This is a genomic window from Agrococcus sp. UYP10, assembly GCF_040547205.1.
Classification (GTDB): domain Bacteria; phylum Actinomycetota; class Actinomycetes; order Actinomycetales; family Microbacteriaceae; genus Agrococcus; species Agrococcus jenensis.
Genome location: NZ_JBEPPG010000001.1, coordinates 1391792 through 1445056 on the forward strand (window position 1 = coordinate 1391792; position 53265 = coordinate 1445056).

58 protein-coding genes and 1 tRNA gene (2 of these 59 only partly in view) are annotated in these 53265 nt (G+C 72.7%); 31 read left to right on the top strand and 28 right to left on the bottom strand.

What is annotated here, in order from left to right; translation table 11 throughout:
* The 3 genes from ABIB37_RS06915 to ABIB37_RS06925 form a co-directional block, all read left to right on the top strand.
* Positions 1 to 768: the 3' portion of a glycoside hydrolase family 43 protein gene (locus ABIB37_RS06915; protein WP_354258462.1), read on the top strand. It extends 192 nt beyond the left edge of the window; only the last 768 of its 960 coding nucleotides appear in the window; its start codon lies off the left edge, out of view; it ends in the stop codon at positions 766 to 768.
* A 179-nt stretch (positions 769 to 947) separates the two neighbouring features.
* Positions 948 to 1151, top strand: coding sequence for a cold-shock protein (locus tag ABIB37_RS06920; protein ID WP_092666090.1), 204 nt, complete (start codon positions 948 to 950; stop codon positions 1149 to 1151).
* An 82-nt stretch (positions 1152 to 1233) separates the two neighbouring features.
* Positions 1234 to 1306: transfer RNA gene (locus tag ABIB37_RS06925), tRNA-Arg, on the top strand.
* A 118-nt stretch (positions 1307 to 1424) separates the two neighbouring features.
* On the opposite strand, the gene ABIB37_RS06930 is transcribed toward ABIB37_RS06925, so the two are convergent.
* The 4 genes from ABIB37_RS06930 to ABIB37_RS06945 form a co-directional block, all read right to left on the bottom strand.
* Complete coding sequence (locus ABIB37_RS06930) at positions 1425 to 2240, bottom strand: DUF6299 family protein (protein ID WP_354258465.1); 816 nt, start codon at positions 2238 to 2240, stop codon at positions 1425 to 1427.
* A gap of 163 nt (positions 2241 to 2403) precedes the next feature.
* Entirely contained in the window at positions 2404 to 3102 is a 699-nt protein-coding gene (locus ABIB37_RS06935; RefSeq protein WP_354258468.1) for a hypothetical protein, read from the bottom strand.
* A 171-nt stretch (positions 3103 to 3273) separates the two neighbouring features.
* Positions 3274 to 3459 (bottom strand): hypothetical protein, encoded by a 186-nt coding sequence (locus ABIB37_RS06940; RefSeq protein WP_354258471.1) that lies wholly within the window; start codon positions 3457 to 3459, stop codon positions 3274 to 3276.
* Positions 3460 to 3518: 59 nt separating this feature from the next.
* A complete protein-coding gene (locus tag ABIB37_RS06945; protein WP_354258474.1) occupies positions 3519 to 3971 on the bottom strand; it encodes a hypothetical protein in 453 nt (150 codons plus the stop codon).
* A gap of 187 nt (positions 3972 to 4158) precedes the next feature.
* Between ABIB37_RS06945 and ABIB37_RS06950 the strand changes: the two genes are divergently transcribed.
* On the top strand, positions 4159 to 5802 hold the full coding sequence (locus ABIB37_RS06950) for an APC family permease (RefSeq protein ID WP_354258477.1): 1644 nt from the start codon (positions 4159 to 4161) through the stop codon (positions 5800 to 5802).
* A 72-nt stretch (positions 5803 to 5874) separates the two neighbouring features.
* Positions 5875 to 6519 carry a TetR/AcrR family transcriptional regulator gene (locus tag ABIB37_RS06955; RefSeq protein ID WP_123696293.1) on the top strand — a complete coding sequence of 215 codons (645 nt, stop codon included), beginning with the start codon at positions 5875 to 5877 and terminating at the stop codon, positions 6517 to 6519.
* A 6-nt stretch (positions 6520 to 6525) separates the two neighbouring features.
* On the opposite strand, the gene ABIB37_RS06960 is transcribed toward ABIB37_RS06955, so the two are convergent.
* Positions 6526 to 8286: an amidase gene (locus ABIB37_RS06960; RefSeq protein WP_354258480.1), complete on the bottom strand. Its 1761-nt coding sequence runs from the start codon at positions 8284 to 8286 to the stop codon at positions 6526 to 6528.
* Positions 8287 to 8377: 91 nt separating this feature from the next.
* Here ABIB37_RS06960 and ABIB37_RS06965 point away from each other — a divergent pair, with 91 nt between their 5' ends.
* Entirely contained in the window at positions 8378 to 9394 is a 1017-nt protein-coding gene (locus ABIB37_RS06965; protein ID WP_354258483.1) for a LacI family DNA-binding transcriptional regulator, read from the top strand.
* 26 nt (positions 9395 to 9420) lie between these two features.
* Here the strand turns inward: ABIB37_RS06965 and ABIB37_RS06970 are convergent, their stop codons facing one another.
* A complete protein-coding gene (locus ABIB37_RS06970; protein ID WP_354258486.1) occupies positions 9421 to 10794 on the bottom strand; it encodes a flavin monoamine oxidase family protein in 1374 nt (457 codons plus the stop codon).
* A gap of 132 nt (positions 10795 to 10926) precedes the next feature.
* On the opposite strand from ABIB37_RS06970, the gene ABIB37_RS06975 reads away from it, so the two are divergent.
* Positions 10927 to 11949 carry an agmatine deiminase family protein gene (locus tag ABIB37_RS06975; protein WP_354258489.1) on the top strand — a complete coding sequence of 341 codons (1023 nt, stop codon included), beginning with the start codon at positions 10927 to 10929 and terminating at the stop codon, positions 11947 to 11949.
* A 75-nt stretch (positions 11950 to 12024) separates the two neighbouring features.
* On the opposite strand, the gene ABIB37_RS06980 is transcribed toward ABIB37_RS06975, so the two are convergent.
* Positions 12025 to 13407 carry an NAD-dependent succinate-semialdehyde dehydrogenase gene (locus ABIB37_RS06980; protein ID WP_354258492.1) on the bottom strand — a complete coding sequence of 461 codons (1383 nt, stop codon included), beginning with the start codon at positions 13405 to 13407 and terminating at the stop codon, positions 12025 to 12027.
* Between the two features lie 152 nt (positions 13408 to 13559).
* The gene (locus tag ABIB37_RS06985) at positions 13560 to 15062 is read right to left on the bottom strand and encodes a PucR family transcriptional regulator (protein ID WP_354258494.1); all 1503 of its coding nucleotides are present in this window, start codon (positions 15060 to 15062) and stop codon (positions 13560 to 13562) included.
* A 97-nt stretch (positions 15063 to 15159) separates the two neighbouring features.
* Here ABIB37_RS06985 and gabT point away from each other — a divergent pair, with 97 nt between their 5' ends.
* The 3 genes from gabT to ABIB37_RS07000 are packed head-to-tail and all read left to right on the top strand — an operon-like array spanning position 15160 to position 19243.
* Positions 15160 to 16503, top strand: coding sequence for a 4-aminobutyrate--2-oxoglutarate transaminase (gene gabT, locus ABIB37_RS06990; protein ID WP_354258497.1), 1344 nt, complete (start codon positions 15160 to 15162; stop codon positions 16501 to 16503).
* Positions 16500 to 17762 (top strand): Glu/Leu/Phe/Val family dehydrogenase, encoded by a 1263-nt coding sequence (locus ABIB37_RS06995; protein WP_354258500.1) that lies wholly within the window; start codon positions 16500 to 16502, stop codon positions 17760 to 17762. The genes gabT and ABIB37_RS06995 overlap by 4 nt, the downstream gene beginning before the upstream one ends.
* Positions 17759 to 19243, top strand: coding sequence for an NAD-dependent succinate-semialdehyde dehydrogenase (locus ABIB37_RS07000; protein ID WP_354258503.1), 1485 nt, complete (start codon positions 17759 to 17761; stop codon positions 19241 to 19243). The genes ABIB37_RS06995 and ABIB37_RS07000 overlap by 4 nt, the downstream gene beginning before the upstream one ends.
* 273 nt (positions 19244 to 19516) lie before the next feature.
* On the opposite strand, the gene ABIB37_RS07005 is transcribed toward ABIB37_RS07000, so the two are convergent.
* The gene (locus ABIB37_RS07005) at positions 19517 to 20158 is read right to left on the bottom strand and encodes a TetR/AcrR family transcriptional regulator (RefSeq protein ID WP_354258506.1); all 642 of its coding nucleotides are present in this window, start codon (positions 20156 to 20158) and stop codon (positions 19517 to 19519) included.
* An 83-nt stretch (positions 20159 to 20241) separates the two neighbouring features.
* Here ABIB37_RS07005 and ABIB37_RS07010 point away from each other — a divergent pair, with 83 nt between their 5' ends.
* Positions 20242 to 21672 carry a purine-cytosine permease family protein gene (locus ABIB37_RS07010; RefSeq protein ID WP_354258508.1) on the top strand — a complete coding sequence of 477 codons (1431 nt, stop codon included), beginning with the start codon at positions 20242 to 20244 and terminating at the stop codon, positions 21670 to 21672.
* A complete protein-coding gene (locus tag ABIB37_RS07015) occupies positions 21669 to 23273 on the top strand; it encodes an amidohydrolase (RefSeq protein WP_354258510.1) in 1605 nt (534 codons plus the stop codon). The genes ABIB37_RS07010 and ABIB37_RS07015 overlap by 4 nt, the downstream gene beginning before the upstream one ends.
* Positions 23274 to 23283: 10 nt before the next feature.
* Here ABIB37_RS07015 and ABIB37_RS07020 read toward each other — a convergent pair whose 3' ends face one another.
* The gene (locus ABIB37_RS07020) at positions 23284 to 24129 is read right to left on the bottom strand and encodes a helix-turn-helix transcriptional regulator (RefSeq protein WP_354258513.1); all 846 of its coding nucleotides are present in this window, start codon (positions 24127 to 24129) and stop codon (positions 23284 to 23286) included.
* A 131-nt stretch (positions 24130 to 24260) separates the two neighbouring features.
* On the opposite strand from ABIB37_RS07020, the gene ABIB37_RS07025 reads away from it, so the two are divergent.
* Positions 24261 to 25196 carry an SDR family oxidoreductase gene (locus tag ABIB37_RS07025; RefSeq protein WP_354258516.1) on the top strand — a complete coding sequence of 312 codons (936 nt, stop codon included), beginning with the start codon at positions 24261 to 24263 and terminating at the stop codon, positions 25194 to 25196.
* 308 nt (positions 25197 to 25504) lie between these two features.
* Here the strand turns inward: ABIB37_RS07025 and ABIB37_RS07030 are convergent, their stop codons facing one another.
* Positions 25505 to 25927 carry an OsmC family peroxiredoxin gene (locus ABIB37_RS07030; RefSeq protein ID WP_354258519.1) on the bottom strand — a complete coding sequence of 141 codons (423 nt, stop codon included), beginning with the start codon at positions 25925 to 25927 and terminating at the stop codon, positions 25505 to 25507.
* A gap of 101 nt (positions 25928 to 26028) precedes the next feature.
* Here ABIB37_RS07030 and ABIB37_RS07035 point away from each other — a divergent pair, with 101 nt between their 5' ends.
* Together ABIB37_RS07035 and ABIB37_RS07040 are read left to right on the top strand one after the other, a co-directional pair.
* A complete protein-coding gene (locus tag ABIB37_RS07035; RefSeq protein WP_354258522.1) occupies positions 26029 to 27747 on the top strand; it encodes a cation:proton antiporter in 1719 nt (572 codons plus the stop codon).
* 34 nt (positions 27748 to 27781) lie between these two features.
* Positions 27782 to 28153, top strand: coding sequence for an FKBP-type peptidyl-prolyl cis-trans isomerase (locus ABIB37_RS07040; protein WP_354258525.1), 372 nt, complete (start codon positions 27782 to 27784; stop codon positions 28151 to 28153).
* A gap of 100 nt (positions 28154 to 28253) precedes the next feature.
* Here ABIB37_RS07040 and ABIB37_RS07045 read toward each other — a convergent pair whose 3' ends face one another.
* Both ABIB37_RS07045 and ABIB37_RS07050 read right to left on the bottom strand, forming a co-directional pair.
* Positions 28254 to 29597 (bottom strand): FAD-binding oxidoreductase, encoded by a 1344-nt coding sequence (locus ABIB37_RS07045; RefSeq protein ID WP_354258528.1) that lies wholly within the window; start codon positions 29595 to 29597, stop codon positions 28254 to 28256.
* A complete protein-coding gene (locus ABIB37_RS07050; RefSeq protein ID WP_354258531.1) occupies positions 29594 to 30154 on the bottom strand; it encodes a histidine phosphatase family protein in 561 nt (186 codons plus the stop codon). The genes ABIB37_RS07045 and ABIB37_RS07050 overlap by 4 nt, the downstream gene beginning before the upstream one ends.
* A gap of 91 nt (positions 30155 to 30245) precedes the next feature.
* Between ABIB37_RS07050 and ABIB37_RS07055 the strand changes: the two genes are divergently transcribed.
* From ABIB37_RS07055 to ABIB37_RS07070, 4 genes are all read left to right on the top strand, one after another.
* A complete protein-coding gene (locus tag ABIB37_RS07055) occupies positions 30246 to 30749 on the top strand; it encodes a methylated-DNA--[protein]-cysteine S-methyltransferase (RefSeq protein WP_354258533.1) in 504 nt (167 codons plus the stop codon).
* Positions 30746 to 31210, top strand: coding sequence for an RNA polymerase sigma factor (locus tag ABIB37_RS07060; protein WP_354258535.1), 465 nt, complete (start codon positions 30746 to 30748; stop codon positions 31208 to 31210). Before ABIB37_RS07055 ends, ABIB37_RS07060 begins: the two co-directional genes overlap by 4 nt.
* A complete protein-coding gene (locus ABIB37_RS07065) occupies positions 31203 to 31817 on the top strand; it encodes a methylated-DNA--[protein]-cysteine S-methyltransferase (RefSeq protein ID WP_354258538.1) in 615 nt (204 codons plus the stop codon). The genes ABIB37_RS07060 and ABIB37_RS07065 overlap by 8 nt, the downstream gene beginning before the upstream one ends.
* 61 nt (positions 31818 to 31878) lie before the next feature.
* On the top strand, positions 31879 to 32796 hold the full coding sequence (locus ABIB37_RS07070) for an asparaginase (RefSeq protein ID WP_354258541.1): 918 nt from the start codon (positions 31879 to 31881) through the stop codon (positions 32794 to 32796).
* 7 nt (positions 32797 to 32803) lie between these two features.
* Here the strand turns inward: ABIB37_RS07070 and ABIB37_RS07075 are convergent, their stop codons facing one another.
* Complete coding sequence (locus tag ABIB37_RS07075; protein WP_354258544.1) at positions 32804 to 33490, bottom strand: Type 1 glutamine amidotransferase-like domain-containing protein; 687 nt, start codon at positions 33488 to 33490, stop codon at positions 32804 to 32806.
* A 78-nt stretch (positions 33491 to 33568) separates the two neighbouring features.
* Positions 33569 to 34348, bottom strand: a complete 780-nt coding sequence (gene map, locus ABIB37_RS07080; protein ID WP_354258547.1) for a type I methionyl aminopeptidase — start codon at positions 34346 to 34348, stop codon at positions 33569 to 33571.
* Between the two features lie 61 nt (positions 34349 to 34409).
* Between map and ABIB37_RS07085 the strand changes: the two genes are divergently transcribed.
* Complete coding sequence (locus ABIB37_RS07085; protein WP_354258550.1) at positions 34410 to 34676, top strand: helix-turn-helix domain-containing protein; 267 nt, start codon at positions 34410 to 34412, stop codon at positions 34674 to 34676.
* On the opposite strand, the gene ABIB37_RS07090 is transcribed toward ABIB37_RS07085, so the two are convergent.
* Together ABIB37_RS07090 and ABIB37_RS07095 are read right to left on the bottom strand one after the other, a co-directional pair.
* Complete coding sequence (locus ABIB37_RS07090) at positions 34673 to 35458, bottom strand: MerR family transcriptional regulator (protein ID WP_354258553.1); 786 nt, start codon at positions 35456 to 35458, stop codon at positions 34673 to 34675. The two genes, ABIB37_RS07085 and ABIB37_RS07090, sit on opposite strands and share 4 nt — an antisense overlap.
* Before the next feature lie 82 nt (positions 35459 to 35540).
* Positions 35541 to 36230, bottom strand: a complete 690-nt coding sequence (locus ABIB37_RS07095; RefSeq protein WP_354258556.1) for a type 1 glutamine amidotransferase — start codon at positions 36228 to 36230, stop codon at positions 35541 to 35543.
* A 69-nt stretch (positions 36231 to 36299) separates the two neighbouring features.
* Here ABIB37_RS07095 and ABIB37_RS07100 point away from each other — a divergent pair, with 69 nt between their 5' ends.
* A complete protein-coding gene (locus tag ABIB37_RS07100) occupies positions 36300 to 37055 on the top strand; it encodes an alpha/beta fold hydrolase (protein ID WP_354258559.1) in 756 nt (251 codons plus the stop codon).
* A gap of 182 nt (positions 37056 to 37237) precedes the next feature.
* Here ABIB37_RS07100 and ABIB37_RS07105 read toward each other — a convergent pair whose 3' ends face one another.
* Positions 37238 to 37957 (bottom strand): winged helix-turn-helix domain-containing protein, encoded by a 720-nt coding sequence (locus tag ABIB37_RS07105; RefSeq protein ID WP_354258562.1) that lies wholly within the window; start codon positions 37955 to 37957, stop codon positions 37238 to 37240.
* A gap of 464 nt (positions 37958 to 38421) precedes the next feature.
* Positions 38422 to 39060: a uracil phosphoribosyltransferase gene (gene upp, locus ABIB37_RS07110; RefSeq protein ID WP_123696269.1), complete on the bottom strand. Its 639-nt coding sequence runs from the start codon at positions 39058 to 39060 to the stop codon at positions 38422 to 38424.
* A gap of 50 nt (positions 39061 to 39110) precedes the next feature.
* On the opposite strand from upp, the gene tadA reads away from it, so the two are divergent.
* Entirely contained in the window at positions 39111 to 39572 is a 462-nt protein-coding gene (tadA, locus tag ABIB37_RS07115) for a tRNA adenosine(34) deaminase TadA (protein ID WP_502914037.1), read from the top strand.
* Positions 39573 to 39652: 80 nt separating this feature from the next.
* Here tadA and ABIB37_RS07120 read toward each other — a convergent pair whose 3' ends face one another.
* The 3 genes from ABIB37_RS07120 to ABIB37_RS07130 are packed head-to-tail and all read right to left on the bottom strand — an operon-like array spanning position 39653 to position 41314.
* Entirely contained in the window at positions 39653 to 39901 is a 249-nt protein-coding gene (locus ABIB37_RS07120) for a hypothetical protein (protein WP_354258568.1), read from the bottom strand.
* A gap of 10 nt (positions 39902 to 39911) precedes the next feature.
* Positions 39912 to 40328: a hypothetical protein gene (locus tag ABIB37_RS07125; RefSeq protein WP_354258571.1), complete on the bottom strand. Its 417-nt coding sequence runs from the start codon at positions 40326 to 40328 to the stop codon at positions 39912 to 39914.
* 23 nt (positions 40329 to 40351) lie between these two features.
* Positions 40352 to 41314 carry a cation diffusion facilitator family transporter gene (locus ABIB37_RS07130; RefSeq protein ID WP_354258573.1) on the bottom strand — a complete coding sequence of 321 codons (963 nt, stop codon included), beginning with the start codon at positions 41312 to 41314 and terminating at the stop codon, positions 40352 to 40354.
* Positions 41315 to 41436: 122 nt separating this feature from the next.
* Here ABIB37_RS07130 and proC point away from each other — a divergent pair, with 122 nt between their 5' ends.
* Positions 41437 to 42261 (top strand): pyrroline-5-carboxylate reductase, encoded by an 825-nt coding sequence (gene proC, locus ABIB37_RS07135; RefSeq protein ID WP_354258575.1) that lies wholly within the window; start codon positions 41437 to 41439, stop codon positions 42259 to 42261.
* A gap of 27 nt (positions 42262 to 42288) precedes the next feature.
* Here proC and ABIB37_RS07140 read toward each other — a convergent pair whose 3' ends face one another.
* Genes ABIB37_RS07140 through ABIB37_RS07150 form a run of 3 tightly spaced genes read right to left on the bottom strand, consistent with a single transcriptional unit; the run spans position 42289 to position 44780 of the window.
* Complete coding sequence (locus ABIB37_RS07140) at positions 42289 to 42678, bottom strand: YchJ family protein (protein WP_354258576.1); 390 nt, start codon at positions 42676 to 42678, stop codon at positions 42289 to 42291.
* Between the two features lie 7 nt (positions 42679 to 42685).
* The gene (locus tag ABIB37_RS07145) at positions 42686 to 43357 is read right to left on the bottom strand and encodes a potassium channel family protein (protein WP_354258579.1); all 672 of its coding nucleotides are present in this window, start codon (positions 43355 to 43357) and stop codon (positions 42686 to 42688) included.
* The gene (locus tag ABIB37_RS07150) at positions 43350 to 44780 is read right to left on the bottom strand and encodes a TrkH family potassium uptake protein (protein ID WP_354258582.1); all 1431 of its coding nucleotides are present in this window, start codon (positions 44778 to 44780) and stop codon (positions 43350 to 43352) included. Before ABIB37_RS07150 ends, ABIB37_RS07145 begins: the two co-directional genes overlap by 8 nt.
* A 194-nt stretch (positions 44781 to 44974) precedes the next feature.
* On the opposite strand from ABIB37_RS07150, the gene ABIB37_RS07155 reads away from it, so the two are divergent.
* The 3 genes from ABIB37_RS07155 to ABIB37_RS07165 all read left to right on the top strand — a co-directional run bounded on the left by ABIB37_RS07155 (position 44975) and on the right by ABIB37_RS07165 (position 46292).
* The gene (locus ABIB37_RS07155) at positions 44975 to 45691 is read left to right on the top strand and encodes an ArsR/SmtB family transcription factor (RefSeq protein WP_354258584.1); all 717 of its coding nucleotides are present in this window, start codon (positions 44975 to 44977) and stop codon (positions 45689 to 45691) included.
* 160 nt (positions 45692 to 45851) lie between these two features.
* Positions 45852 to 45950: a 30S ribosomal protein bS22 gene (locus ABIB37_RS07160; RefSeq protein WP_021011861.1), complete on the top strand. Its 99-nt coding sequence runs from the start codon at positions 45852 to 45854 to the stop codon at positions 45948 to 45950.
* A gap of 84 nt (positions 45951 to 46034) precedes the next feature.
* Positions 46035 to 46292 (top strand): glutaredoxin family protein, encoded by a 258-nt coding sequence (locus ABIB37_RS07165; RefSeq protein ID WP_354258587.1) that lies wholly within the window; start codon positions 46035 to 46037, stop codon positions 46290 to 46292.
* A gap of 57 nt (positions 46293 to 46349) precedes the next feature.
* Here the strand turns inward: ABIB37_RS07165 and aspS are convergent, their stop codons facing one another.
* The 3 genes from aspS to ABIB37_RS07180 all read right to left on the bottom strand — a co-directional run bounded on the left by aspS (position 46350) and on the right by ABIB37_RS07180 (position 48751).
* The gene (gene aspS, locus ABIB37_RS07170) at positions 46350 to 47642 is read right to left on the bottom strand and encodes an aspartate--tRNA(Asn) ligase (protein WP_354261556.1); all 1293 of its coding nucleotides are present in this window, start codon (positions 47640 to 47642) and stop codon (positions 46350 to 46352) included.
* A 61-nt stretch (positions 47643 to 47703) separates the two neighbouring features.
* Positions 47704 to 47997: a hypothetical protein gene (locus ABIB37_RS07175; protein WP_354258589.1), complete on the bottom strand. Its 294-nt coding sequence runs from the start codon at positions 47995 to 47997 to the stop codon at positions 47704 to 47706.
* A 37-nt stretch (positions 47998 to 48034) separates the two neighbouring features.
* Entirely contained in the window at positions 48035 to 48751 is a 717-nt protein-coding gene (locus tag ABIB37_RS07180; protein WP_354258592.1) for a 3-keto-5-aminohexanoate cleavage protein, read from the bottom strand.
* A 77-nt stretch (positions 48752 to 48828) separates the two neighbouring features.
* On the opposite strand from ABIB37_RS07180, the gene ABIB37_RS07185 reads away from it, so the two are divergent.
* The 5 genes in view from ABIB37_RS07185 to ccsB are tightly spaced (at most 47 nt apart) and all read left to right on the top strand, a layout consistent with a single transcriptional unit that may run on beyond the window.
* Positions 48829 to 49482 carry a histidine phosphatase family protein gene (locus ABIB37_RS07185; RefSeq protein WP_354258595.1) on the top strand — a complete coding sequence of 218 codons (654 nt, stop codon included), beginning with the start codon at positions 48829 to 48831 and terminating at the stop codon, positions 49480 to 49482.
* An 11-nt stretch (positions 49483 to 49493) separates the two neighbouring features.
* Positions 49494 to 50054 (top strand): TlpA family protein disulfide reductase, encoded by a 561-nt coding sequence (locus ABIB37_RS07190; protein ID WP_354258598.1) that lies wholly within the window; start codon positions 49494 to 49496, stop codon positions 50052 to 50054.
* A gap of 35 nt (positions 50055 to 50089) precedes the next feature.
* Positions 50090 to 50866, top strand: coding sequence for a cytochrome c biogenesis CcdA family protein (locus ABIB37_RS07195; protein ID WP_502914066.1), 777 nt, complete (start codon positions 50090 to 50092; stop codon positions 50864 to 50866).
* Positions 50850 to 52469, top strand: a complete 1620-nt coding sequence (gene resB / locus ABIB37_RS07200; protein WP_354258603.1) for a cytochrome c biogenesis protein ResB — start codon at positions 50850 to 50852, stop codon at positions 52467 to 52469. Before ABIB37_RS07195 ends, resB begins: the two co-directional genes overlap by 17 nt.
* A gap of 47 nt (positions 52470 to 52516) precedes the next feature.
* Positions 52517 to 53265, top strand: the 5' portion of a protein-coding gene (gene ccsB, locus ABIB37_RS07205) for a c-type cytochrome biogenesis protein CcsB (protein WP_354261557.1). 130 nt of this gene lie beyond the right edge of the window; the window shows 749 of its 879 coding nt (coding positions 1-749); it begins with the start codon at positions 52517 to 52519; its stop codon lies beyond the right edge, outside the window.

A 53265-nucleotide genomic window follows, 5' to 3' on the forward strand; every position in this document is an offset into this window, starting at 1 on the left:
GTGCCGACCGCCTTCTCCGAGGACCTGGTGACGTGGGAGCGACGCGGCGACGCGATGCCGGAGCTGCCGTCCTGGGTCATCCCGGGCAAGACGTGGGCGCCGGAGGTGACGGCGCTCGCGCCCGACCGCTTCGCGCTCTACTTCACCGCGACCGACTTCGAGTCCGGCCGGCAGTGCATCGGCGTCGCGAGCTCGCCAGAGGCGGGCGGGCCGTTCGAGGTGCAGGGCGACGGGATGCTCGTCTGCCCGGCGGAGGACGGCGGCGCGATCGACGCCTCGACGGCCGTCATCGACGGGCAGCGCTGGCTGGTGTGGAAGAACGACGGGAACGCCGTCGGCGTCGACACCTGGATCCAGGCGGCGCCGCTGACCGACGACGGGCTCGCGCTCGACGGCGAGACGGTTCGGCTCATCCGCCAGGACCAGGCGTGGGAGGGCGAGCTCGTCGAGGCGCCGACGCTCGTCGTGCACGACGAGGGGCTCACCTTGCTCTACTCGGCCAACTCCTACGGCGGCGACCAGTACGCGATCGGCTACGCGACCGCGCCGTCGATGGACGGCCCGTGGACGAAGGCCGAGGAGCCGCTGCTCACCACGGCGGCGACCGGCGACGAGGTGCGGGGCCCGGGAGGGCAGGACGTCGTCGCGGCGCCGGATGGCTCGGCGCGGCTGATCTTCCACGGCTGGGACCCGAGCTACACCTACCGATCGCTGCACGTCGCGCCGCTCGAGTGGGACGGACTGGAGCCGGTCGTCGACATCGGCTGAGTGCGCGGGCGCGCGGTCCTGAGGGCTGCGCGCTCGCGCCCCCTGACGCCGGCTCGACGGGTCCGCAGAAGTTTTGCTAGGGCGTGGAGCCCATGACCGCTAGGGTGGAGGAGGCGCAGGACGATTCTTGTTCTGCGCTTTTCGCGTGGCTCAGGCCACACAGCAAGATTGAAGGAATTATGGCAACCGGCACCGTCAAGTGGTTCGACTCCGGCAAGGGCTTCGGCTTCATCGCTCCGGACGACGGCGGCAAGGATCTGTTCGCTCACTACAGCCAGATCCAGTCCAATGGCTTCAAGACCCTCGAAGAGGCTCAGGCAGTCGAGTTCGAGATCGTTGAGGGCAACAAGGGCCCGCAGGCTGCGAACATTCGCCCCCTGTGAGGCTGGTCGCGTCCTCGTGACGCGGCTCGATTCGCGCTGACGGCCAGGGATCAGGTAGTCTGATCCCTGGCCGTTCGGCCAGGCGCCCGTAGCTCAACGGATAGAGCATCTGACTACGGATCAGAAGGTTGGGGGTTCGAATCCCTCCGGGCGCGCACTGTGTTGAGACAGTGAAGAAGGCCACCTGCGAGAGCAGGTGGCCTTCGTGGTTCCTGCCGGGTCCGCGAGTGCAGCCTCGCGCGGACGAAGCGACGACTGTACGGAACGGCTGCTCTACCGCTTGCCCTTGAGCTGGATGGTCTGCTCGGCGAAGTACTCGGAGCAGAAGGCGGTCCCGCAGGCGATCGAGAACGTGACGCTCGCGGCCTTCCCGCCCTTGAAGAGCCCGTTGTCGCCGAAGATGTCCACGCTCCACGGCTGCGCGGTGCCGTCGCACACCACCCCGGTGGCACCGAATCCGCGGATCAGAAGCCGCCCGACGCGCTGCGTCAGCTGCGCCTCCAGGAAGGCGACCTCTGCGTCCTCGCTGCACAGGAGGGTCCCCGAGATGGTGGCGATGCCGGTCCTCGCGTCGAAGCGCCCCGTGGGGTTGACCGTGACCTCGAGGGTGGGCGGCGGGGGTGCGACGTCGACCACGAGCGACATGCTGCCGCCGTTGCCACCGCCGTCCTGCTGGTCGTCGATGACGACGATCCAGTAGGTCTCGCCGGCCGTCGCCTGCCACATGGCGCCGCCCGGGCCGCATGCCAGCACGGTGAAGGCGCCGGGCGCTCCGGTCGCGACGAAGACCCCGGCCGAGTAGTCCGACGCCGACGCGTCGGCGATGTAGGCCTCGTCCCCGGTCGCGGTGAAGCTGTACCAGACGCTGGCGTCCATCGCGGGAGCGCCGCAGACGTTCAGCTCGGCGTCGTCGGCGTCGGTGGTCGCTTCGGTCGTGTCGAGCGTCGTGGTGAAGGGGATCGCGGGGATCACCTCGGCGGAGGCGTACACGTCGTTCGACGGTGGTGCAGCGAGGGCCGGCGGCACGCCCAGCCCGACCGTCATGACCGCGGTGGCTGCTGCCAGCGCGAGCCCATGGAAGACCTTCATCGTCCTGTCCCCTCTCGGTGCAGGCGCGGCGCAGCTCTGAACGGCAGTGTCCGCGCTCTTGACGCGTCCCCCGCCGCAGTGTGGCGTGGGCCACGAGGCTGACGGTAGTGCGGGCCGACCCGCGCTGGAAGAGTGCACTTGTGCGCGCCCGCGGGGCAGGCGACTACTGCTCGCCGACCTCCGTGGCGAAGCCCTCCGTGCCGAGGTCGACGAGGTCCCCGGCCCGAGCCGCGACGCCAGCGTAGGCGGGAGCTTCGCGGAACGGCTGGACGTCCTGTGCGTAGAGGGGCGTCCAGCCGCCCTCGCGCGCTGGGGCGATCGCCTGCGAGACGTAGCCGCCGCCCGGGTCCTGCACGAACATCGCGGCCACGGGGCCGCTGCGGCCCTCCTCGAGGGCGTCGAGGTGCTCTGCGGCGGCCTGGTCGTTGCCGCGGATGTGGTCGGCGAACGCCGCGTTGGCCGTCGCCGCCTGCCAGAAGAAGTACGCCTGCGCGACGCCGTTGCCCTGCTGCCACGCGCCGCACTGGCCCTCGCGCAGCCACGTCTCGGTCGGCCACGCGTAGCCATCGGGGAGCGCGAGCGGGAAGGCTGCGGCAGCCGCCCGGTACTCCTCGTTGACGGCCTCGACGTCGGCGAGCGAGCCGTCGGACGCACTGAACTGCGCGACGTAGGCATCCACCGGCAGGGGAGACGTCGCCGTCAGCACGCCGGATGCGGCGGCGCCCGCAGCCGCGGTGGCGACGGGCGCCGGGGTGGGGTCACCGGCAGGTGCCGTCGCCGGGCCGACGGAGGCGCAGCCCGCGACCCCGGCGAGGACGACGGTGGCGGCTGCGACGGCTGCCATGCGCTTCGGGGCTTGCATGCCTCCGAGGGTGGCATCCGTCGCGGCTGAAAGCGAGCGATCCTTCAAAGCGCGTCGTGGCCGAGCTCGGCGTGCACCTCCTCACCCGCACGAACCGACAGCAGGAGCTCGCCGCCGCCGGAGTGAGACGAGCGTCCTGCCCTGTGCAGCGGCGGAGCGCGCTCGTCCTCGCTAGGCGGGTCGAGGGCCGATGCGGGCGAGCACGATCGCCTCGATCTCGGCGCACACATCGAGCTGGTGCCGCGAGCCGGGGTCGTCTCGGCGCTCGGTGGGGGCGCCTTCGAGCTCGTCGAGGAGTTGACGGAGACGCGCGGCGGCACGGGAGGTGCCGGGGTCCGTGCTGTCTGCAGCGGTCATGCGCGGACGCTATTGGCGCTCGGGCAGACATTCCTGCGCACGCACGGGGCCCCTCCGCGTCAGTACCCGCAGAGCCGGCCCTCCGCCTCCTCGACGACGACGCGGTACTCCTCCGTGGTCCAGCCGTAGCGCTGCGCCTGCTCGGCGTGCTCGTCGGCGTCGCCGATCCGCTCCTCGTCGACGTAGAGGAGGTCGCACCACTCGTAGCCCACGCCGATCGCGAGGTGCCGGAACGCCTCGAGCGACTCGCCCTCGGCAGGGGGCAGCGCTGAGCCGACCTCGCGCAGCTCCTGCGCGACCTCCTCAGCGAAGTCGAGCTCCATCGCGCGGTTCTCGGCCTGCCACTGCTCCTCGGCGACGGGGTCGAAGTCGTCGTACGCGGGATCGTAGGGGCCGTACCCGCCCACGAAGCCGAAGCTGTAGGGGTCGAGGATGGGCGGCGCGATCACGCATCCGGTGAGGGCGACCGCCGCGGCGGCGGCGACGGTGAGCGAGGCGAGGGTGCGGCGCATGGGCGGCCTTTCGTGCGAGCGGGCTCGGGCGGCCGCGCTGATGCTCGTCGCTGCGGGTGGATCCTCGCACGGCACGGCGCCGATCTTCAACGGTGAGGTCCACTTGCGCTTGTCGACCACATGGTCAACAATGGCGCGAGCGCCCGCTGCGCTGAGGCGCGGGCGACGAGCAGGCGAAGGAGCCTCCATGACGAGATCGATCGAGCGCACGGCTGAGGCCGCCCCGAAGGGCGGCGTCACGCGCAAGGGACTGAGCATCGGGAAGGTCGGCGTCATCGGCGGCGCCATCATCGGCGTCTCCGCGGTGGCCCCCGCGTACACGCTGACCTCGGGGCTCGGGCCGGTCGTCGCCGAGGTCGGCCTGCAGGTGCCCGCGGTGCTGCTCATCGGGTTCGTGCCGATGCTCTTCGTGCTGTTCGGCTACCGCGAGCTGAACGCCGCGATGCCCGACTCCGGCACGAGCTTCACCTGGGCGACCCGCGCGTTCGGCCCGTGGATCGGCTGGATGGCCGGCTGGGGGCTCGTCGCGTCGACGATCCTGGTGCTGTCGAACCTGGCCGCCGTCGCGGTCGACTTCCTCTTCATCCTGCTCGCGCAGGTCACGGGCGACGACTCGCTCGCCGACCTCACCGGCATCCTCTGGCTCAACCTCCTCATCACCGGCCTGTTCGTCGCGGGCGCCGCGTGGATCAGCTACCGGGGCGTCGACGCGACGAAGAAGGTGCAGATCGGCCTGGTCGTCTTCCAGGTCGGCGCGCTCGTCTGGTACGCGATCGCCGCGTTCGTCGCGGTCGGGCAGGGCAACGGGTTCGACCCGCAGCCGGTCACCGCTGACTGGTTCAACCCGCTCGCGGCATCGAGCCTCTCGGCCATGTCTGCCGGCGTCTCGCTCGCGATCTTCCTCTTCTGGGGCTGGGACACGGTCGTCACGATGAACGAGGAGGCGAAGGACCCGAAGCGCACGCCGGGCCGCGCCGCCATCGTCACCATCGTCGTCACCATGGCGCTGTACCTGCTCGTCACCATCGCGACGCTCGCCTACGCCGGCGTCGGCGAGACCGGCCTCGGCGCGGGCAACCCGGAGAACCAGGAGTCCATCTTCGCGGTGCTCGCCGAGCCGATCATGGGCCCGTTCGCGATCCTCATCTCGATCGCGATCCTGCTGAGCTCCGCCGCCTCGCTGCAGTCGACGATGATCTCGCCCTCGCGCACCATCCTCGCGATGGGGCACTACGGCGCGATGCCGCGCACCTTCAGCACGGTGAGCCCGCGCTTCCGCTCGCCGTCGGTCGCGACCCTCGCATCGGCGATCACCGCGATGGCGCTCTACGCCGTCATGAAGGTGCTCTCCGAGAACGCGCTCTGGGACACGATCAGCGCGCTCGGCATGATGGTCTGCTTCTACTACGGCATCACCGGCCTCGCCGCGGTCTGGTTCTTCCGCCGCTCGTGGTTCCGCAGCGTCCGGAGCGCGCTCACGCGCCTGGTGCTGCCGCTGCTCGGCGGCGTCGCCCTGCTCGCGCTCTTCTGCAAGACCGCGATCGACTCGATCGACCCCGCGTACGGCTCCGGCTCGGCGATCTTCGCCACGCGGTGGGATGCGGACGGCATGGCGCAGGACGGCGTCGGCCTCGTCTTCGTGGCGAGCATCGGCATCCTCGTGCTCGGCGTCGTGCTCATGCTGCTGCAGGCCCGGCGCGCGCCCGCCTTCTTCCGCGGCGAGGTGCTGCCGGTCGCGGTGGACGACCCGGAGGCGCCCGACACCGCGGTGCTCGACGCGCATCACGACGGCACGGCGGCCGCCGACGACGAGCCGATCGCGCGCGTCTGACGCCGCACGGCGCTCCGGGCTCGAGGCTGCGCCTCGGCCCGGAGCGTCGTGGTCTGCGGGAGGATGGGGAGCATGGAGACGAAGCCGCGACGCACCCGGAAGTCGCCCGACGACCGGCGAGCCGAGATCGCGGCGACCGCACGGGCGATCGCGCTCGAGGAGGGCCTCGACGCGGTGACCCAGCGGGCCGTCGCGGGGCGTGCCTCGATGGCGTCGGCGCTCGTCGCGCACTACGTCGAGAGCATGGACGCCCTCGTCGCCGACACCTTCTCGGAGATCGTCGCGGAGGAGATCGGCGAGGTGCGCGAGCTCGTCGCGGCCGAGCCCAGCGCCACCGCGGGGCTCGTCGTGCTCATCGACGCCGCCCTCGACCCGCAGCGGCAGGACGTCACGTCGCTGTGGGTGCAGGCGTGGTCGCTCGGCCGGCACAACGCCGCGCTCGCCGCCGCCGTGCGGCTGCGGATGGACGAGTGGCTGTCGATCATCCGCGACGCGATCACCGCGGGTGCGGAGGCCGGCGCGCTGCGGTGCGACGACGTCGACGGCACTGCCCTGCACCTGCTCGCGATGATCGACGGGCTCAACGCGCACGAGCTGGTCCACTGGGGCGCCGGCGCCGCGCAGGGCGCGATCACGAAGCGGGCGGCCGAGGGACTGCTCGGCCTCGCGCCGGGCGCGCTCGAGGCGGCGGCCGACGGCGCGAGCGCTCGCGCCTGATCGCCCTCAGCCGAGGGCGGGCGTCCGCGGCGGCGCGGTCCGGCGATCGCCGGTCGCCTCGAACGCGGCTGCGGTGCGCAGCAGCGCCTCGTCGTCCCAGCCGCGGCCGGCGAAGGTGAGGCCGACGGGCATCCCGATGTCGGCCATCGTCCCCATCGGCACGGTGACAGTCGGCACGCCGAGGTGGCGGATGGCGAGGTTGCCGTTCGCGACCCAGACGCCGTTGCGCCACGCGAGCGCCGCGGAGGCCGGGTCGACGTCGGCATCGGCGGGTCCGACATCCGCCATCGCCGGGAACAGCACGGCGTCGAGCCCGAGCTCGTCCATCCACGCCTCGAGGTCGATCCGGCGCGTCTCCTCGAGCCCCCGCACCCCCTGCTCGAGCTCGGGGATCTCGAGGAACGACGCGACCGGGTGCTCGCGCACGTGCCGCGGGTAGTCGGCGATGTCGTCGTCGAAGCCGTCGTAGCGGTCGGGCAGCGCACCCTCGGGATGCGGGAAGATCGCGGCGCCGTCGACGTCGGCGAGGCCGTCGAGCGCGGGGTCGCCGTTCGCGGCGAGGAAGTCCTGCCACGCCCAGGCCGAGAGGTCGAGGATCTCGCGCCGCAGGAACGCCTCGGAGACGAGCCCGCGGGTGGCGATCGTGGGAGCGCCGGCGCGGTCGCCCTCGTAGTTCGTGACGAGCGGGAAGTCGACCTCCACGACCTCCGCGCCGGCCGCCTCGAGGTCCTGGCGGGCAGCCTCCCAGAGCGCGAGCACGCTCGCGCGCGGCTCGATGCGCTGTCCGGTCGGGCCGCCGATGCCGGTGGCGCCGAGGCCGGCCTCCGGGTCGGTGCCGAGGTACATGCGGGGCACGCCGAAGCGCTTGCCCGCGAGGGCGGCCCGCGCGGCGTCGGCGTCGACGGGTGCGAGCGCCGGGTAGGAGTCGGGCCGCACGGTCGACGCCGACGGGATCGGCACCCACGGCTGCCCGCGCCAGAAGTCGCCCCGAGCATCCGGGTCGTCGGCGACGATCACGTCGAGGATCTCGAGCAGGTCGGCCATGGTGCGCGCGTGCGGCACCACGACGTCCATCGTGGGCACGAGCGGCCAGTTGCCGCGCACCGAGATGACGCCGCGGGAGGGCGTGTAGGCGCACAGCGCGTTGCACGAGGCGGGGGCGCGGCCGCTCGACCAGGTCTCCTCGCCGAGCCCGAAGGCCGCGAGGCTCGCGGCCGTCGCCGTGCCCGAGCCGTTCGACGATCCGGAGGCGAACGCCGAGGTCAGGTATGCCGCGGAGTAGGGGCTCTCCGCTCGGCCGTAGACCCCGCGCTGCATGCCGCCGTTCGCCATCGGCGGCATGTTCGTGAGGCCGAGGCAGATGGCGCCCGCCGCGCGCAGGCGCTCGATCGTCGCCGCGTCGCGCTGCGCGACCAGGTCGGCGAAGGCAGGGCTGCCGGCTGCGGCGGTGAGCCCGCGCACCTGGAAGCTGTCCTTGGCGGTGTAGGGGATGCCGTCGAGCGGCCCGAGCGTGCGGCCGGACGCCCGGCGGCGATCGGCTTCGGCCGCCTCGTCGAGCGCCCGCTCGTTGCGGACGACGAGCGCGTTGAGCGCCGTCGCGCTGCCGGGCTCGTCGAAGGCCGCGATGCGCGCCAGGTACGCCTCCACGAGGTCGACGCTCGTGGTCGCGCCGGATGCCAGCCAGTCGCGCAGCCGCGCGATGGATGCCTCGTGCACCTCGACCGCGCGGGCGGACGAGGGGGAATCGGAGTCGGGACGAGCGAGCATGGCGGGACCTTCCGGACGGCGGTGTCGTCGTCACCTTAAACGATTAAGCGGTGACGGCGCAAGGGTCCCGCCGGTGGGTTAGCCTCGACGCGTGACCACCGCCCGCCCGACGCTCCGCGACGTCGCCGCGGCGACGGGCGTGTCGGTCGCCGCGGCCTCGATGGCCCTGCGCGGCCTGCCCGGCGTCTCGGCCGCGACGCGTGAGCGCGTGCTCGAGGCCGCGCGCGAGCTGCGGTACGAGCCCAACGCGAGCGCGCGGAGCCTCCGCACCGCGAGCTACCGGACGATGGGGCTGCTGCTGCCGAGCACCGGCGGCACCTCGCCGTACTACGCGGAGTTCGCGTTCGGGGTCGTCGACGCCGCCCACGCGCGCGGGTGGTCGGTCATCCTGCTGCCGCGCCCCGCCGCCGACGCGCCGGCCGCCGCCCACGTCGACGGATTCGTGATCATCGACGCCGCCGCCGGCGACGCGGCGGTCGATGCGCTGCTCGATGACGGCAGGCCCGTCGTGAGCGGCGAGCGCGTCGCTCGTGCCGCGCCGTCGCTCGTCGCGAGCGTCACTGCCGACCACGCCTCCGCGACGGTCGAGCTGCTCGATCACCTGTCGCGGGCGGGCGCCGCCCGGATCGCCGCCCTGCTGCCACCCGCCGACACGGCGTGGGGCGCGGAGGTGGCGGATGCGCACCGAGCGTGGTGCGCGCAGCGCGGTCTCACCGCGCTCATGACGACCATCGGCTTCGAGCCCGACGCCCGTGAGGTGGAGGCGGCGACCCGCCGGCTGCTCGAGGACGCCGCGGTCGACGCGATCCTCACCGTGCCGAGCGGCACCGCCGGCCCGGTCGCGGCCGCCGCTGCGCGCGACGGGCGCCGGGTCGGGGTCGACCTGCTGCTCGCAGCCTACGTCGACGAGCCGGCGCTCTCGCTGCTGACGCCGCAGGTGACGGCGCTCGACCTGCATGAGCGGGAGCACGGCGCCCGCTGTGCGGCCGAGCTCATCGATGCGCTCAGCGGTGCGGAGCCCGGTGCTGCGCCCGACGTCGCGCCCGGCACGCTGCGCCCGACGCTCGTCGCCCGGGCCAGCACGCGCGAAGGCCGGCCGCGCCCGTAGCGCCGCCGGCCTCCGATCGCGTGCTGCTAGGCCAGTGCTGCGATGACATCCTTCGCCGCCGCCCAGCCCGAGCGGATGCCGCCGTCGACGTGCTGGAAGCCGTGCCCGGCGAAGTCGCTGCACGCCCAGTGGATGGGCCCGACTGGCGTGCGCTGGTCCGCGCCGTAGCGCGTCAGCCCACCGAGGTCGAACGAGGCGGCGTAGGCGCCGCGCGTCCACTCCTCCGTGCCCCAGTCGCTCTCGAAGTAGACGATCGGCTTGCCAGCCTCGTCGCCGAAGTAGTGCACGAGGCTCGTGAGGATGCGCTGCTTGCGCTCCTCGGCCGGGAGCGCGAAGACCTCGTCGGCGTGCTCGTCGGAGACGAAGCCGACGAGCGTGCCCTTCTCGTCCTCGTGGTTCGAGTTGTCGTATGCCTCGTGCACGAGCTCGTACGGGCTGAACGCGGTGCCCGAGAGCCCCTTGTCGCGCCAGAACGGCCGGTCGTAGACGGCGTGCACCTTGATGACCAGCCCGAGCGACAGGTGCTGGTGCAGCTGGTGCTGCCTGCGGGGGAGCGGCGGCTGGTAGTCGATGCGCGAGAACAGGTTCGGCGGCATGGCCACGATGACGCGCTTGCCGCGCACCGCGCCACGGTCGGAGACGACCGTCACGCCGTCGGCCCCGTGCTCGATGCGGCGGACGGGGGCGTCGAGCACGACGCGGTCGCCGAGCGCCGCGGCGAGCGCGAGCGGCACGCCCTGCAGGCCGCCGACCACGCGGCGGTCGAGGATGAACTCCGAGTCGACGAGGTTCGAGAACGAGCCGGCGGACGCCGCCATGAACACCGCCTGCAGCGCGCTAAAGGCGTGGGCGGGCTTCGTCAGCATCGCCTCGGCGATGAAGAGGGAGATGTGGCGGCGGGCGAGCGCGTCGTCGGTCTGCGCCTCGAGCCACTCCTCGAACGACACGGTGTCGAGCTCGCGCGCCTGCGGGTGCGCCCACGGTGCATCGGGGTCCATCGCGGCGGCGAGCTCGTCGAGCACGACCGTCAGGCGCTCCATCTCGGCCTCGGTCTCGGCCGGCACGGGCAGCTGCTCGCCGAGGAACTCGACGCGCTCGCCGCCGTCGGCGATGTAGACGTTCTGGCCTTCGCGGTACCGAGCGAAGGTCTCGAGGCCGAGCTCATCGATGGTCTCGAGCAGCGCGGACTGGTCGGGGGAGACCCACTGGCCGCCGATCTCGAGCATCGCGCCGTCGATCTCACGGGTCCAGAGCCTGCCGCCGACGCGGTCGCGGGCCTCGAGCACGACGACCTCGTGCCCGGCCTCACGCAGCCGCGTCGCCGCCGAGAGGCCAGCCACGCCTGCGCCGATGATGACGACGTCGCACTCGCGATGCTCGTCGAGCTGGTGGTTGCTCATCCTGTGTCTCCTTCGTCGTGCAGGTGGGAGGACGCCGCGCGGGTCGGCATTGACGGGAGCCATCGTCCTCAGTACGGTCGCTACAACTGTTGATCGCTTGGTCAATAGTAGGCGGCGAGAGGGATGATCGCAATGACATGGCGGATGCCTGCGGAGACGGCCGAGCATGAGCGCACCTGGATGGCGTTCCCCAGGGAGGGTGTGACGCTCGGCGGCACGGCCGAGGAGCGGCAGGAGGGCTACGAGGCGTGGGCTGCGGTGGCGAACGCCGTCGCCGCGTTCGAGCCGGTCACGATGGTCGCCGACGCGTCCGAGGTCGCTCGCGCGCGCCGGATGCTCGACGGGGCGATCGAGGTCGTCGAGGCGCCGCTCGACGAGTTCTGGATGCGCGACGTCGGCCCCACGTTCGTGCTCGACGAGGGTGGCCGGCTCGGCGCCGTGGACTGGATCTTCAACGGCTGGGGCGCACCGGCGTGGGCCGAGTGGCAGCTCTCGGCAGCCCTCGGGACGACGGTCGGCGCGCTCGCCGGCGCCGAGCGCATCGGCTCGCTGCTCGTGAACGAAGGTGGCGGCATCCACGTCGACGGCGAGGGCACGGTGCTGCTCACCGAGACCGTGCAGCTCGACCCCCGCCGCAACCCGCACGCGGATCGAGCGCGGGTGGAGGCGGAGCTCGCGCGCACGATCGGCGCCGAGCGCGCCATCTGGCTGCCGCGCGGGCTCACGCGCGACTACGAGGAGTTCGGCACCAACGGGCACGTCGACATCGTCGCCGCCTTCGCGTCGCCCGGACGGGTGCTGCTCCACGAGCAGCAGGACCCGGCGCATCCCGATCACGCCGTGAGCCAGGAGATCCGCGCGGTGCTCGAGGCGAGCACCGACGCCCGCGGGCGCGCGATCGAGGTCATCGCGCTCCCGGCGCCCGCGACGCTGCGCGACGACGAGGGCTTCGTCGACTGGAGCTACGTCAACCACTCGGTGGTGAACGGCGGCGTCGTCGTCTGCGGCTTCGGCGAGCCGGAGGCCGACGCACGGGCGCGCGAGGTGCTGGCCGAGGCCTACCCCGGCCGCGAGGTCGTCACGGTCGACGCGCGGCCGATCTTCGCGCGTGGCGGCGGCATCCACTGCATCACGCAGCAGCAGCCGCGCGCCTGACCGTGCGGCGATGACCGCATGAGGATGGCCCCGGATCCAGCGATCCGGGGCCATCGTCGTGCGCGGCTGCGCTCGTCAGCCGACGATGAGCTTCTTGTTCATGAACTCCTCCATGCCGTGGGGGCCGAGCTCGCGGCCGAAGCCGCTTCTCTTGGTGCCGCCGAAGGGCATGTCGTAGTCCTCGGAGCCGGCCCCGTTGATGGAGACCATGCCGGCGTCGATGCGGTCGGCGACCGAGGCGGCGAGCTCCGGGTCGGTGCACCACAGGCGCGCGCCGAGCCCGAACGGGGTGCCGTTCGCGATCCGGAGCGCGTCGTCGACGTCCGTCGCCCGGTAGACGGTGCCGACCGGGCCGAACAGCTCCTCGCGGAACGCGTCCATCTCGTCGGTGACGCCGCCGAGCAGCGCGGGCGTGATGCGCGCGTCGCCGGTCGCGGTGATGGTGCCGGCGAGCACCTGCGCGCCCTCGGCGACCGCGGCGCCCGTCTGCTCCCGCAGCCGGTCGGCGGCGGCCTGCGACGAGAGGGGGCCGACGAGCGCGTCCTCGTCGTCGGCCTCGCCGACCGGCAGGGCGGTGATCGCGGCGGCGAGCTTCTGCGAGAACTCGTCGTAGAGGCCGTCGATGACGATGAACCGCTTCGAGGCGTTGCAGGACTGGCCGGAGTTCTCCATCCGCGTCTCGACCGCCGCCTCCACGACCTGGTCCATGTCGTCGGTGGAGAGGACGATGAACGGGTCGGAGCCGCCCAGCTCCAGCACCACCTTCTTCAGGTGGCGGCCGGCGATCTCAGCGACCGCGGCGCCCGCGCGCTCGGAGCCGGTGAGGGACACGCCCCGCACCCGCGGATCCGGGATGACGATGTCGCCGATCTGGTCGTTGGTGGCGAAGATGTTCTCGTACGCGCCCGCCGGCAGCCCCGCCTCGGCGAGGATCTCGGCGATCACGGTCGCCGACCACGGGCACTGCGGCGCGTGCTTCAGCAGCACCGTGTTGCCGAGCATCAGGTTCGGGAACGCGAACCGCGCCACCTGGTAGTAGGGGAAGTTCCACGGCATGATCCCGAGGATCACGCCCTGCGCCGACTTCCGCACCCGCGCATCCACCCCGGAGCGCACCTGCAGCACCTCGTCGGCGAGGAACGCCTCCGCGTTGTCGGCGTAGTACTGCACGATCTCGCCCGAGAACTCCGCCTCGAACACCCCCTGCGCGAGCGGCTTCCCCATCTCCGTGCGGATGATCTCCGCCAGCTCACGCGACCGCGACGCGAACGCGTCCGCCGCCCGGCCCAGGACCGCCGCCCGCTCCGCCAGCGGCGTCGACCGCCACGGCTCATAGGCGGCGTGGGCGCGCTCGATCGCGGCGCGCACCTCGTCATCGCTCGCGGTCGGGAACTCCTTCACGACCTGACCCGTGTACGGGTCCGTCACGCGGTAGTGGCTCAGCTGGTTCTCGCTCATCGATTCCTCCTCGGATCGGTGTTGGCGTCATCGTGCGGTCGACGGCGACCGGCGGATGCGCGGCGACGCCCGGGATGGCACGCGGGCGTCGCGACTGACATTAAACGATTGAGCGTGCTCCTGTCACGCGCGGGCCCCCGTCGCGCGCTCGGTCAGGGCCGCTGCCAGCGCGGCACGTCGGCGGCCCGGAGCAGTGCCCAGAGCGTGGCGCGATCGGCGAACGTATCGGCATCGAGCTGCAGCTGCTCGGCGATCGCCCGGATGCGGGTGCGCACGGAGTGCCGGTGCATCCCCACGATGCGAGCCGTCGCGTCCCAGCTGCAGTCCTGCTCGAACCAGGTGCCCACGAGCGCGAGGCGCTCCGCGCCGTCGGCCTCTGCGGCGATCGGCGAGAGCTGTGCGCGGGCGGCATCGCGGGCGTCGCGGTCGTCGAGCATCCCGAGCAGCCCGTCGAGCGCTCGTTCGAACGTCGCGGTCGCCGCGCCGGTCCGCTTCGCGCGCTGCAGCGCGGCGGCCGCCTCAGAGGCCGCGACCGGCGCGTGCCGCCAGGACGACGGCTGCGAGACGCCCGCGGTGGCATCGAGCCGCGCGAGGAAGGCATCGAGCCGCTCGCGCTCCGCGAGCGAGACGACGAAGAGCAGCCGCTCGCCGTCGGCCGTCCACAGCACGTCGCCCGCGGTGTCGCGCAGCGCGTCCTCCATGGCGTAGCGGGCGAGCGCCGTCTCGGCGCTCGCCACCACGATCGGCTCGGACGGCAGCCGGCGACCCGTCTTGAGCAGCAGCGCGCCGACCGCATCGGCCTGCCCCTCGAGCGCGAGCGCGGCGAGCGCGCCCTCGAGCTCGTTGAGCCGCCGCGTCGCGTCGACCGCGCTGACGAGCGAGAACTCGAGCCACGCCGCGGCCACGGTCGCGACCGACTGCGCTGCGGTGTCGAGCGGCTCGAGCGTCCAGATGCAGACGCACCCGAGCGACCGGTCGCCCGACCCGAGCGTCGCGACGGTCACGGATCCCTCGGTCGTCACGACGGTCGACGTCGTGCGGCGGGCCGAGCGCAGCGTCTCGCGCGCCGCCGCGAGCGCGGCCGGGGGCACCGCGGTCCGGCTCGTCGCGCGCTCTCGCCCCGTGCTGTCGAGGAGCGCCACGCCGGCGCCGAGCTCCGTCGCGAGCCGCCGCACGACCGCGCGGTGCCCTGTCGGGGCGAGCGCTGCGGCGGCGACGGCCCGCTGGGCGCTCGTCGCCCACCGCTCGCGGTCGCGCTGCAGGTCGGCGCACCAGTGGATGATCGCGAGGAACGGAGTCGCGAGCGGGACCTCGAACAGCGGCAGCGCCGCGGCTGCGCAGGCGTCCACAAGCGCCGACGGCACCTCCGGCGCGTGCAGGCCGGTGGCGAAGCCGAGTCCGAGGATGCCGCCGCGCACCAGGGCGTCGACGTAGGCGTCGGCCGAACCCTCGCGCTCGAGCAGCTGGCGCCCGGTCGTCAGCAGCACGTGCCCGGGGGAGAGGAACGGGGTGGGGTCGTCGAGGTCGGAGCTCGCGATCCAGGCGATCGGTGCGTCGCGGCGCGCGTCGCCCGCGACGAGCGATCGCACGTCGAGCTCCCGCTGCCCCAGGAGGCGGACGATCGTCGCGGTGCCGGGCGTGCCATCGGTTGCCATGGCGGCAATCATGGCAGCGATCCATGCCGCAGCGGCACACCCGCCTGCGTGCGGGTCGCCGTAGCGTGCCAGCACACCGAGAGAACGGAAGCCCACCATGCACGCGATCGACGACGTCGTCGGAGGACCCGCACTGGCGCAGGTCCGCGAGCTGCGCACGCCCATCCCCGGACCGCGCTCCACCGAGATGCTCGCGCGCAAGCGCGAGGCGGTCGCGGACGGCGTCGGGATCACCCTGCCGGTGTTCGTCGATGCCGCGGGCGGCGGCATCGTGCGCGACATCGACGGCAACTCGCTCATCGACCTGGGCTCCGGCATCGCCGTGACGTCGGTCGGCAACGCGCACCCGGGCGTCGTCGCGGCGAGCGCCGAGCAGCTCGGGCGCTTCACGCACACCGCCTTCACCATCACGGGCTACGAGGGCTACGTCGCCGTGTGCGAGGCGCTCAACCGCATCACGCCGGGCGACCACGCCAAGCGCAGCGCGCTCTTCAACTCAGGCGCCGAGGCGGTCGAGAACGCCATCAAGATCGCCCGCGCCGCGACCGGCCGGAGCACCGTCGTGGCCTTCGACCACGCGTACCACGGGCGGACCAACCTCACGATGGCGCTCACGGCGAAGTCGATGCCCTACAAGCGCGGCTTCGGGCCGTTCGCCGGCGACGTGCACCGCGCGCCGATGTCGTACCCGTTCCGCGACGGCCGCACGGGCGAGGAGGCCGCTCGCATCGCGATCGAGCGGATCGAGCGCCAGGTCGAGCTCGACGAGATCGCCGCCGTCATCATCGAGCCGATCCAGGGCGAGGGCGGCTTCGTCGTCCCGGCCGACGGCTTCCTGCCCGCACTCGCCGACTGGGCCGCGAGTCACGGCATCGTCTTCATCGCCGATGAGATCCAGACCGGCTTCGCCCGCACGGGCGAGATGTTCGCGTCCACGCACTTCGGGATCGTGCCGGACCTGATCGTCACGGCGAAGGGCATCGCCGGCGGCCTGCCGCTCTCGGCGGTGACTGGCCGCGCCGAGCTCATGAACGCCGCGCACGCCGGCGGCCTCGGCGGCACCTACGGCGGCAACCCCGTCGCGTGCGCAGCAGCGCTCGCCTCGATCGCCGCGTTCGAGGACGGTCTGGTCGAGCGGGCTCGCGAGATCGGCGACATCATCCGTGAGCGGCTCGAGGCGCTGCGGGCGACCGATCCCCGCGTCGGGGACGTTCGCGGCCACGGCGCCATGATGGCGCTCGAGCTCGTCGACCCCGTCACCGGCCAGCCCGAGGCCGCGCTCACCGCTCGCGCCGCGGCCGCGGCGCACGCGGCAGGCGTCATCGTGCTCACGTGCGGCACCGACGGCAACGTCATCCGTCTCCTGCCGCCGCTGTCGATCGGCGACGACCTGCTGCGCGAGGGCCTCGACGTCCTCGGCGACGCGATCGCACGCGGATGACCGCGCTGCTCACGGCCCAGCTCGGGCCGCTCGACGAGGCACGCGCGCAGCTGGCCGACGCCGTTGAGATCCTCGGCCTCGACGAGGGCGTCGCCGCGATGCTCGCGGTGCCGCGGCGCGAGATGACCGTCGCCGTGCCGCTGCGGCGCGACGACGGCTCGATCACGACCTTCATCGGGCACCGCGTGCAGCACAACCTGTCGCGCGGCCCCGCGAAGGGCGGCCTCCGCTACAGCTCCGCCGTCGACCTCGACGAGGTGCGCGCGCTGGCGATGTGGATGACGTGGAAGTGCGCGCTGCTCGACGTGCCCTACGGCGGCGCGAAGGGCGGCATCGCCGTCGACCCGCGCACGCTGAGCGACGGTGAGCTCGAGCGGCTCACGCGGCGCTACACGAGCGAGATCCTGCCGATCATCGGACCGACGCGCGACATCCCGGCGCCCGACATCGGCACCGACGAGCGCACGATGGCGTGGATGATGGACACCTACTCCACGGCGGTCGGCCACACCGTGCCGGGCGTCGTGACGGGGAAGCCGCTGAGCCTCGGCGGATCCCGCGGACGAGCGAGCGCCACCTCCGCGGGCGTCGCCCTCATCGCCCGCGCGGCGCTCGAGCACGTCGGCATCCCGGTGCGTGGCGCGACCGCGAGCGTGCAGGGCTTCGGCAAGGTCGGCCGCGACGCCGCCCGCTTCCTCGCCGAGTCGGGCTGCCGGATCGTCGCGGTGAGCGACGCCGACGGCGCCGTCACGAGCGCAGCGGGTCTCGACATCGCCGCGCTCTCGGCCTACGCGGCCCGCACCGGTTCGGTCGCTGGGTTCCCCGGCGGCGAGCCGATCGAGCCGGCGCGCGTGCTCGAGCTCGACGTCGACCTGCTGGTCCCGGCCGCGGTCGAGGGCGTGCTCCACGCCGGCAACGCCTCGCGCGTCACCGCTCGCGTCATCGTCGAGGGCGCGAACGGCCCGACCACGAGCGAGGCGGATGCGATCCTCGAGGCGCGAGGGACGCTGGTCGTCCCCGACATCCTGGCGAACGCCGGCGGCGTGCTCGTCTCCTACTTCGAGTGGGTGCAGGCCAACCAGTCGTACTGGTGGACCGAGCGCGACGTGCAGGAGCGCCTGGGCGAGCGCATGACCCGAGCATGGGGCGACGTGCTCGACGAAGCACGACGGCGAGGCGTCTCGCTTCGCACCGCCGCGACCTGCCTCGCCGTGGAGCGAGTCGCGCAGGCACACAAGCTGAGAGGACTGTACCCGTGAGCACCACGACCGACACATCCATCCGCGAGGCCGAGGTCCTCGATGCCGTCCGCGGCCAGCTGTTCATCGGCGGCGAGTGGATCGATGGTGAGCAGGGCACGATCGACGTGCGCGACCCGGCGACGGGGGAGGTGCTGAAGCAGATCGCGAACGGCTCGGTCGACGACGGCGTGCGCGCCCTCGACGCGGCGGTGGATGCGCAGGAGTCGTGGGGTCGCACGCCCGCGCGGGTGCGGGGGGAGATCCTGCGGAAGGCGTTCGATCTGCTGCAGGAGCGGAAGGAGGAGTTCGCGCTCCTCATGACCCTCGAGATGGGGAAGCCGCTCGCGGAGGCGCGGGGCGAGGTCGCGTACGGGGGTGAGTTCCTGCGCTGGTTCTCGGAGGAGGCGGTGCGGATCGATGGCCGCTACACGATGACCCCCGAGGGCACGGGCCAGATGATCGTCACCCACCGGCCCGTCGGTCCCTGCTTCCTCATCACGCCCTGGAACTTCCCGCTCGCGATGGCGACCCGGAAGCTGGGGCCGGCGCTCGCGGCCGGTTGCACCGCGGTCGTGAAGCCCGCGACCCTCACGCCGCTGACGACGCTCGCGCTCGTGGGCCTGCTGGAGGAGGCGGGGCTGCCGAAGGGGGTCGTGAACGTCATCACCACCAAGTCGACCGGTGCGCTGTCGGAGCGGCTGCTGGCCGACCCGCGCCTCCGGAAGGTGTCGTTCACCGGGTCGACGCCGGTCGGGGTACAGCTGCTGAAGCTCGCGGCGGACAACGTGCTGAAGGCGTCGATGGAGCTGGGCGGGAACGCCCCGTTCGTCGTGTTCGACGACGCGGACCTCGACAAGGCCGTGGAGGGGGCGCTGCTGGCGAAGTTCCGCAACATCGGGCAGGCCTGCACCGCCGCGAACCGGTTCATCGTCCACGAGTCCGTCGCCGACGAGTTCTCCCGCCGCATCGGTGAGGCGGTCAAGGCGATGAAGATCGGCCGCGGCACCGAGGAGGGCGTGCAGATCGGCCCGCTGGTGGAGGACAAGGCGGTCGACAACGCGGTCCGGCTGGTCGACGGGGCGGTCGCCGACGGGGCGACGCTCGTCACCGGCGGGAAGGCGATCGACGGGCCCGGCTCGTTCTTCCAGCCCACGGTGCTGGACGACGTCACCGCGGAGATGGCGGTGTCGATCGAGGAGATCTTCGGGCCGGTGGTGGCGATCCAGCGGTTCGCGACCGAGGACGACGCGGTGCGGCTCGCGAACGCGACCGAGTACGGCCTGGTCGGCTACGTGTTCACCGAGGACACCAAGCGCGGGCAGCGGATGATCGACCGCATCGACACGGGCATGATGGGCCTCAACGTCGGCGTCGTCTCCAACGCCGCAGGACCCTTCGGCGGGGTGAAGCAGTCCGGGCTCGGCCGCGAGGGCGGCGCCGAGGGCATCCACGAGTACCTGGAGACGAAGTACACCCTCATGCCCAACCCCTTCGCCTGACCCCACGCGCTGATCGAGTAGCGGCGCGGGCGCAGCCCGCACCCCACCTGCTGATCGAGGAGCGGCGCGGGCGCAGCCCGCACGCGTATCGAGATCGTCACACTCGGGGGTCGTCTCGATACGCGCGCCCTTCGGGCGTGCTACTCGACGAGCGGGTGGGGCGCAGCCCGCACGCGTATCGAGATCATCCAGGGGTCGTCTCGATACGCGCGCCCTTCGGGCGTGCTACTCGACGAGCGGGTGGGGCGGGGTGCTGCTCGACGAGCGGGGAGATCACTCGCCTCGGGCGTCGTCGATCGCCCGCCGCAGCGTGCCGGGCGGGAGCGCCAGGGCCCACTCCGCCACGTCCGACGCGAAGGTCGCGGAGGCGGGGTGCTCCTCCTCGATCGCGCTGTTGACGGAGGAGCCGCGACCGTCGATGGCGATCCAGATCCGCACGCTCGCCGCCTCGGCATCCGTCTCGGCGAACTCGCCGGCAGCGATGCCGTCCGTGACCAGCTGCGTGAGGCGCGCCCGGTCGAGCAGGTCCTGCTCGTCGAGCGTGCGGTTGAGCGTCGGGCTGAAGCGCGACAGGTGCCGCGCGTTGAGCCACAGCCGCGCGAGCGGCAGCGACGCGCCGCTCTCGATGTAGCCGATGAGGTGCGCCAGGCGCCGCAGCGCATCGCCCTCCGCCGGGAAGAACCGCTCGCGCTCGATGATCGCGGCGCGGGCGAACCCCTCGACGACCAGGTCCTCCGCGGCGGGGAAGTAGTGCGTGATGAGCCCGGGGCGCACGCCGAGCCGCTCCGCGACCGCGCGGAGCGTGATCCGCTCGAGGCCCTCGTCGATGGCGATCGACGCGGCGGCCGCCAGGATCTCCTCGCGCCGCTCCTCCGGCCGCTTCCGAGATCTGCGCTGCGCAGTGCTTGACGTCATGCGGTCCATGCTATTGACTATGTGACCAACAGTCCATTGGGCGCATGACCAATAGCAACGACGCCGGTTCGGAGAGGAAGCGCATGTCCCAGATCTCGAACACCCCGGAGGCGTTCGTCGACACCGCCGCCCGTCCGGAGACCCGCGGCATCGAGCTGATCGGCGACGCAGCCCGGCACGGACGGGCGCGCGACCTCGTGCTGGTGTGGGCGGCGCCGGGGGTCAGCATCCTCAACTTCACCATCGGCGCGACGCTGATCCTGCTCGGGCTCGAGATCTGGCAGGCGATCGGCGTGATCCTCGCCGCGTCGTTGCTCTGGGTCCTGCCCGGCGTCATCGCGGCGAGCGGGCCCGCCGCCGGCACTTCGGGCTCCGTCGTGACGCGCGCGATGTACGGGATCCTCGGCAACCGGCTCTTCGTGGCCTTCGTCGGCTGGTTCATCGGCGCCGTGTTCCTGTCGCTGACCTGGCTGGCATCGTCGTTCATGGGCGCCGACCTGCTGCGGCGGCTCGGCGTCGACGACCCGGTGTGGGTGCCCATCGGGGTGACGCTCGTGGTCTCCACGGTGACGGTCGTCGTGGCGATCTTCGGCCACGGGCTGATCCTGCGGGCCTACCCCGCGATGGCCGCGGTGCTGTTCGTCGTCTTCCTGCTGGTCACGGCGTTCATCCTGCCGACGGTCGACTGGTCGTACGCCAATCCCGAGCCGCTCGAGGGCACCGCGCTGCTGTCGTCGCTCTCGATCGGCTTCACGATCCTCGCGTCGACGCCGCTGTCGTTCATCAACAGCCCGGACATCGCCCGCTACCTGCCGCGCTCGACGAAGCCGTCGCACATCGCAGCCGCGACGGCGCTCGGCGGCGCGGTGCCGTTCATCGTGTTCACGAGCGTCGGCGTGCTGCTGGCGACGGGGCTGAGCGAGTCCGCGTTCGAGATCGGGCTCGACGCGGCCCTGTTCGAGCTGCTGCCGGTCTGGCTCGCGCCCATCCTCGTCGTCGGGGTCGTCGTCAACACGATCGCCCTCAACGCGATGACCACCTACACGTCGAGCATGGCGCTGCAGGCGATCGGGTTCCGGCTCCGCCGCATCCCCGCGGCGATCATCGTGGGCATCGTGGGGACCGCGCTCACGATCTACCTCGTGCTGTCGTCGAGCCTGCTCGAGGCCGCGAACCTGATGCTGCAGTTCCTCGTCATCGTCTCGGGGCCCGCGATGGCGATCTTCGTCGTCGACGTGCTGCTGCGCCGCTACGCCTACGACGGCGTCGACCTGTTCGACGACCGTCGGGGTGGCCGGTTCTGGTACACCGGCGGATGGAGCATCCCGGGGCTCGCGGCGCTGTTCGCCGGAGGCGCGACGACGGCGGCGTGCCTGGCGACGGATGTCTGGGTCGGCCCGGTCGCGCAGGCGACGGGCTTCGTCGACCTGTCCGTGCCGGCGGGGATGCTCGTCGCCGGGACGATCTACGCGGTGCTGCTCCGCACGCCGCTCGCGAAGGAGGGACGACCGTGACCACGCTCTACCGCAACGGACGCATCTTCACCGCCGATCCGGACGCCGCTTGGGCCGAGGCGCTCGTCGTCGACGGCGACAGCATCGCGTTCGTCGGCGCCGACGCCGACGCGCCGCAGGCCGACGAGACGGTCGACCTCGAGGGACGCCTGGTGCTGCCCGGCTTCACCGATGCGCACACCCACCTCCTGATGCTGGGCGCAGCGCTCGGCCAGGTCGGCCTCACCGACGCGCAGAGCCTCGACGAGATCCAGGCGCTGCTCCGCGACGCGCGCGCCGACGACCCGGGCGCGATCGCCCTCTGGGGGCGTGGCTGGCTCTTCGGGTCCATCCCGGGCGGCAGGCCGACCGCGGCGATGCTCGACGCCGCGGTGCCCGACATCCCCGTCTACCTCGACGCCAACGACTACCACTCGTGCTGGGTCAACACGGCGGCGCTCGCCGAGCTGGGCATCACGCGCGAGACGCCCGACCCGCTCGGTGGCGAGATCGTCCGTGACGAGCACGGCGAGCCGACAGGGCTGCTCCTCGAGACGGCCGCCAGCCACCATGCGTGGGCCCATCGCGACGCGGTCACGGTCGACGCCGACCGGGATGCCGGGGCCGAGCGAGCCATCGAGGCATACCTCGCCGCCGGCGTCACCGGCGTCGTCGACATGGCCTTCGACGAGCTCGGCCTGGCCGCGCTGCGGCGCATGCAGGAGCGGCGGGGCGACCTGCCGATCCGCGTCGCCGCGCACTGGTTCATCGACAACACCGGCGACGAGGCGCAGAACCTCGCACAGGTGGCGCGAGCCGTCGAGCTCGCCGCCGACCCTTCGACCCCTTGGCTGCGGGTCGTCGGCATCAAGCTCATCCTCGACGGCGTGATCGACGCGTGCACCGCGGCCATGCGGCATCCCTACGCCGACGGCTCGAACGCCGACCCGATCTGGCCCGCCGAGCACCTCGAGCCCGTCGTCGCCGCTGCCGACGCGGCGGGGCTGCAGGTCGCGATGCACGCGATCGGCGACCTGGCGAGCGACGTGGCGCTGACGGCGATCGAGCGTGCCGTCGCGAGCAACGGCGACCGTCCGCGCCGGCACCGCATCGAGCACCTCGAGTACGCGGCGCCCGGCACCGCCGAGCGGATGGCGCGGCTCGGCGTGACGGCGTCGATGCAGCCGGTGCACGCCGACCCGGCGATCTTCGCCAACTGGGCCGAGATGCTCGGCGACGATCGGGTCGAGCGCGCGTTCCCGTGGGTCGAGTACGAGGATGCCGGGGCGCTGCTGGCGTTCTCGACCGATGCGCCCACCGCCCCGCACGGCGCGCTCGCGAACATGTACGTGGCGGCCACCCGGGCATCTGCCCTGGATCCGAGCGTGCCGGCCGTGCATCCGCACTTCGCCCTGCCGCTCGAGCGCGCCATCGGTCACGCCACCCGCGACGCGGCGGCCTCCGTCGGCGACGGCGGATGGCGAGGGCGTCTCGCCGTCGGGTTCGCCGCCGACCTCGTCGTGCTCGACCGCGATCCCTTCACGGCCGGCGCAGGCTCGCTGCTCGAGGCCCAGGTGGTCGAGACGATCGTCGCCGGCCGCACGCGCTATAAGAAGGAGTGAGCGCGGTCGATCACCGTGCTGCAGCCTGCTCGGCGTCGAGCACCGACAGCAGCTCGAGCTTCTCGTGGCTCTCGCTGCCCGGGGTCGCGGTGAAGACGAGCAGCGAGTGCGCCTGCGCCGGATCGAGCAGCACCTGGCACTGCAGCTCGAGGTAGCCGACGGCCGGATGCTGGTAGCGCTTCACCTCCCGCGGCGCGAGCCCCACCTCGTGCTGCTCCCAGACCGAGCGGAACTCGGCGTTCGATGCGTGCAGCTCGCGCGCGAGCCGGGCTGCCCGGGAGTCCGGCCCGCGCAGCGTCGCCACGCCTCGGAGGCCCGAGACGTAGAGGCGGGAGTAGAAGTCGTGGTCCTCGGGCGGATGGAGCGCGCGGGCCGCCGGGTCGGTGAACCACCGGTAGCCGATGCTGCGCGCGGCGCCGGTGAATCGCGTCGAGTCGCCCATGAGGGCCGCACCGAGTCGCGTCTGCCGCAGGGTCTCGCCGAGCTCGGTGACGATCTCGGCGGGGGTGTCGCCCAGTCGGTCGAAGATCCGCATCATGCCGGGGCTGACGTGATCCGTGCCCGAACCGCGAGGGGGAGCCTCGTGGCCGGCCAGCCGGTAGAGGTGGTCGCGCTCGTCACGGGTCAACCGGAGCCCCTGCGCGATCGAGGCGAGCATCTGCTCGGAGGGTCGCGGCCCGCGCTCGCGCTCGAGGCGCGAGTAGTAGTCGGTCGACATGTGGCAGAGCGCCGCGACCTCCTCGCGGCGGAGCCCGCTCGTGCGGCGGCGCTGCCCACGCGGCAGCCCCACGTCCTCCGGCTGCAGCGCCTCCCGGCGACGGCGGAGGAACTCGGCGAGCCCGGTGCGATCGATCATGCGAGCATCCTCTCCCGCCGTGGGACGCCGCAGCCACGGATCGTCAGGCCGTGGCTGACGGGTGCGTGCCGCGGCGACGATCGACGAGGGCGCCCGCCGGCGCACCGCATCCACGTGAGGAGAGGCATCCCATGCCACGCAGGCCGTACGACATCACCATCCCCGACCTGACCGGCAGGCGCGCGGTCGTCACCGGCGCGAGCGACGGAATGGGCCTCGGCATCGCGACGCGGCTCGCCCGCGCCGGTGCCGACGTCGTCATGCCGGTGCGGAGCATGCGGAAGGGCGAGGCGGCGGTCGCTCGGATCCGCGCCGAGCAGCCTGATGCGCGGCTCACGCTCGCCGAGCTCGACCTGGCGTCGCTCGCCTCGATCGCCGTCCTCGGCGAGCGGCTGCGCGCCGAGGGGGAGCCGATCCACCTGCTCATCAACAACGCCGGCGTCATGACGCCGCCCGAGCGGCAGACGACCGCCGACGGCTTCGAGCTGCAGCTCGGCACGAACCACCTCGGCCACTTCGCGCTCACCGGGCAGCTGCTGCCGCTGCTGAGGGCCGGTCGTGCGCGCGTGACCTCGCAGGCGAGCATCGCTGCCCGCAGCGGCATGATCCATTGGGAGGACCTGCAGTGGGAGCGCTCCTACGACGGCATGCGCGCCTACCAGCAGTCGAAGATCGCGGTCGGGCTGTTCGCGCTCGAGCTGAGCCGCCGCAGCCGCAGCGGTGGCTGGGGCATCACGAGCAACCTCTCTCATCCGGGCGTCGCGCCGACGAGCCTGCTCGCGGCACGCCCGGAGGTCGGCAGGGCGCAGGACACCCCGCAGGTGCGGGTGATCCGGTGGCTCTCGGCGCGCGGGCTGCTCGTCGGCACTGTCGAGAGCGCGACACTGCCGGCGCTCATGGCCGCGACGGCATCGGGGGCGGAGGACGGCGGCTTCTACGGCCCGCAGGGGCCCGGCAGCGTCGGCGGCCCTCCCGGACGCCAGGCGCTCTGGCCGCCGCTGCGAAGCACGGAGGGCGCCAGGCTGTGGGAGATCTCGGAGACCCTCACGGGCGTGCCGTTCCGCTGAGGGCGCGAGCGGATCTGCGCGGCACGCATCCGCCTCGGAACAGACGACGGCCGCGGTGCCGACTCGGGGAGTCGGCGCCGCGGCCGTTGAGGGGACGACTGCTTAGAGGTCGCCGCCACCCATGATGATGAAGTCGTCACCGGTGATGACGAGGTCGCCCATGATGATGAAGTCGTCACCACGGCGGCTGGGCTTGTTGAACTTCATGACGCTCCTTCTAGGTTCAGGTTGGACGGAAGATCGTCTGATCTTTTTATAGTCGATGCATCAGGTTTTCTGCGGAAGCAAAGTTTTCCCTGAGCAAATCTTCAGGAACGGAGTTCTACCGAACCGAGCTGGATGTCGATGCCCGCGAGGGCCTGCGACACCGGGCACTCGGCCTTCGCCTGCTGGGCGAGCTCCGCGAACCGGTCCTGATCGATGCCGGGCACGACGCCCGAGACGGTGAGGACGCTCGTCGTGATGCCGGTGCCGGCGACGAACGAGACCTTCGCCGTGGTGTCGAGCGACTCCGGCGCGTGGCCGGCCTGCTCGAGCGTGTGCGAGAAGGCCATCGCGAAGCACGATGCGTGCGCCGCGGCGATGAACTCCTCCGGCGTCGAGGCGCCGCCCTCCTCGGCGCGGGCACGCCACGTGAGGTCGAAGGTGGATCCGGTGCCGAGCGTGGTCGTGCCCGAGCCGCTGCCCAGTCCGCCGGTCCAGGTCGTGCTCGCGTTCGAGGTGATGGCCATGCAGATTCCTCCTGATGTCGGCGCGCCCGCGGATGCGGCCGCTGACCTCAGGCTACGTCGGAGCGCCATGCCGTGATAGGGCCGACCGATAGCCTCTCTCCATGCACGACGTGGCGACCGAGGTGACGCTCGTCGTCGTGGTCGGCATCCTGCTCATCGGCGCCGTGGCCACGATCGCCAACCGGATCGGGGTGGCCGCGCCGCTGCTCCTCGTGCTGCTCGGCGCCGTCATCGCACTCGTCCCGGGCTCGCCCGAGATCGTCGTGCCGCCCGAGGTCTTCCTCACGATCATCCTGCCGCCGCTGCTCTACACCGCGGCACTGCGGGTGCCCGCCGTCGACTTCCGCCGGAACCTGCGCGTGATCGGCTACCTCTCGGTCGTGCTCGTCGCCCTCAGCGCGCTCGCCGTCGCGCTCGTGCTGCAGTCCATCTGGCCGGTCATCGGCTTCGCCGCCGCGCTGGCGCTCGGCGCGGTCGTCGCCCCGCCGGATGCCGTCGCAGCCACCGCGCTCGGCAAGCGGCTCGGGCTGCCGCCGCGCGTCGTGACGATCCTCGAGGGCGAGGGGCTCCTCAACGACGCGACCGCGCTCGTGCTGCTCACGACCGCCGTCGCCGCGATCGAGCGGCCGGGCAGCTCCGAGGTCGAGGGCGCCGCCCTCGTCGGCGACTTCGCGCTCGCGGTCGTCGTGGCGCTGGTCGTCGGCGTCGTCATCGGCTATGCGACGGTGCTCGTGCGCCAGCTCGCGGGCGATCGCGCCATCGACACCGCGATCTCGATCGCGACACCCTTCGTCTCGTTCCTCGCCGCGGAGTCGCTGCGCGGCTCGGGCATCGTCGCCGTCGTGGTCACCGGGCTCGTGATCGGCAACCGCAGCCAGATCCGCATCCGCGCCACGCGTCGCGCGCAGGAGTCGGCGACCTGGAGCACCTTCTCGGTCATCGTCGAGAACGGCGTGTTCCTCACCATGGGGATGCAGCTGCCTGCCGTCATCACCGCCGTCGACGCGGGGGAGCGGCACCTCGCCGGGGTCGTCGCGGTCGGGCTGCTGCTGTGCGCGGTGCTCCTCGCCGTGCGGCTCGCCGCGCTCCCGCCGCTGCTCGCGTGGCTGCGCCACCACGCCGGCCGCGTGCAGCGCGGTCACGCGCGGCTCGCCGAGCGGCTCGACAGCGTCGACACGAGCACGAAGCGCGGCGCGAGGCTCCGGTACGCCCACATCGTGCGCGGGCACGACATCACGGCGCTGCGCGACCAGCGGCTCGGCTGGCGCGACACGCTCGCGATCGGCTGGGCCGGGATGCGCGGCGTCGTCACGGTCGCGGCCGTGCAGACGCTGCCGGCCGACACCCCGATGCGCGCCGAGCTCGTGCTCGCCGCCTTCGTCGTCGCCATCGTGACGCTGCTCGTGCAGGGCGGCACGCTCTCGTTCCTCGTGCGCGCGCTCGGCGTGGGCAAGAACGCCTCCGACCGACGGCGGGCGGAGCTCGAGTCGCTCGTCGGCGAGGCGATCGACGCCGGCATCGAGGCGATGCGCCGGGAGGCCGAGGTCAACGGGATCGACGAGATGATCGTCGAGGTCGCGAGCGAGCGGATGCTGGCCCGGCGCGACTGGGCGGCGCACGTCGCCGAGGTCGACCCGGACGACCCGTCCACCGACGTCGCGCAGATCTCGCGCCTGCGCCACGTCGCGATCGAGGCGGAGCGCGTCTGGCTCGACCGCGTGCGCCGCACGGGGCGGTTCGACTCGAGCACCGTCGCGGTCGCGCAGCGCATCATCGACCGCGAGGAGATCGGCCTGCAGGCCGACGAGGACGAGCACTGAGCCTGCCCTCGCGCGAGCGTGCGAGGATTGGCGCATGACTGAGAAGCCCCAGATCGACGCCCCCGACGGCCCCGCGCCCACCGAGCTCCAGATCACCGACATCACCGTCGGTGACGGCGAGGAGGCGGTGACCGGCAAGCAGGTCAGCGTCCACTACGTCGGCGTCACGCACTCCACCGGTGAGGAGTTCGACGCCTCCTACAACCGCGGCGCCCCGCTCGACTTCCCGCTCGGCGTCGGCATGGTCATCAAGGGCTGGGAGCAGGGCATCGAGGGCATGCGCGTCGGCGGTCGCCGCCAGCTCGTCATCCCGCCCCACCTCGCGTACGGCGAGCGCGGCGCCGGCGGAGCCATCGGCCCGAACGAGACGCTCATCTTCGTCTGCGACCTGGTCGCCGTCCGCTGACACCCGCCCGCCCGTGAGCCGGGTGGTCACGACGCGCCGCGCAGCGCGGTGCGCGCTCGGCGTGTCCTGACCACCCGGCCGTCGGGGAGGCTGTGCCCGGCTAGATCGCCTTGCCGGGGTTCAGGATGCCTGCGGGGTCGAATGCTGCCTTCACGGCCCGCTGCAGCGCGAGCTGGCGCTCGCCGAGCTCGTCGACGAGCCATCGCCGCTTGAGGATGCCCACGCCGTGCTCGCCGGTGAGCGTGCCGCCCATCGCGATCGCCGCCTCGAAGACCTCGTTCGCGCACGCCCAGATCGCCTCCGAGGGCTCGGTGCCGTCGAAGACGAAGGTCGGGTGCAGGTTGCCGTCGCCGGCGTGCGCCGTCGTCGCGAGCCGCACCCCGTGGCGCTCCGCGGCCTCGTCGCACGCGCGGAACATGTCGGCCATCCGCGACCGCGGCACCGAGACGTCCTCCACGAGCACGGTGCCGAACGACTCGAGCGCGAAGTGCACCTGCCTGCGCACCTGCACCAGCACATCCGACCGCGCGGCGTCGTCGGTGCGCTCGACGCGGCCGCCGTGCGCCGCCAGGATCTCCGCCACGACCTCGGAGGTCGCGGCGGCCCCGAGCTCGTCGGTCTGCACGAGCACGAACGCGCCCGCCATCGGCTGCCCCGTGTAGGCGGCGAGCATCGAGACCGCGTCGCGGCCGACGAGCTCCATGATCGCCGGGCGGATGCGCGCGGCCGTCACCGCCGTGCACGCCGCGGCCGCGGCGGTCTCGTCGTCGAAGAAGGCGCCGACCGTCCAGACGCCGCCATCGGGGAGCGGCCGCAGCTTCAGGGTCGCGCCGACGACGATGCCGAGCGTGCCCTCCGAGCCGATCATGAGCGCAGTCAGGTCGAGCCCGGTGACGCCCTTCACGGTGCGGTGGCCGGTCGAGATGCGGCTGCCGTCCGCGAGCACGACGTCGAGCGCGAGCACCCACTCGCGCGTCACGCCGTACTTCGCGCACAGCAGGCCGCCCGCGTTCGTCGCGATGTTGCCGCCCACCGACGAGATGGCACGGCTCGCCGGGTCCGGCGGCCACCAGAGGCCGTGGGTGGCGAGCATGTCGTTGAGCTCGGCGTTGCGGATGCCCGGCTCGACCCGGCACGACTGGTCGACGATCGAGACGTCGAGCAGCCGCCGCATCCGGTCGACCGAGACGACGAGCTCGCCCTCGCCGGCGATCGCACCGCCGGCGAGTCCGGTGCCGGCCGCTCGCGGCACGACCGGCACGCCGTGCTCGGTCGCCCAGCGCAGCGCAGCCTGCACGTGCGAGGCGTCCTCCGCCTCGACGATCGCGAGCGGCGGCGAGACGGAGCGGTGGCCCGACTTGTCGGCGCGCGCGACGTCGAGCGCGACAGGGTCGGTGACGAGCACGTGGGCGGGCAGCGCTGCCCGCAGGGCGTCGAGGTTCACGCGAGCACGAGCCCGTCGACGACGTGCCAGGCGCCCGGCACGCCCGTGAAGCGGACGGAGTGCGCGTTGTCGGGGGTGCGCGTCTCCTGGCCGGTGACGTGGTCGGCGAAGGCGCGGATGAAGGTGCCGTGCGTGACGATGACGAGCGCGTCGACGGGGTTGCGGGCGGCGACGTCGTCGACGGCGGCGACGGCGCGGCGCTGCAGGTCGTCGAAGTCCTCCTCGCCGGGCCATTCGGTGCCGAAGCGCTCGACGGCCTCCTCCTTCGTCAACCCCTCGACCTGGCCGTAGGCGCGCTCGATGAGGCTCGGGTAGCGACCGCAGACCTCGAGCCCGAGCTCGGCGGCGATGATGTCGGCCGTGACGGCCGCCCGCACGAGCGGCGACGACACCACCGCGTCCCAGCGCGCGTCGGTCGACGGGCCGTCGGCGAGCAGTCGAGCCGCGGTGTGCGCCTGCGCGATGCCGGTCTCGTTCAGGGCGATGTCGCTCGTGCCCTGCAGCCTGCCGTCGCGGTTGAAGTCGGTCTGGCCGTGTCGGACGAGGGCGATCTCCATGCCCCGAGCCTAGGGCGGCGCGACGTCGGCCATCCACAGGCTCACATTCCGTCGTCCCCGCGCGTTAGCGGAGTATGAGAGGAATGCGGCCATGACCCACACCATCATCGACAGCCCCATCGGCCCGCTCACGCTCGTGCGGAGCGAGCGCGGCATCACGGGCCTGTACATGCCCGACCATCGCCCTGCGCCCGACGAGGCGACGTTCGGCGAGCGCGACGACGCCGGCTTCGCGGATGCGGCGCAGCAGCTCGGCGAGTACTGGGCGGGGGAGCGCCGGGCGTTCGACCTCGACCTCGACCCCGATGGCAGCCCATTCCAGCTGCGCGTGTGGGAGGCGCTGCGCTCCATCCCCTACGGCGAGACCCGCAGCTACGGCTGGATCGCGGCGTCGATCGGGCAGCCGACGGCGGTGCGCGCGGTCGGGCTCGCCAACAGCCGCAACCCGATCTCGATCGTGGTGCCCTGCCACCGGGTGGTCGGGTCGACCGGGTCGCTCACCGGCTACGCCGGCGGCGTCGAGCGCAAGCGCTTCCTGCTCGACCACGAGGCCGGATCGTCGCTCGTGGCGGTCGGGCTAGATTCGGTCGCGTGACCCGTGCGCCCTTCGAGTCGATCGTCGCGCTGCACGGCGCGAGGGTCTGGCGCGTGTGCCGGGCGCTGCTCGACGAGGTCGATGCCGACGACGCCTGGAGCGAGACGTTCCTCGCCGCGCTCGAGGCGTACCCGCGGCTCGCGCACGACGCGCGCATCGAGGAGTGGCTCGTGACGATCGCGCACCGGAAGGCGATCGACGTGCTGCGGCGGCGCGCGCGGCTCGTGGTGGGCGACGTGCCGGACCGGCCGTCGCCCGCGGTCGCGCGCGACCTCGACCTCGCGCGAGCGCTCGCGCTGCTGCCGACGCGGCAGCGCGAGGCGGTCGTGCTCCACCACCTCGGCGGACTGCCCTTCGCCGAGGTCGCGGCGACGCTCGGATCGTCGGCGGATGCGGCGCGGCGCGCGTCCTCCGACGGCGTGCACCGCCTGCGCGAGCTGCTGGGAGACGCCGATGCCTGAAGTCGACCTGCTCGGCGCCATCCCCGACGGGCCCATGGCCGCGCTGCACGCGCGGCTCGTCGAGCGCGCCGCGGAGCGCGGGCTGCTCGACGTGGCGTACCGCTCGCTCGACACCGCCGTTGGCTCGCTGCTGCTCGCGGCGACGCCCGCGGGGCTGGTCTCGGTCACGTTCGACGGCCGCGATCCCGCGGCGACGCTCGAGCGGCTCTCGACCGCGCTGAGCCCGCGCGTGCTCGAGGCGCCCGCCCGGCTCGACGACGCCGCGCGCCGGCTCGAGGCACTCATCGACGGTCGTGCTCGCGCGTTCGACGGCCCGCTCGACCTCGCGCTCGCGCGCGGCTTCGGGCGCGACGTCGTCGAGCGGCTGCGCGAGATCCCGTACGGCGAGACGCGCAGCTACGCGCAGGTCGCCGCGGCGGCCGGCTCGCCGCGCGCGGTGCGCGCGGTCGGCACCGCGTGCCGGCGCAACCCGCTGCCGATCGCGATCCCGTGCCATCGGGTGGTCCGCAGCGATGGCGCGCTCGGCCAGTACGCGGGCGGTGTCGAGGCGAAGCGGCTGCTGCTCGACGTGGAGGCGGCGAGCCCGCCGGTGCTGCGCGCCGAGTAGCGCGGCCGGGCGCCACCTGGCGCGCATCTCCGCGCAGGCCCGCGCCGCTACGTTGGATCCCGTGCCCACCACCGAGCTCCTCGCCGTCGTCGAGCGCGACGGCTTCATCGAGTCCCAGCACCGAGGCGTCGCGGTCCTCATCGATCCCGATGGCACCGTCATCGAGGCGCATGGCGACGTCGCGGCGCCCTTCCTCGCCCGCAGCGCGCTCAAGCCGCTCTTCGCCGCGGCGCTGCTCGACGCCGGCCTCGTCGAGCTGGCACCGGCGCACGCGGCGCTCGCGAGCGCGAGCCACTGGGCCGATCAGGAGCACCTCGACACCGCGCAGGCGATGGCCGAGCGCCTCGGCGTCGCCGAGGATGCGCTGCGCTGCCCGCCGATGAAGGCGCCCGACGGCTCGATGCGCCGCTTCGCGCACATGTGCGTCGGCAAGCACATCGCGCTCGCCGCGGCGGCTCGCGCGCTCGGCACGCCCAGCGACTACTGGGCCGACGACCACCAGCTCGCCGACGTGCTGCGCCAGGGCGTCGCGACGGCCGCCGGCGAGCCCATCATCGGGCTCGCGCACGACGGCTGCGGCGCGCTCGTGTTCCCCACCTCGCCCGTCGGGCTCGCGCGCGCCTTCCGCCGACTCGCGCCCGACGCGATCGGGGGCGGGCGCTCCGTCGGCGACGCGATGCGGGCGCATCCGACGCTCATCGACGGCGCGGGTCGCCCCGACGCCGTCGTGATCGCCGAGACCGGATGCGCCACGAAGTTCGGCGCGGAGGGCACGCAGGCGATGGTCGCCCCCGACGGCACCACAGCCGTGGTGAAGACGGCGGATGGGGCGCGCCGCGCCGGCGCACCGGTCGCGCTCGCCATGCTCGAGCGCGCGGGGGCGATCCCCGAGGGCACGCTCGAGCGCCTGACCGAGCCGCTCGGGCTGCTGCAGCTGAGCGCCGACGTCGCGGTCGGCCGCCTGCGCCCCGTCGTCTAGCGCCGCGTCAGGGCTGCAGCAGCTTCCACCGGCCCTCGGAGACGACCTCCACCGCACCGTCGACCACGACGATCGCGGTCGCGTCGTCGATGGCGTACGTCGGGCCGGGGATCCCGGCCGCCCAGCGCTGGATGCCGGCGAGCGAGGCGCCATCCCCACCGTCGCCGACGAGGTGCGGCACGAGCGCGATGTCGACGAGGCCGAGCGTGCGCTCGGCCTCCAGCGCCATGTCGCTGCCGTCGGGCACGAACTGCAGGTCGAACTCGGCATCGCAGTTGTACGACGTCACCGCGATGCTGCCGGCGCTCACCCCCACGTAGACCGTCTCGGAGAGCGAGGGGATGAGGTCCGCCAGGCCGGACTCGCGCATCCAGTGGCACAGGTACAGCACGTCGCCGCCCCAGACGAGCAGGGCGTCGGCATCCCGCACCGCGGGCACCCAGCTCTCCTCGCGGATGGTCGGCAGCGCCGTGAGCTCGAGCACGCCGAGCGATCGCCAGCCGAGCTCGCTCAGCGGCCCTGGCGCCGTGCCGGCGATCGCCTCGCGCGCCATCCAGGGTCCTTCGGCGAACGGGTACGCGGCGGTCGGGATGATGAGCGCGCTCGACTCGGCGATCGGCTTGCCGAGCAGCCGCTCAAGGGCCTCGGCGATGCTCGGATTGGTGACGCCCATCGACGTGAGCAGGAGCTTCACGAGGGTCGCCTCGGGGTGCGGTGCATGCCTGCATCATGCCGCGCGGCGAGCGTCGGGGGCCAGCGCGCCCCGCGACCGTCAGCCTCGCGTCGTCGGCAGCGTGAGGATCTCGGCGCCGTCGTCGGTGATCGCGATCGTGTGCTCGCTGTGCGCCGTCCGCGCGCCCGTCGCGCTGCGGAGCGTCCAGCCGTCGGCGTCGACGACGAGCGTCGCGGTGTCCTGCATGATCCACGGCTCGAGCGCGAGCAGCAGGCCGGGTCGCAGGCGGTAGCCGCGGCCGGGCCGCCCGGTGTTGGCGACGTGCGGGTCCTGGTGCATCGTCGAGCCGATGCCGTGCCCGCCGAACTCCGTGTTGATCGGATAGCCGGCCTCGGTGAGCACGCTGCCGATCGCGTGCGAGAGGTCGCCGATGCGGGCGCCGGGGACGGCCGCGGCGATGCCCGCGGCGAGCGCGCGCTCCGTCGCCTCGATCATCGCCACGCTCTCGGCGGGGCGGCTGTCGCCGACCACGAAGCTGATGGCCGCGTCGGCGGCGATGCCGTCCTTCGAGACGGCGAGGTCGAGGGTCAGCAGGTCGCCGTCGGCGAGCGCGTAGTCATGCGGCAGGCCGTGCAGCACCGCGTCGTTGACGCCCGTGCAGATGTAGTGGCCGAACGGCCCGCGGCCGAACGACGGTGCGTAGTCGACGTAGCAGGAGACGGCGCCCGCCTCGACGATCATCGCCTGCGCCCAGCGGTCGATCTCGAGCAGGTTCGTGCCCACCGCGGTGCGTGCGCGGAGCGCCTGCAGGATGTCGGCGACGATCCGGCCCGTGACCCTCGCGCGCCCGAGCTCGGACGGGTTCAGGATCTCGATCATGCATCGCCCCTTCCGCGACCAATACCTATCCCGGTAAGACTATCCCGGCTAGCATCGAGCCATGGTCCGACTGCCGCTCACTCCCGCCGACGTGGAGCGCGGCCGGCGCCTCGGCGCGGTGCTGCGGCGCGCCAGGGGCGATCGCACGATGCTGTCGGTGGCGCTCGACGCCGGCGTCTCGCCCGAGACGCTCCGGAAGATCGAGGCCGGCCGCGTCGCGACGCCCGCATTCTCGACGGTGGCCGCGATCGCTGCCGTGCTCGACCTGTCGCTCGACGCGATCTGGTCCGACGTCGACGACCGCGGTCGCCAGCGCGCGGCCTCCTAGGGGCACGCGGGCGCCCCGCTCACCGCGACGACGAGTGTGATGCCGCCGTCCGCATGCAGGATCTGCCGGTACGGCCCCCTCGCGTACAGCCCTCGGGCCTCGAGCGCGGCGTCCAGTGCGACCCGTGCGTCCGCGGTGCTGCTCGGCCGCTCGTCGAGCCGCACGCTCGCTGCCTGACCGATGCGCGGCAGCGAGATGGGTCGCGCTGCCGGCGCGGGGCCGACGTCCTGCATGGCTGCCGCGACGGTGATGACGCGCTCGTCCGTGGTCCCGTCGAAGGTGAGCACGACATCCGCGGTCGGGATCTCATCGACGCCGAGCAGCGCCAGCAGGCGTCCGACCGCATCCGGCAGCTCCGTCTCGTCCGCGACGACCTCCGTCACGCCGTGCAGGTCGACGGCGGGTACGGCGGAGAGGGTGAGGGCATGCGTGATGGTGCTCCGGTCGCGCTCGATCGAGCGCAGTCGTGCCCGCACCCGCTCGAGGGCGGTGGAGTCCTGCGCGATGCGAGCGGCGAGCTCCGACTCCCGATCACGCAGGAGCTCGAGCAGCCGCGGCTCGGTGAGGCCCTGGTCGAGGAGGTGGCGGATGGCGTCCAGCCGGAAGCCGACCTCGCGGAGCGCGGCGATCGCGCGCACCCGCCCGGCCTGCGCCGAGGCGTAGCGCCGCTGCTTCGTCCACGGATCGACCGCAGCAGGGACGAGCAGCCCCTGCGCCTCCCAGTGCCGCAGCATGCGACGCGATGTCCCCGTGCGCTGCGCGAGCTGCCCGATGGTCTCCATGCCGCTCACCTCATCCCTTCACACGGTGTGAACCGCAAGCGTCGTGCCGCGGCCGCGGCCGGTGCCGTGCTACGGGGCCGGCCTAGAGCCGCCGGGCGCAGTCCTCGGCGAACGCGGCGAAGCCGCGCTGCACGATGCCCTGCAGCGTCGTGTCGGTCGCGAGGTGCGCTCGCCACTCGGCCACCGCATCCGGCGTGCGCAGCTCCGACAGCGTCGGCGACGCGACCGAGTCCCAGAGTCGCATGACCCGGTCGTCCGCCTCGAGGTGGAACTGCATGCCGACCGCGGACCCGTAACGGAAGGCCTCGTTCTCGACCGTCGCGCTCGTCGCGAGCAGCGTCGCGCCGGGCGGGAGGGCGACGACGTCGCTGTTCCAGCGCATCGCGCCGACCGGGCCGACGTGCCCGCCGAGCCACGGCTCTGGCGCGACGACGTCGATGTCGATGATGCCCACCTCGTCGACCGCGCCCTCGCGGTGCTCCCCGCCGAGCGCGCGCCCGATGATCTGGTGGCCGAGGCAGAGCCCGAGCACCGGGATGTCCGCATCGATCGCGCGCAGCGCGAGGTCGGCTGTCAGCGCGAGCGACGGGTGCTCGTCCTCCTCCGCAGCACTCATCTGCCCACCCGTGATGACGATGCCCGCGATCTCGTCGAGCGGCGGCAGCTGCGACGGGAAGACCGCCTCGCGCGTCGGCAGGTGCGACGTGAGCGTCGCCGCGTGCCCGCCTGTCTCGTACTCGATGTGCTTGATGAACAGGACGGAACGTGCCACGCGGACCCTCTCTCGGATGTGCGTAGCCTATGACGAGCGGGATGCGCGTCCTGCATCGTGAGGAGCTGCATGACCGTCTTCGCCATGGCCCCCGACGGGGCCCGCATCGCACTGCACGAGCTCGGCGACCCGGACGGCGCACCGGTGCTGCTGATCCACGGGTTCTCGTCGAACGCGAAGCGCAACTGGATCGACACCCGCTGGGGCGACGCGCTCGCCGAGCGGGGGCTGCGCGGCATCGCGATGGACCTCCGAGGGCACGGCGAGAGCGACCGGCCGTCGGTCGGCTACACCGTGCCGCACTTCCTCGACGACGTCGACGCGGTGCTCGAGCAGCTGGCGCTGCCGGAGGCGCCCGGCGCGGTCGGCTACTCGATGGGCGCGAGGCTGCTGTGGCGCCATGCGGGCACGCGGCCGCACGCGTTCCGCGCGCTCGTGCTCGGCGGGCTGCCCGCCGGCGATCCGTTCCAGCGGTTCGACGTCGACCTCGCCCGCAGCGCGCTCCGCGACGAGGCGGAGCCGGGCGAGATGGAGGCCTTCGTGGTCGAGCTCGCCGGCGTCTTCCCCGAGCACGACCCCGAGACGCTCGTGACGCTCGCCGGCGAGGTGTCGCGCACGCTCTTCGACCCCGAGGCAGCGCCCCCCACGATGCCCACCCTGCTGATGACGGGCGACAAGGACCGGCGTGCGGCCGATACGCAGGAGCTGCTGCCGCTCCTGCCGGACGGCCGCTTCGAGCCGATCCCCGGTCGGAACCACGTGAACGCGCCGACCTCCGGCACCTTCCGGCGGCGTGCGGCGGAGTTCCTCGCCGCCGCCCGCTGACGCGTCGGCGGGCGTGCAAAGGGCCGGTCGGGTTCTCCCGACCGGCCCCAGTCCCTTGCACCAAGCGAGGCATCGGCCATCGCTTCCGTCGACCGCCACAGCACTACGATCAACGTGCGCCCAACGTATAACGGATCGGTAACGAACCGCCCCAGAGCCGCCTGTGAGAAGGCTGTGGCCGCTCAGAAGCGGTCGGGGCTCGGGCCCGTCGCGAGCACCGTCACGTCGGCGTGCCGGTCGAATCGGTAGCCCGCGCCGCGCACCGTGCGGATGATCTCCGCGTAGTCGCCCAGCTTCGAGCGGAGGCGACGCACGTGCACGTCGATCGTGCGCTCGTTGGGGCGGTTCTCGTCGTCCGCGTCCCAGAGCGCGTCGATGATGGCGCAGCGTCCGACGGTCGAGCCCTCACGCAGCACGATGTGCTGGAGCAGCTCGAACTCGCGGTAGGTGAGTGCGGCGATCTCATCGCCGATCGCGACGCGCTTGCGCGTCAGGTCGATGACGATGCCGGGGTCGGTGTCGACGACCGGCTGCTGCACGGCCGGGTCCTGCAGCGCGCGACGCACGACATCCACGTCGCGGCCGCCCGCGCCGGCCGGGGCGAGCGCGACGGCGGCATGCGTCTCGGCGCTCGGGGCGAGCCGCGAGGTGAGGGCGCGCAGCTCGCCGACCAGGCGGGCGAGCTCGATGTGGTCGGAGGCCGCGGCGTCCTCGCCGAGGCCGACGTAGAGCACGAAGCCGCGGGCCTCGGTGCCGTCCGGGACCGGGCGGATCTGCGGCGCACGGGCAGCGGGCTGGGCCGCCGGAGCGATGGCGCGCTTCGGGGCGAGCGCCGAGGAGCCGTCGACGCGGGTCTCGAGCGACGGGCGGCGGGTGCGGGTGGGGAGAGCGGTGATCGTCATGGGGATGCCTTCCGGCGAGCGGTCGGCGGCCGTCCGGCCAGCGATGCTGGGTCGGGCGATGAGGGCCGTCGACTCATGGAGGACACCGATGCGCGAGGGCTCGGTGTCGAGTGTCGAGTGCGAACCGACGATGCGGTTCGGAGATCGCTCGCTAGGGCTGCTCAGGCCCGCAGGCGACGCGCGAGGGCGTCAGCGCTGCTGGAGCGATCGGACGGTGCGAGCTGCGCTCAAGCACACATTCGACGCATGGCAACCATCGGCATCATCATGCCGTTCGTCCCATCGGCCGCGAAGACGGTCGGGAGGGCAGAGGTGGTCGTCATGCCTGTCAGTATCGCGGCTTGCATCCGGCGATGTCAAACGACGCCGTCAGCGAATGTGACGAAGTGTGACGTCGGCGGACGGAGCCACCGGGGCGCGGCCGCCGACCGCGCCGGCGACCAGCCACCGCGCCGCGCGAGCGCCTAGTGGTCGACGGTGCCGTAGAGGCGGTCGCCCGCGTCGCCGAGCCCCGGCACGATGAAGCCGTGCTCGTTGAGGCGCTCGTCCAGCGCGCCGAGCACGATCGTCACGTCGTGGCCGTCCATGTCGCGCTCGACGCGCTCGATGCCCTCCGGCGTGCCGAGCAGGCAGATCGCGGTGACGTCGACCGCGCCGCGGTCGAAGAGGAATCGCATCGCGGCCGACAGCGAGCCGCCGGTCGCGAGCATGGGGTCGAGCACGAAGCACTGGCGGTCGGAGAGGTCCTCCGGGAGGCGCTCGGCGTACGTGTACGGCTCGAGCGTCGTCTCGTTGCGAGCCATGCCGAGGAAACCGACCTCCGCCGTCGGGACGAGGGTCGTCATGCCGTCGAGCATGCCGAGGCCGGCGCGCAGGATCGGCACCACGAGCGGCCGCGGCTCGGCGATCTCGACACCCGTCGTGGTCGTCACCGGCGTGGTGATCTCCTTCGGCGTCACGCGCACGTTGCGGGTCGCCTCGTAGGCGAGCAGCGTCATGAGCTCCCCGACGAGCGATCGGAACGTGGGGGAGGGCGTGCGCTCGTCCCGCAGGACGGTGAGCTTGTGCGTGATGAGCGGGTGGTCGGCGACGTGGACGCGCATAGGCTTCAGGGTAGTGGGCGCGGGACGGCACGCCCGATCGGGGAGGGCGGATGCGGCCTGCGGCACGCGATGAGGCGCTCATGCGCCTCGCGCTCGACGAGGCGGCCGCCGCGACTGCCAGCGCCGACGTGCCGGTCGGCGCGATCGTGGTCGACGCATCCGGCGCGGTGATCGGCACCGGCCGCAACGAGCGCGAGCTGCGCCACGATCCGACCGCCCACGCCGAGGTGGTGGCGCTGCGCGAGGCAGCGGCTCGGCTCGGCTCCTGGCGCCTCGACGGCTGCGCGCTCGTCGTCACGCTCGAGCCGTGCGTCATGTGCGCGGGCGCGATCCTCGCGAGCCGGGTCGAGCGCGTCGTGTTCGGCGCGTGGGACGACAAGGCGGGCGCGGCGGGCAGCGTCGTCGACGTCCTGCGCGAGCGCCGGCTGCCGCACCGCGTCGAGGTGGTGGCCGGCGTGCTCGCCGCCGAGGCGGAGGCTCAGCTCCGCGCCTTCTTCGCCCCCCGCCGTTGATCCTCAACGGAGCGGCTGGTAGCGCGAGGGGATAGTGCCCTCGCGCGACCGATCGCTCCGTTGAGATCAGGGGCCGGAGATCACGGGCCCGGCGGGCGGCGGTCCTTCGGCTCGAGGTCGTCGACGCTGTCGCCCGCCTCGGCGCTGCGCTGCTCCGCGATGCGCTGCTCGTACGTGGCCGGTCGGTAGATCTCGTCGATCACGCCCAGCCCGCCCATGCGGCGAGCGCGCTGCGTGGATGCGCTGTGCCAGATGCGTGGGCCGAGCGCGACGAGCAGCGCGGCGGCGCCGATGACGCCTGCCCAGGCCAGTAGGTCGAGCCAGGGCATCGGGCGGACGTCAGCGCCAGAAGACGGCGATGAGCAGGTTCACGGCGGCGAGGCCGCCGGCGGTGTGGAAGAACGGCCCGAGCTTGCGCTCGACCTGCAGGTTGCCGACCGAGACGGCGCCGCCGGCGGTGAGGCGCGACCGCTCGGCGTGGATCGCGCGCTGGCGCAGGAAGCCGATGAGCGCGGCGACGAAGACGACCACCGCGATGAGGCCCTTCACGCCGAGCTTCGCGTGGTTGACGTCGCCGTCGCCCGCCATCGCGAGGCCGTAGAGGCCGACGCCCGAGACGAGCTGGATCGACGCGCCGATCAGCATCATCGTGAAGCTGTAGCCCGCCCGTGCACGCATCTGGAGGATGAACGTGCCGATGAGCATCGACAGCCCCACGAGGTGGGCGGTGAGCAGCAGCGAGTGCAGGAACTCCATGCAGTCAGCCTACGCAGTCGCGCTCAGTTGCCCGACTGGATGACGATGTGGTCGGTGGAGGGCGCGGTCTCCGGCTGCTCGACGTAGAGGTCCGGCTCGATGTAGATGACCCGCGCGTGCGGCACCTGGGTGCGCAGGTCGGCCTCCAGGTCGTTGATGGTGCGCGACACGTGCTCGATGTCGGACTGCGGCGGGAACGCGATCTTCGCGGCCACCATGAGCTCGTCGGGGCCGAGGTAGAGCGTCTTCATGTGGATGACCGACTCGACGCCCTTGTGCGCGTTGAGGAGTGCGGCGATCCGCGCGTTGTCCTCGCGGGTCGCGCCCTCGCCGATCAGCAGCGACTTCATCTCGACCGCGAGGATCGCGGCGACGGCGATGAGCAGCACGCCGATGCAGAGCGTGCCGATCGCGTCGAAGAGCGGGTTGCCGGTGATGGCGGTGAGGCCGACGGCGACGAACGCGAGCGAGAGGCCGACGAGCGCGGCCAGGTCCTCGAGCAGGATGACGGGCAGCTCGGGGCTCTTCGACGTGCGGATGAACGCCCACCAGCCGGTCTTGCCCCGCACCTTGTTGGACTCCACGATGGCCGTCCGGAACGAGAAGCTCTCGAGCACGATCGCGATGCCGAGCACGACGAGCGGCAGCCAGATGATGTCGAGCTCGTGGGGGTCCTGGATCTTCGAGATGCCCTCGTAGATCGAGAACAGGCCGCCGACCGAGAACAGCACGAGCGCGACGATGAACGCCCACACGTAGCGCTCGCGGCCGTAGCCGAAGGGGTGGTCGGGCGTCGCCTGCTTCTTCGCGAGCCTGCCGCCGAGCAGCAGCAGCAGCTGGTTGCCGGCGTCGGCGACCGAGTGGATGGCCTCGGCCAGCATCGATGCGGAGCCCGAGAAGAACCAGGCGATGAACTTGGTGATGGCGATGCCGGTGTTCGCGAGGAATGCCGCGATCACTGCCCTCGACCCGTGGGATGCGCTCACGACCGGGAGTCTACGCGCGACGCACGCGCGCGGGTCGGCCCGTGCCGTCCGGCCGCCCGCGCCGCCGGTCACCGTGCCGCCCGGTCGCCCGGTCACCCGCGCCGCCCGGTTACCCTGGCCGCATGCCTGCGACCCTCCCTCCCATCGCCATGCTCGGCGTCGGCTCGATGGGCGGTGCGATCCTCGCCGGGCTCGCACGCCACGGCGCCGAGCGCATCGTCGTGACCAATCGCACCGCCGAGAAGGCGGCCGCGGTGCGGCTCGACGGCGTCGAGTCGATCGCCCTCGCCGACGAGCCGGACGGCAACGCCCGCGCGGTCGCGGGCGCGAAGCTCGTCGTGCTCGGCGTGAAGCCCGCCGGCATCGTCGACCTCGCGCGCGAGATCGCCCCGCACCTCGCCGAGGATGCCGTGGTCGTCTCGATCGCGGCCGGCACGACCGTCGCGTCGATCGAGGCGGCGCTGCCGGCATCCGTCGCCGTCGTGCGCGCCATGCCGAACACCCCGTCGCACGTCGGGCTGGGCGTGACGGGCGTCGCGGGCGGCACGCGCGCCTCCGACGACGACGTCGCGCTCGTCGCCCGCATGTTCGAGGCGGTCGGCGAGGTGATCGTCGTCGACGAGTCGCAGATCGACGCGCTCTCGACCATCTCGGGCTCCGGCCCCGCCTATGTCTTCCTGCTCATCGAGGAGCTCACGGCCGCGGCCGAGCGGATGGGCTTCACTCCCGAGCAGGCGGCGACGATGGTGCAGGGCACGTTCCGCGGTGCGAGCGAGCTGCTCGCTGCCGACGGCTCGGCACCGGCGGAGCTGCGCCGCCGGGTCACGAGCCCGAAGGGCACGACCGAGCGCGCCGTCGCGGTGCTGCAGGACGCCGGGCTCGGCGAGGTCTTCGACCGCGCGACCGCTGCGGCGCTCGCGCGTGCGCAGGAGCTCGCCGCGGGTTGAGCCCGCCGGCGCGCCGGCGCCGACCCGTCAGACGGCGTCGCCGTCCACGTACTGCCAGCCCTGGTCGCGCCGGAAGCTGCTGAGCTCGCGCAGCACGCCGCGCTGCCCGTCGGCGACCCAGTGCGCCTCGAAGGCGACGGTGCCCTCGCGATCGAAGGGGCCGCCGCCGCTCGTGCCCTGGATCTCGAGGCGCAGCCAGCGGATGCCCGGGTCGAGCTCGAGCGATCGGGGCCGGGTGGTGGGGTGCCACGAGGCGAGCAGCCAGTCGACGTCGCCGGTCGCGAACGCCGTGAAGCGGGACCGCATGAGCACCTCGGCGGTCGCAGCCTCGCGCTCGCGCCGGTGGATCGGCCCGCAGCACTCGCCGTAGACGAGGCCCGTCCCGCACGGGCAGCGCTTCGCGTCGTCGATCGTCATCGGCCGCTCAGGCGCCCAGGCCCGCGAACCGCTCGATGTCGGCCTGGTTGCCGGAGACGATGATGAGGTCGTGGTTCGAGACGATCGTCTCGGGCGTCGCGTAGGTGAACTCGCCACCGGGGCTCTTCACGCCGACGACGGTCAGGTGGTACTTCGAGCGAATCCTCGACTCCGCGAGCGTGACGCCGCGGATGTGCTTCGGCGGGTACATCTTCACGATCGCGAACTGGTCGTCGAACTGGATGTAGTCGAGCATCCGGCCCGAGACGAGGTGCGCGACGCGCTCGCCGGCCTCCGCCTCGGGGTAGATGACGTGGTTCGCGCCGATGCGGCTGAGGATCTTGCCGTGCGACTGGCTGATCGCCTTCGCCCAGATCTGCGGGATGCCGAGGTCGACGAGGTTCGCGACGATGAGCACCGACGCCTCAATCGACGAGCCGACCGCGCACACCGCGATCGCGAAGTCCTGCGCACCGACCTGCTTGAGCGCGTCGATCGAGCGCGCATCCGCCTGCACCGTGTGCGTGAGGCGCTCCGACCACTTCTGCACGAGGTTGATGTCGCCGTCGATGGCGAGCACCTCGCGGTCGAGTCGCGCGAGCTGGCCGGCGGTCGCGGCGCCGAAGCGGCCGAGGCCGATCACGAGCACCGGTGCGTCGTGCGGGATCCTGTCAACCAACGATCGGCCTCTCCTCTGGGCGGGTGAACAGCTGCGTCGTCTGGCTCGCCGCCAGAGCGGCGGCGAGCGTCACACTACCGATGCGCCCGACGAACATGGTGATGGCCAGGATGATCTTGGCCGGGTCCTCGAGGCCAGGGTGGGTGAAGCCGGTCGAGAGCCCCACGGTCGCGAAGGCGCTGATCACGTCGAACAGCACGAACGACAGCGGCGCCCCGGTGATCTCGAGCAGCACGATCGTGACGCCCGCGACGATCGTCGCGCTCCACAGCGTGACCGAGACGGCCAGGCGCAGCACGTCCGACGGGATGCGGCGGCCGAACGCCTCCATCGACTTGCGGCCGCGCGCTTCGGCGATGGCGGCGAGGAACAGGATCGCGAGGGTCGTCACCTTGATGCCGCCGGCGGTCGAGGCGGAGCCGCCGCCGACGAACATCAGCATGTCGGTGACGAGCAGGCTCGAGTTGTGGAGCAGGCCGAGGTCCTCGAGGGCGAAGCCCCCGGAGCGCGCCATCGACGACAGGAAGAACGCGTGCAGCAGCTGCTGACCGAAGCCATCCGTGCCCCACGAGTCGGGGTTGCCCCACTCGAGCACGAGGAACGAGAGGCCGCCGAGGAGGAAGAGCAGGAGCGAGACCGAGATCGTGAGCTTGACGTGCAGCGACCACTGGCGGGGGCGGCCGAGGTGCCGCAGCAGCACGAAGTAGACGGGGAAGCCGAGCGACCCGGTGAAGACGCCGAGCATGAGCACGATGAGGAACCACGGGTCGGTCGCGTAGGGGGCGAGGCCCTCGACCGTCGGCACGAAGCCGGAGTTCGTGAACGCCATGAACGACCAGTAGGTCGCCTCGTAGAGCGCCTGCAGCGGGTTCTTGCCCTCGAGCAGGATGCGCGGGAACAGCAGCACGATGAGCGCGGCCTCGAAGACGAGCACCGAGAGCGCGACGGTGCGCAGCAGCCCGCCGACCTCGCCGAGCCGGATCGCCTGCCCCTCCTTGACGACGCCCTTGCGCACGCGGGAGGGGTTCGAGTCGCTCGCGGCCATGAGCTTCTGCCGCAGCCCCAGCCGCCGCGCGACCGTGAGGCCCAGGATCGAGGCGAGCGTCAGCACGCCGATGCCGCCGACCTGCACGCCGAGCAGCACGACCGCGTTGCCGAACGGGCTCCAGTGCGTCGACATGTCGACGACCGTGAGGCCCGTGACGCAGACGACGCTCACCGCCTGGAAGAAGGCGTCGACCGGGCCGGTCGGCTCGCCGGTCGCGCTCGCCCACGGGGTCATGAAGAGCAGCATGAAGAGCAGGTTCATGGCGGCGAAGACCATGATCGCGAAGCGCGCCGGGTAGCTGCCGGTGAAGCGGTCGAGGGAGTCGCGGGATCGGCTGAGGAACGTCGTGCCGCCCGACGTCCGCTGCTGCGTCACCTGCTGTGCCTCTCGCGGGGACCGAGCGCCGCGAAGCGGCGCAGAACGGGCCCACTGTAGTCCTCTTGCGCCAACTGCTCGGGACGATCGGGACGGGCGTCGGCGGCGACGTCGCGGTCGAGGCGCCGGCCGCGTCGACCGCCGGCCCCGGGGCGCGGTTTGGCGCGCCTCTCCCGCGCTGGCATGCTTTCGCCATGGCCGACATCTTCAGCGTGATCGCGGACAGCACGCGACGGGACATCCTCAGCGTGCTGCTCGAGCGGCGCGCGACGACGGGCGACGCGAGCGTCAGCCAGATCGTGGATGCGCTCGGCGTGCCGCAGCCGACGGTGTCGAAGCACCTCCGGACGCTCCGCGACGCGGGGCTCGTCACGGTGCGCGAGGACGGCCAGCACCGCCACTACGCCATCGTGCTCACGCCCTTCGACGAGATCGACGACTGGCTGATGCCCTTCATCTTCGCCGAGGGCGACCAGGAGGAGGCGACGCTCGGCGCGGCCGCCTTCGCCGCCTGGGCGGGCGTCAACGTGCAGGCACCGCTGCGCGCCGCCGCGGACCAGGCGCGCATCGCCGCGGAGCAGGCCAGGGTCGCCGCCGAGCAGGCGCTCGCGCGGGTGGCCGACCGCGTCGAGCACCCGGCGCCCGTCGGCGCCTCCCTGGGCCGTCGGGCCGCCGAGAGCGTGCACGACGTCCAGGAGCGCGTCCAGGAGGCGAGGGATCGCATCCACGACGTGCAGGAGCGCCTCGTCGAGCTGCAGGCACGCGCGACCCAGCGGTTCGACGACGCCCGCGACAAGAAGCGCCCGCGGGCGATCGAGGGCGAGGCCGACGGCACGAGCGAGCGCGCCGGGCATGACGGTCCGGGGCACGACCACGCGGCGCGCGACGACGACGACGCCCGCCTCGACTGAGGCATCCGCGGCGGGTCGGCCGAGGCATCCGCCGAGGGCCCGGAGGCCCCCGGGCGCGCGTCCACCGCTTTCCGGTAGGATGCCGAGAGCGTTTTCCCTGCGCGGACCTCGAGGTCGTGCAGCGTCAGCGAGCAATCCCGATCGGAAGTGAGGAACCTCTATGGGTTCTGTGGTGAAGAAGCGCCGCAAGCGCATGGCGAAGAAGAAGCACCGCAAGCTGCTTCGCAAGACGCGCCACCAGCGTCGCAACCGCAAGTAGTCGGTTGCGCCAGAGCCGGGATCCCATCGGGGTCCCGGCTTCTGCGTTCCCGCGGGCGGCGGCGCGGCCACCTAGGCTTGCTGCATGGTCGAGATCACGCTCATCGGCAAGCCTGGCTGCCACCTCTGCGACGAGGCGCGCCCGATCGTCGAGCGGGTCGTCGCCGGGTTCCCCCAAGCGACGCTCACCGAGCTGTCGATCCTCGACGACCCCGCGCTCGAGTCGCGCTGGCACGACGACATCCCGGTCGTGCTGATCGACGGCCGGCCGCACTCCGCGTGGCGCGTCGACGCCGCGAAGCTGACCGACCGCATCCAGGCGACCATCGCCGCGACGACGTGAGGGCCCGCGTCCGACCGCAGGGCGACTCGGACGCGGGCCCCAGGCGGGCGGCTGCCGTTACGGCGTGAGGCGCGTCGGGCCGCGGAAGAGGTACGTCGACTCGCGGATCGAGCCGAGGCCGAGCATGAGCATGACGACGCGCGCGAGGCCCATGCCGAAGCCGCCGTGCGGGGGCGTGCCGTAGCGGAAGAAGTCGAGGTACTCCTCGAGCTCCGCGGGGTTCATGCCCTTCTCGACGATCTGCGCCTCGAGCACCTCGACGCGGTGCTCGCGCTGCGCGCCGGTCGAGATCTCGACGCCGTTGTAGATGAGGTCGTACGAGTTCGTGACGTCGGCCCGGCCCTCGGGCCGCAGGTGGTAGAACGGCCGCACGCTCGACGGGAACTCCGTGACGAAGACGAAGTCGTGGCCCATCGTCTCCTTGACGTGCGCCGAGATCTGGCGCTCCGCCTCGGGGTCGAGGTCACCGTCCTCGCGCTCGATCGTGTGGCCGCGGGCCTCCACGATCGCCTTGACCTCGGCGTGCGGGATGCGCGGGAAGGGCAGCGTCGGCGCCTCGAGCACGATGCCGAAGTGCTGCTCGATCTCGGCGCCGTGGCGCTCGACGACCGCGGTGACCGCCTTGGCCAGCAGCGCCTCGTGGAGCTGCATGACCTCCTCGTGCGAGTCGATCCAGGAGATCTCGCTGTCGATCGAGGTGAACTCGGTCGCGTGGCGGCTCGTGTAGGAGGGGTCGGCGCGGAAGGCCGGGCCGATCTCGAAGATCTTGCCGAAGCCGGCGGACTGCGCCATCTGCTTGAAGAGCTGCGGCGACTGCGCGAGGTAGGCGGTGGTCTCGAAGTAGGGCACCTCGAAGAGCTCGGCGCGCGACTCGGAGGCCGTCGCCATGAGCTTCGGGGTGTGGAGCTCGATGAAGCCCTCGTCGATCCAGTGCTGGCGCATCGCGTGCTCGATCGTCGTCTGCACGCGGAAGATCAGCTGCGCCTCGGGGCGGCGCAGGTCGAGGAAGCGCCAGTCGAGGCGCTTGTCGATCGACGAGTCGTCGGCGATCGGGCTGTCCTTCGCGACCGACTCGACGGTGAGCGAGCGCACCTTGACCTCGAGCCCGCCGAGCTTGACGCGCTCGTCCGCCTTGAGGTCGCCCTCGACGGTGATGAAGGAGCCGTGCATGAGGCCCGAGATGGTCGCGGCGGTCTCCGCGGTGTCGTCGTTGACCGGGTTCACGAGCTGGGCCGAGCCCGACTCGTCGCGCAGGATCACGAACTGCACGCGCTTCTGATCGCGCACCGTCTCGACCCAGCCCTGCACCTTCACGGGGCCGTCGGGGAGCGATGCGAGGTCATGGATCAGGGTGCGAGAGGTCACGGCCCGATCCTACCGGCCCGGTGCGGCGCCCCCGGCGGGCGCCGGGTCAGCGGCGGCGGCGCTCGACCGCTGCGGGGGCGACGGTCGCGAGCGCGACCCAGCCGCCCACGAGCGCGACGACGGATGCGGCGAGCACGACCCATCCGGGCGTCGCGCTCACCGGCGCACCCGGCCCGTCGGAGGCGACGAGCAGCCAGACGCCCGCGGCCGCGAGCGCGCCGACGACGAGCGCGGCGGGCGTCGCGTAGGCGCGATGGGCGAGGTAGCGCGCCCACGTCCACATGAGGCTTGCGGCGAGCACGACGACGAGCGCGATCGCGAGCGGGACGAGGAGGGGCACGGGTCCATCTTCCCCTGCCGCTCGGTCCAGGCTGCGCTCAGGTCGCCGCGCGCTCCACGACCGCCCGCACGAGGGCGGCGTTGCCCTCGGCGACGCTCCCGTCCGGCAGGAGCGTCGAGTCCTCGAGGCCAGCGCGGGTCGGCAGCCGCCACGCGAGCGCGAGGTCGATCGCGCGCCAGGTGGATCGCTCCTCGCCGTGGAGCAGCACCTCGATCGACGGCTCCGCGGCGCGCGCGCCGTCCACGAGCCGGCGGGCGAGGCGCTCGATCGCCACCCGGTCGTCGAGGTCCGGGATCTCGACGAGCACGCGCATACAGGCCGAGCGCATCGGCCAGCGCAGCCAGCGCTCGAGCGCCGCCACGCTCCAGAGCCCCGCCTCAATGCCGACGCCCCGGTCGAGCAGCGTCGCGGCGACCCGTTCCGCACCCTCCTCGTGGGCGTTGACGGACGCGAAGTCGGGCAGCGTGCGCCAACCGCGGATCGCTGCGATGCGCGCGTCGGCGTCGCCGGTCCAGGCACCCGTCGTCACGCCGACCGGCACGTCGACGGCGGCGCGCGCGGCGGCCACGAAGCGGTCGAGGTCGCCGGGCGCGAGGCTGTCGCGCCCGTCCGCATCCTTCGGGTGCAGGTGCACCGCGGCCGCGCCGGCTGCGACCGAAGCCGCCGCCTCGGCGGCGAGCACCCCGGGATCGGGCCGGAGCCGCGGGTGGGCGGACACGTCGCGGGCGCCGTTCAGGCAGGCCTTCACCAGCATGCGAGCGAGCGTACGGGCCTCACCCGGGGCGGGCCGCCCGTGCCGCGTTGATAGGGAGCGCCGGTACGATGGAGGCCATGCCCGCCCGCCGCCTCCATCTCGTGCGCCACGGCGAGGTCGACAACCCCGGTCGCGTGCTCTACGGCCGCATGCCGGGCTTCGTGCTCTCCGAGCGCGGCCACCGGATGGCCGCGCTCGCCGCCGAGCACCTCGCGACCGGCCAGGCCGCCCGCTCGGTCGTGCGGCTCGCCGCGAGCCCGCTCGAGCGCGCGCAGCAGTCGGCGCAGCCGTGGGCCGACGCCTTCTCGCTCGACATCCGCACCGAGCGCCGCATCATCGAGCCGACGAACCAGTTCGAGGGCAAGACGTTCGAGGCGAGCGGGGCGCTGCGGCACCCCTCCGCGTGGCCGCTGCTCCGCAACCCGTTCCGCCCGTCGTGGGGCGAGCCGTACCGCGCGATCGCGCAGCGCGTCATCGCCGCGATGGAGGACGCCTGGGACGAGCTCGCCGAGTCCGAGGACGACGGCGACATCGTCTTCGTCAGCCACCAGTCGCCGATCTGGATGGCGCACCTCGCCATCGCGGGGCAGCGCCTGTGGCACGACCCGCGCTCGCGGCGCTGCCAGCTGTCGTCGATCACGAGCTTCGCGCGCGTCGATGGCCGCTTCGTCGAGGTCGACTACGCCGAGCCCGCCGCCGGCGTCGCGGCGATCGACGCGGGGGCGGTGTGATGCGCCGCCGGATGCGCGTGGCCGCCATGGTGCTCGCCGGGCTCGCGCTCGCGGGCTGCGCGTCGGCCGACGGCGTGGCCGGGCAGGTCGGCGATGCGGGCTACATCGCCGGCGACGGCATCGTCACCGAGATCGCGCCCGACCAGCGCGCGGCGCCCGCCGCGTTCGCCGGCCCGCTCGTCGACGGCGGCGACCTCGACTCCGCGGAGCTCGACGGCGTCACCCTCGTCAACTTCTGGTACGCCGCGTGCCCGCCGTGCCGCATCGAGGCGCCGGTGCTCGCCGAGCTGCACGCCGAGCTCGGCGACCGGGTGAGCTTCCTCGGCGTCAACACCCGCGACGGCGCGGCGCAGGCGGCCGCCTTCGAGGAGCAGTTCGGGATCGAGTACCCGTCGATCCTCGACGACGAGACCGCATCCGCGCAGCTCGCCTTCACCGGCATCGTCGCGCCGAACGCCGTGCCGTCGACGATCATCCTCGACGCGGAGGGCCGCGTCGCCGCCCGCGTCTCGGGCGCCGTGACCGACACGAGCATCCTCTCGACGCTGCTGCGGGAGGAGCTCGAGCGGTGAGTGCCGCTCTCGCGCTCGTCGCACCCGCAGCCGCGATGGTCCCCGCCGTCGCCGGTGCTGCCGCGATCGACGCGGCGGCGTTCGACCCGGCCGGCGCGGTGCTGAGCGGGCAGCTGCTCGTCTCGCTGCCGATCGCGCTGCTCGCCGGCCTCGTCTCGTTCGCGAGCCCGTGCATCCTGCCGCTCGTGCCCGGCTACCTCGGCCTCGTCGGGTCGCTCGTGGGGGAGCGGGGCGGTCGCGGCCGGCTCGTCGCGGGCGTCGCGCTCTTCATCGCCGGCTTCACGCTCGTCTTCGTGCTCGGCACCGCGATCGTCGGCGGGGTGAGCTCGTTCCTGCTGCAGTACAGCGACCTCATCGTGCGCATCCTCGGCGTCGTGCTGATCCTGCTCGGGCTCGTCTTCGTCGGGCAGTTCTCGTTCCTGCAGCGCATCTGGAAGCCGCAGCAGGTGAAGGCCGGCGGGATGTGGGCCGCGCCGCTCGTCGGCGTCGTCTTCGCGCTCGGCTGGACGCCCTGCTCGGGGCCGACGCTCGCCGCCATCAGCGCGCTCACCGTCACCACCGGATCCGCCTGGCAGGGCGCGATCCTCGGCCTCGCCTACGCCCTCGGCCTGGGTGTGCCGTTCCTGCTCATCGCGCTCGGCCTCGGCTGGGCCGGCGGCGCCGTCGCGTGGCTGCGCCGGCACATCCGCCTCGTGAACGTGCTCGGCGGGGCGATGCTCATCGCCGTCGGCGTGCTCATGGTCACGGGCGCGTGGAACGCCATCATGCAATCGCTCCAAGGATGGATCGCCTCCGTTGTCACGATCATCTGACCCGCTGCGGCCGGGCGACCACATCGACTCGCCGGAGGCGCCGGCTCGGCAGCCCGGCGACCCCAAGCTGGGGCCGCGCGGCTGGGCACGCTTCCTCTGGCGGCAGCTCACCTCGATGCGGACCGCGATCGTGCTGCTCCTGCTGCTCGCGATCGCGGCGGTGCCGGGCAGCCTCGTGCCGCAGCGCTCCTCCGACCCGAACGGCGTCATCCAGGTGCGCGCCGAGAACCCCGAGCTCGTCTGGCTCTACGACGCGCTGTCGCTGCACGACGTGTACTCGAGCCCGTGGTTCTCGGCGATCTACATCCTGCTGTTCACCTCGCTCGTCGGCTGCGTCATCCCGCGCCTCGCGCACCACTGGAAGGCGATGCGGGCGCTCCCGCCGCGCACCCCGGCGCGGCTGTCGCGGCTCGTCGGGTTCCAGGTCGTGCCGGGCGGGGCATCCGACCTCGACCGCGCCGACCGCGTGCTGCGCCGGCTCGGCTACCGCACGACGCGCTACGGCGACTCGGTGTCGGCGGAGCGCGGCTACCTGCGCGAGACCGGCAACCTGCTCTTCCACATCTCGATGCTCGCGCTGCTGCTCGTCGTCGGCCTGGGGTCGGGCTTCGGCTACTCGGGGCAGCGGCTGCTCGTCGAGGGCAGTGGGTTCGCGAACACGCTGACGAGCTACGACTCGTTCACGGCGGGGCAGTGGTTCGACGACGACGGCCTCGAGCCGTTCGCGGTTGAGCTCGACGGGCTCGACGTCGTCTACGAGACCGAGAACCCGAACGCCGTCGGCGCTCCGCTCGACTTCACGGCGCGGGTGTCGGCGACGGAGGACGGCGTGCAGCGGGAGGGGCAGATCAAGGTCAACGAGCCGCTGCGGGTCGCCGGCGCCGACCTCTACCTGATCTCCAACGGGTACGCGCCGCGCATCTCGGTGCGCGACGCCTCAGGCGAGGTCGTCTACGACCAGTACACGCCCTTCCTCGCGCAGGACGACAACATGACGAGCCTCGGCGTGATCAAGCTGCCCGATGGGCTCGAGGAGCAGCTCGGCCTGCGCGGCTTCTTCTACCCGACGGCCGTGCCGCTCGAGACGGGCGCGCTCGCATCCGCCTACCCCGACCTCGCCAACCCGGTGCTGTCGCTGCAGGCGTTCACGGGCGACCTCGGGCTCGACGCGGGCATCCCGCGCTCGGTCTACGCGCTCGACACCGACACGATGACGCAGATCGCCGGCGGCGACTCGGGCACCGAGTCGCTGACGCTCGCGGCCGGGCAGACGATCGACATCCCCGGCGGTCTCGGCACGATCACGTTCGAGGACGTGCGGCGCTACGGCGTCATCGAGGTGCACGTCGACCACACGCAGACGCCGGTGCTGTGGATCGTGATCGTGCTGTTCGTGTCGCTGCTCGGGTCGCTGCTCATCCCGCGCCGCCGCATGTGGGTGAAGGCGACGCCTGCCGGTCTCGAGCTCGCGGGCCTCGCGCGCGGCGACGACCCGACGCTCGAGCGCGCGGTCGACGACCTCGCCAAGCGCGTCCGCGAGGGGTGGCCGGGCGAGGCTCCGGACGAGCCGGGCGACGGCCACGAGCGTAGGATCGAACCGTGACCCTGGCCGACCTCGACTCCTACTCGCTGCTGCTCGTGTACTCCGCGATGGCGGTGTACACGCTCGCGTTCATCGCGTACGCGGTCGACGTCGCGCGCCGGTCGGCGGCGAAGGCGCCCGCCGAGCGCGAGCTCGTCGGTGCGGGCGCGCCGATCGATGCGCCGGCGGTTCCGGCTGCGGCGCCCGCGGCTGCGCTGCCCGGTCGCGGCGCCCGGATCGGCTACGTGCTGACGGTGCTCGCCTGGGTGCTGCACGTCGCGGGCGACGTGCTGCGCGGGCTCTCCGCCGGCCGCGTGCCGTGGGCGAACATGTACGAGTTCGCGCTCACCGGCGTCGCCGTCATCGTGGGCGTCTTCGTGGTGTCGCGCGTCTGGCGCGACCTGAACTTCCTCGGTGTGTTCATCACCGGGCTCGCGACGGTCTCCCTCGGCGTCGCGACCGTCAACTTCTACGTCGCGCCCACGCCGCTGCCGCCGGCGCTCCAGTCGTACTGGCTCGTCATCCACGTCTTCGTGGCGACGCTCGCGACCGGCTTCTTCGCGCTCGGGTCGAGCCTCAGCATCCTGCAGCTCGTCAAGGAGCGTCGCGACAGCGGCTTCCTGCGCTCGCTCCCCTCGGCGGTGCAGCTCGAGGACCTCGCGTACCGCGTCGGCGTGGTCGGCTTCATCTTCTGGACCTTCACGCTCATCGCCGGCGCCGTCTGGGCCGAGCACGCCTGGGGCCGCTACTGGGGCTGGGACACGAAGGAGGTCTGGACCTTCGTGATCTGGGTCATCTACGCCGGCTACATCCACGC

Coding starts and splice junctions, on each gene's coding strand:
- ABIB37_RS07195 (WP_502914066.1), top strand. CDS start 50,090: ATGGTCCCCGCCGTCGCCGGTGCTGCCGCGATCGACGCGGCGGCGTTC.
- ABIB37_RS07030 (WP_354258519.1), bottom strand. CDS start 25,927: ATGGCCATCACCTCGAACGCGAGCACGACCTGGACCGGCGGACTGGGC.
- ABIB37_RS07005 (WP_354258506.1), bottom strand. CDS start 20,158: ATGACGTCAAGCACTGCGCAGCGCAGATCTCGGAAGCGGCCGGAGGAG.
- ABIB37_RS06955 (WP_123696293.1), top strand. CDS start 5,875: ATGGAGACGAAGCCGCGACGCACCCGGAAGTCGCCCGACGACCGGCGA.
- ABIB37_RS07035 (WP_354258522.1), top strand. CDS start 26,029: ATGCACGACGTGGCGACCGAGGTGACGCTCGTCGTCGTGGTCGGCATC.
- ABIB37_RS07050 (WP_354258531.1), bottom strand. CDS start 30,154: ATGGAGATCGCCCTCGTCCGACACGGCCAGACCGACTTCAACCGCGAC.
- ABIB37_RS07025 (WP_354258516.1), top strand. CDS start 24,261: ATGCCACGCAGGCCGTACGACATCACCATCCCCGACCTGACCGGCAGG.
- ABIB37_RS06940 (WP_354258471.1), bottom strand. CDS start 3,459: ATGACCGCTGCAGACAGCACGGACCCCGGCACCTCCCGTGCCGCCGCG.
- ABIB37_RS06970 (WP_354258486.1), bottom strand. CDS start 10,794: ATGAGCAACCACCAGCTCGACGAGCATCGCGAGTGCGACGTCGTCATC.
- ABIB37_RS07010 (WP_354258508.1), top strand. CDS start 20,242: ATGTCCCAGATCTCGAACACCCCGGAGGCGTTCGTCGACACCGCCGCC.
- ABIB37_RS07090 (WP_354258553.1), bottom strand. CDS start 35,458: ATGGAGACCATCGGGCAGCTCGCGCAGCGCACGGGGACATCGCGTCGC.
- map (WP_354258547.1), bottom strand. CDS start 34,348: ATGATCGAGATCCTGAACCCGTCCGAGCTCGGGCGCGCGAGGGTCACG.
- ABIB37_RS06960 (WP_354258480.1), bottom strand. CDS start 8,286: ATGCTCGCTCGTCCCGACTCCGATTCCCCCTCGTCCGCCCGCGCGGTC.
- ABIB37_RS07185 (WP_354258595.1), top strand. CDS start 48,829: ATGCCCGCCCGCCGCCTCCATCTCGTGCGCCACGGCGAGGTCGACAAC.
- ABIB37_RS07065 (WP_354258538.1), top strand. CDS start 31,203: ATGCCTGAAGTCGACCTGCTCGGCGCCATCCCCGACGGGCCCATGGCC.
- ABIB37_RS07155 (WP_354258584.1), top strand. CDS start 44,975: ATGGCCGACATCTTCAGCGTGATCGCGGACAGCACGCGACGGGACATC.
- ABIB37_RS07040 (WP_354258525.1), top strand. CDS start 27,782: ATGACTGAGAAGCCCCAGATCGACGCCCCCGACGGCCCCGCGCCCACC.
- ABIB37_RS07140 (WP_354258576.1), bottom strand. CDS start 42,678: ATGACGATCGACGACGCGAAGCGCTGCCCGTGCGGGACGGGCCTCGTC.
- ABIB37_RS07055 (WP_354258533.1), top strand. CDS start 30,246: ATGACCCACACCATCATCGACAGCCCCATCGGCCCGCTCACGCTCGTG.
- proC (WP_354258575.1), top strand. CDS start 41,437: ATGCCTGCGACCCTCCCTCCCATCGCCATGCTCGGCGTCGGCTCGATG.
- ABIB37_RS06930 (WP_354258465.1), bottom strand. CDS start 2,240: ATGAAGGTCTTCCATGGGCTCGCGCTGGCAGCAGCCACCGCGGTCATG.
- ABIB37_RS06935 (WP_354258468.1), bottom strand. CDS start 3,102: ATGCAAGCCCCGAAGCGCATGGCAGCCGTCGCAGCCGCCACCGTCGTC.
- ABIB37_RS07085 (WP_354258550.1), top strand. CDS start 34,410: ATGGTCCGACTGCCGCTCACTCCCGCCGACGTGGAGCGCGGCCGGCGC.
- gabT (WP_354258497.1), top strand. CDS start 15,160: ATGCACGCGATCGACGACGTCGTCGGAGGACCCGCACTGGCGCAGGTC.
- ABIB37_RS06920 (WP_092666090.1), top strand. CDS start 948: ATGGCAACCGGCACCGTCAAGTGGTTCGACTCCGGCAAGGGCTTCGGC.
- upp (WP_123696269.1), bottom strand. CDS start 39,060: ATGCGCGTCCACGTCGCCGACCACCCGCTCATCACGCACAAGCTCACC.
- tadA (WP_502914037.1), top strand. CDS start 39,111: ATGCGGCCTGCGGCACGCGATGAGGCGCTCATGCGCCTCGCGCTCGAC.
- ABIB37_RS07125 (WP_354258571.1), bottom strand. CDS start 40,328: ATGGAGTTCCTGCACTCGCTGCTGCTCACCGCCCACCTCGTGGGGCTG.
- ABIB37_RS07190 (WP_354258598.1), top strand. CDS start 49,494: ATGCGCGTGGCCGCCATGGTGCTCGCCGGGCTCGCGCTCGCGGGCTGC.
- ABIB37_RS07160 (WP_021011861.1), top strand. CDS start 45,852: ATGGGTTCTGTGGTGAAGAAGCGCCGCAAGCGCATGGCGAAGAAGAAG.
- ABIB37_RS06950 (WP_354258477.1), top strand. CDS start 4,159: ATGACGAGATCGATCGAGCGCACGGCTGAGGCCGCCCCGAAGGGCGGC.
- ABIB37_RS06980 (WP_354258492.1), bottom strand. CDS start 13,407: ATGAGCGAGAACCAGCTGAGCCACTACCGCGTGACGGACCCGTACACG.
- ABIB37_RS07120 (WP_354258568.1), bottom strand. CDS start 39,901: ATGCCCTGGCTCGACCTACTGGCCTGGGCAGGCGTCATCGGCGCCGCC.
- ABIB37_RS06975 (WP_354258489.1), top strand. CDS start 10,927: ATGACATGGCGGATGCCTGCGGAGACGGCCGAGCATGAGCGCACCTGG.
- ABIB37_RS06985 (WP_354258494.1), bottom strand. CDS start 15,062: ATGGCAACCGATGGCACGCCCGGCACCGCGACGATCGTCCGCCTCCTG.
- ABIB37_RS06945 (WP_354258474.1), bottom strand. CDS start 3,971: ATGCGCCGCACCCTCGCCTCGCTCACCGTCGCCGCCGCCGCGGCGGTC.
- ABIB37_RS07100 (WP_354258559.1), top strand. CDS start 36,300: ATGACCGTCTTCGCCATGGCCCCCGACGGGGCCCGCATCGCACTGCAC.
- ABIB37_RS07165 (WP_354258587.1), top strand. CDS start 46,035: ATGGTCGAGATCACGCTCATCGGCAAGCCTGGCTGCCACCTCTGCGAC.
- ABIB37_RS07020 (WP_354258513.1), bottom strand. CDS start 24,129: ATGATCGATCGCACCGGGCTCGCCGAGTTCCTCCGCCGTCGCCGGGAG.
- ABIB37_RS07180 (WP_354258592.1), bottom strand. CDS start 48,751: ATGCTGGTGAAGGCCTGCCTGAACGGCGCCCGCGACGTGTCCGCCCAC.
- ABIB37_RS07105 (WP_354258562.1), bottom strand. CDS start 37,957: ATGACGATCACCGCTCTCCCCACCCGCACCCGCCGCCCGTCGCTCGAG.
- ABIB37_RS06995 (WP_354258500.1), top strand. CDS start 16,500: ATGACCGCGCTGCTCACGGCCCAGCTCGGGCCGCTCGACGAGGCACGC.